This window comes from Achromobacter sp. K91, from assembly GCF_003576205.1.
Lineage (GTDB): Bacteria > Pseudomonadota > Gammaproteobacteria > Burkholderiales > Burkholderiaceae_B > Achromobacter > Achromobacter aegrifaciens.
Map to the genome: position 1 here is coordinate 336,782 of NZ_QWFB01000030.1, position 56,083 is coordinate 392,864.

General features: G+C 67.2%; 53 protein-coding genes and 1 tRNA gene (2 of these 54 cut by a window edge). 20 read left to right on the forward strand and 34 right to left on the reverse strand.

Annotated elements, in window-relative coordinates:
- Both DXK93_RS13140 and DXK93_RS13155 read right to left on the reverse strand, forming a co-directional pair.
- A protein-coding gene (locus DXK93_RS13140) for a mechanosensitive ion channel family protein (protein ID WP_119450263.1) crosses the window boundary here: on the reverse strand, positions 1–150 show its start. Its footprint begins 2,349 nt before the window's first position; the window shows 150 of its 2,499 coding nt (coding positions 1–150); it begins with the start codon at positions 148–150; the stop codon falls past the left edge of the window.
- Between the two features lie 876 nt (positions 151–1,026).
- Positions 1,027–1,102 (reverse strand) — tRNA-Phe (locus DXK93_RS13155).
- A 300-nt stretch (positions 1,103–1,402) separates the two neighbouring features.
- Between DXK93_RS13155 and hemA the strand changes: the two genes are divergently transcribed.
- The 5 genes from hemA to DXK93_RS13180 all read left to right on the forward strand — a co-directional run bounded on the left by hemA (position 1,403) and on the right by DXK93_RS13180 (position 5,675).
- A complete protein-coding gene (hemA, locus tag DXK93_RS13160) occupies positions 1,403–2,677 on the forward strand; it encodes a glutamyl-tRNA reductase (protein WP_042796220.1) in 1,275 nt (424 codons plus the stop codon).
- A gap of 90 nt (positions 2,678–2,767) precedes the next feature.
- Positions 2,768–3,850 (forward strand): peptide chain release factor 1, encoded by a 1,083-nt coding sequence (gene prfA, locus DXK93_RS13165; protein ID WP_054457628.1) that lies wholly within the window; start codon positions 2,768–2,770, stop codon positions 3,848–3,850.
- Positions 3,851–3,858: 8 nt separating this feature from the next.
- Positions 3,859–4,683, forward strand: a complete 825-nt coding sequence (gene prmC / locus DXK93_RS13170) for a peptide chain release factor N(5)-glutamine methyltransferase (RefSeq protein WP_119450265.1) — start codon at positions 3,859–3,861, stop codon at positions 4,681–4,683.
- 94 nt (positions 4,684–4,777) lie between these two features.
- On the forward strand, positions 4,778–5,104 hold the full coding sequence (gene grxD / locus DXK93_RS13175) for a Grx4 family monothiol glutaredoxin (protein ID WP_042797530.1): 327 nt from the start codon (positions 4,778–4,780) through the stop codon (positions 5,102–5,104).
- A 7-nt stretch (positions 5,105–5,111) separates the two neighbouring features.
- Entirely contained in the window at positions 5,112–5,675 is a 564-nt protein-coding gene (locus DXK93_RS13180; protein ID WP_119450266.1) for a UbiX family flavin prenyltransferase, read from the forward strand.
- A 76-nt stretch (positions 5,676–5,751) separates the two neighbouring features.
- On the opposite strand, the gene DXK93_RS13185 is transcribed toward DXK93_RS13180, so the two are convergent.
- From DXK93_RS13185 to DXK93_RS13210, 6 genes are read right to left on the reverse strand one after another with little or no spacing between them, the layout of a single operon-like run.
- On the reverse strand, positions 5,752–6,792 hold the full coding sequence (locus DXK93_RS13185; RefSeq protein WP_088159054.1) for a cyclase family protein: 1,041 nt from the start codon (positions 6,790–6,792) through the stop codon (positions 5,752–5,754).
- A 5-nt stretch (positions 6,793–6,797) separates the two neighbouring features.
- On the reverse strand, positions 6,798–7,577 hold the full coding sequence (gene pcaD / locus DXK93_RS13190; protein ID WP_119450267.1) for a 3-oxoadipate enol-lactonase: 780 nt from the start codon (positions 7,575–7,577) through the stop codon (positions 6,798–6,800).
- 19 nt (positions 7,578–7,596) lie between these two features.
- Positions 7,597–7,893, reverse strand: a complete 297-nt coding sequence (locus DXK93_RS13195; RefSeq protein ID WP_119450268.1) for a YciI family protein — start codon at positions 7,891–7,893, stop codon at positions 7,597–7,599.
- 13 nt (positions 7,894–7,906) lie between these two features.
- The gene (gene catC, locus DXK93_RS13200) at positions 7,907–8,182 is read right to left on the reverse strand and encodes a muconolactone Delta-isomerase (RefSeq protein WP_043546701.1); all 276 of its coding nucleotides are present in this window, start codon (positions 8,180–8,182) and stop codon (positions 7,907–7,909) included.
- 52 nt (positions 8,183–8,234) lie between these two features.
- Positions 8,235–8,879 (reverse strand): 3-oxoacid CoA-transferase subunit B, encoded by a 645-nt coding sequence (locus DXK93_RS13205; protein WP_119450269.1) that lies wholly within the window; start codon positions 8,877–8,879, stop codon positions 8,235–8,237.
- Entirely contained in the window at positions 8,876–9,565 is a 690-nt protein-coding gene (locus DXK93_RS13210) for a 3-oxoacid CoA-transferase subunit A (RefSeq protein WP_013396544.1), read from the reverse strand. The genes DXK93_RS13205 and DXK93_RS13210 overlap by 4 nt, the downstream gene beginning before the upstream one ends.
- Positions 9,566–9,710: 145 nt before the next feature.
- On the opposite strand from DXK93_RS13210, the gene DXK93_RS13215 reads away from it, so the two are divergent.
- Complete coding sequence (locus DXK93_RS13215) at positions 9,711–10,493, forward strand: IclR family transcriptional regulator (RefSeq protein ID WP_054459426.1); 783 nt, start codon at positions 9,711–9,713, stop codon at positions 10,491–10,493.
- Between the two features lie 47 nt (positions 10,494–10,540).
- Here the strand turns inward: DXK93_RS13215 and DXK93_RS13220 are convergent, their stop codons facing one another.
- From DXK93_RS13220 to ppc, 7 genes are all read right to left on the reverse strand, one after another.
- On the reverse strand, positions 10,541–11,269 hold the full coding sequence (locus tag DXK93_RS13220; RefSeq protein WP_054459427.1) for an SDR family NAD(P)-dependent oxidoreductase: 729 nt from the start codon (positions 11,267–11,269) through the stop codon (positions 10,541–10,543).
- 31 nt (positions 11,270–11,300) lie between these two features.
- Positions 11,301–12,641 (reverse strand): short-chain fatty acid transporter, encoded by a 1,341-nt coding sequence (locus DXK93_RS13225; RefSeq protein WP_054459429.1) that lies wholly within the window; start codon positions 12,639–12,641, stop codon positions 11,301–11,303.
- A 180-nt stretch (positions 12,642–12,821) separates the two neighbouring features.
- Positions 12,822–13,757, reverse strand: coding sequence for a 3-hydroxyacyl-CoA dehydrogenase family protein (locus DXK93_RS13230; RefSeq protein WP_119450270.1), 936 nt, complete (start codon positions 13,755–13,757; stop codon positions 12,822–12,824).
- A gap of 279 nt (positions 13,758–14,036) precedes the next feature.
- Positions 14,037–16,496 (reverse strand): TonB-dependent siderophore receptor, encoded by a 2,460-nt coding sequence (locus DXK93_RS13235; protein ID WP_119450271.1) that lies wholly within the window; start codon positions 16,494–16,496, stop codon positions 14,037–14,039.
- Positions 16,497–16,616: 120 nt separating this feature from the next.
- On the reverse strand, positions 16,617–17,618 hold the full coding sequence (locus DXK93_RS13240; protein ID WP_119450272.1) for a FecR domain-containing protein: 1,002 nt from the start codon (positions 17,616–17,618) through the stop codon (positions 16,617–16,619).
- 6 nt (positions 17,619–17,624) lie between these two features.
- Positions 17,625–18,146 carry a sigma-70 family RNA polymerase sigma factor gene (locus DXK93_RS13245; protein ID WP_054459437.1) on the reverse strand — a complete coding sequence of 174 codons (522 nt, stop codon included), beginning with the start codon at positions 18,144–18,146 and terminating at the stop codon, positions 17,625–17,627.
- A 96-nt stretch (positions 18,147–18,242) separates the two neighbouring features.
- The gene (ppc, locus tag DXK93_RS13250; RefSeq protein WP_119450273.1) at positions 18,243–21,092 is read right to left on the reverse strand and encodes a phosphoenolpyruvate carboxylase; all 2,850 of its coding nucleotides are present in this window, start codon (positions 21,090–21,092) and stop codon (positions 18,243–18,245) included.
- Positions 21,093–21,315: 223 nt separating this feature from the next.
- Here ppc and queC point away from each other — a divergent pair, with 223 nt between their 5' ends.
- Positions 21,316–22,035: a 7-cyano-7-deazaguanine synthase QueC gene (gene queC / locus DXK93_RS13255; RefSeq protein ID WP_054459441.1), complete on the forward strand. Its 720-nt coding sequence runs from the start codon at positions 21,316–21,318 to the stop codon at positions 22,033–22,035.
- Between the two features lie 33 nt (positions 22,036–22,068).
- Here queC and DXK93_RS13260 read toward each other — a convergent pair whose 3' ends face one another.
- Together DXK93_RS13260 and DXK93_RS13265 are read right to left on the reverse strand one after the other, a co-directional pair.
- Complete coding sequence (locus tag DXK93_RS13260) at positions 22,069–23,259, reverse strand: MFS transporter (RefSeq protein ID WP_119450274.1); 1,191 nt, start codon at positions 23,257–23,259, stop codon at positions 22,069–22,071.
- Positions 23,256–23,801 (reverse strand): GNAT family N-acetyltransferase, encoded by a 546-nt coding sequence (locus DXK93_RS13265; protein ID WP_054459444.1) that lies wholly within the window; start codon positions 23,799–23,801, stop codon positions 23,256–23,258. The genes DXK93_RS13260 and DXK93_RS13265 overlap by 4 nt, the downstream gene beginning before the upstream one ends.
- A 113-nt stretch (positions 23,802–23,914) precedes the next feature.
- On the opposite strand from DXK93_RS13265, the gene DXK93_RS13270 reads away from it, so the two are divergent.
- The 11 genes from DXK93_RS13270 to DXK93_RS13320 all read left to right on the forward strand — a co-directional run bounded on the left by DXK93_RS13270 (position 23,915) and on the right by DXK93_RS13320 (position 37,096).
- Positions 23,915–24,805 (forward strand): LysR family transcriptional regulator, encoded by an 891-nt coding sequence (locus tag DXK93_RS13270; RefSeq protein ID WP_119450275.1) that lies wholly within the window; start codon positions 23,915–23,917, stop codon positions 24,803–24,805.
- Between the two features lie 64 nt (positions 24,806–24,869).
- Positions 24,870–25,685: a helix-turn-helix domain-containing protein gene (locus tag DXK93_RS13275; protein ID WP_119450276.1), complete on the forward strand. Its 816-nt coding sequence runs from the start codon at positions 24,870–24,872 to the stop codon at positions 25,683–25,685.
- Between the two features lie 107 nt (positions 25,686–25,792).
- Positions 25,793–27,661 (forward strand): dihydroxy-acid dehydratase, encoded by a 1,869-nt coding sequence (gene ilvD, locus DXK93_RS13280; RefSeq protein ID WP_054459450.1) that lies wholly within the window; start codon positions 25,793–25,795, stop codon positions 27,659–27,661.
- Between the two features lie 626 nt (positions 27,662–28,287).
- Entirely contained in the window at positions 28,288–30,639 is a 2,352-nt protein-coding gene (locus tag DXK93_RS13285) for a bifunctional salicylyl-CoA 5-hydroxylase/oxidoreductase (RefSeq protein WP_119450277.1), read from the forward strand.
- Positions 30,636–31,427 (forward strand): SDR family NAD(P)-dependent oxidoreductase, encoded by a 792-nt coding sequence (locus DXK93_RS13290; protein ID WP_054458915.1) that lies wholly within the window; start codon positions 30,636–30,638, stop codon positions 31,425–31,427. Before DXK93_RS13285 ends, DXK93_RS13290 begins: the two co-directional genes overlap by 4 nt.
- Before the next feature lie 41 nt (positions 31,428–31,468).
- Positions 31,469–32,326: an enoyl-CoA hydratase family protein gene (locus DXK93_RS13295; RefSeq protein WP_042796271.1), complete on the forward strand. Its 858-nt coding sequence runs from the start codon at positions 31,469–31,471 to the stop codon at positions 32,324–32,326.
- Positions 32,327–32,328: 2 nt separating this feature from the next.
- A complete protein-coding gene (locus DXK93_RS13300; RefSeq protein WP_054458917.1) occupies positions 32,329–33,498 on the forward strand; it encodes an acyl-CoA dehydrogenase family protein in 1,170 nt (389 codons plus the stop codon).
- Positions 33,499–33,560: 62 nt separating this feature from the next.
- Positions 33,561–35,201 (forward strand): AMP-binding protein, encoded by a 1,641-nt coding sequence (locus tag DXK93_RS13305; protein ID WP_054458919.1) that lies wholly within the window; start codon positions 33,561–33,563, stop codon positions 35,199–35,201.
- A 20-nt stretch (positions 35,202–35,221) separates the two neighbouring features.
- Positions 35,222–35,647, forward strand: a complete 426-nt coding sequence (locus DXK93_RS13310; RefSeq protein WP_013391343.1) for a thioesterase family protein — start codon at positions 35,222–35,224, stop codon at positions 35,645–35,647.
- 42 nt (positions 35,648–35,689) lie between these two features.
- A complete protein-coding gene (locus tag DXK93_RS13315) occupies positions 35,690–36,097 on the forward strand; it encodes a RidA family protein (RefSeq protein WP_042796274.1) in 408 nt (135 codons plus the stop codon).
- 117 nt (positions 36,098–36,214) lie between these two features.
- Positions 36,215–37,096 (forward strand): LysR family transcriptional regulator, encoded by an 882-nt coding sequence (locus DXK93_RS13320; RefSeq protein WP_119450278.1) that lies wholly within the window; start codon positions 36,215–36,217, stop codon positions 37,094–37,096.
- 25 nt (positions 37,097–37,121) lie between these two features.
- Here the strand turns inward: DXK93_RS13320 and lpdA are convergent, their stop codons facing one another.
- The 11 genes from lpdA to DXK93_RS13375 form a co-directional block, all read right to left on the reverse strand.
- Positions 37,122–38,519, reverse strand: a complete 1,398-nt coding sequence (lpdA, locus tag DXK93_RS13325) for a dihydrolipoyl dehydrogenase (RefSeq protein ID WP_119450279.1) — start codon at positions 38,517–38,519, stop codon at positions 37,122–37,124.
- 8 nt (positions 38,520–38,527) lie between these two features.
- Complete coding sequence (locus DXK93_RS13330) at positions 38,528–39,778, reverse strand: pyruvate dehydrogenase complex dihydrolipoamide acetyltransferase (RefSeq protein WP_119450280.1); 1,251 nt, start codon at positions 39,776–39,778, stop codon at positions 38,528–38,530.
- Positions 39,779–39,788: 10 nt separating this feature from the next.
- The gene (locus DXK93_RS13335; RefSeq protein ID WP_119450281.1) at positions 39,789–40,280 is read right to left on the reverse strand and encodes a VOC family protein; all 492 of its coding nucleotides are present in this window, start codon (positions 40,278–40,280) and stop codon (positions 39,789–39,791) included.
- Positions 40,277–42,460 carry a thiamine pyrophosphate-dependent enzyme gene (locus DXK93_RS13340; protein WP_054458928.1) on the reverse strand — a complete coding sequence of 728 codons (2,184 nt, stop codon included), beginning with the start codon at positions 42,458–42,460 and terminating at the stop codon, positions 40,277–40,279. Before DXK93_RS13340 ends, DXK93_RS13335 begins: the two co-directional genes overlap by 4 nt.
- A 38-nt stretch (positions 42,461–42,498) precedes the next feature.
- The gene (locus DXK93_RS13345; protein WP_054458930.1) at positions 42,499–43,287 is read right to left on the reverse strand and encodes an SDR family NAD(P)-dependent oxidoreductase; all 789 of its coding nucleotides are present in this window, start codon (positions 43,285–43,287) and stop codon (positions 42,499–42,501) included.
- Positions 43,288–43,321: 34 nt separating this feature from the next.
- Complete coding sequence (locus DXK93_RS13350; protein ID WP_054458931.1) at positions 43,322–44,041, reverse strand: ABC transporter ATP-binding protein; 720 nt, start codon at positions 44,039–44,041, stop codon at positions 43,322–43,324.
- Entirely contained in the window at positions 44,038–44,790 is a 753-nt protein-coding gene (locus DXK93_RS13355) for an ABC transporter ATP-binding protein (protein ID WP_119450282.1), read from the reverse strand. Before DXK93_RS13355 ends, DXK93_RS13350 begins: the two co-directional genes overlap by 4 nt.
- Positions 44,787–46,055, reverse strand: coding sequence for a branched-chain amino acid ABC transporter permease (locus tag DXK93_RS13360; protein ID WP_119450283.1), 1,269 nt, complete (start codon positions 46,053–46,055; stop codon positions 44,787–44,789). Before DXK93_RS13360 ends, DXK93_RS13355 begins: the two co-directional genes overlap by 4 nt.
- Positions 46,052–46,993 (reverse strand): branched-chain amino acid ABC transporter permease, encoded by a 942-nt coding sequence (locus DXK93_RS13365; protein ID WP_119450284.1) that lies wholly within the window; start codon positions 46,991–46,993, stop codon positions 46,052–46,054. The genes DXK93_RS13360 and DXK93_RS13365 overlap by 4 nt, the downstream gene beginning before the upstream one ends.
- Positions 46,994–47,160: 167 nt before the next feature.
- A complete protein-coding gene (locus DXK93_RS13370) occupies positions 47,161–48,396 on the reverse strand; it encodes a branched-chain amino acid ABC transporter substrate-binding protein (RefSeq protein WP_119450285.1) in 1,236 nt (411 codons plus the stop codon).
- Positions 48,397–48,438: 42 nt separating this feature from the next.
- The gene (locus DXK93_RS13375) at positions 48,439–49,257 is read right to left on the reverse strand and encodes a shikimate dehydrogenase (protein ID WP_119450286.1); all 819 of its coding nucleotides are present in this window, start codon (positions 49,255–49,257) and stop codon (positions 48,439–48,441) included.
- A 240-nt stretch (positions 49,258–49,497) separates the two neighbouring features.
- On the opposite strand from DXK93_RS13375, the gene DXK93_RS13380 reads away from it, so the two are divergent.
- Together DXK93_RS13380 and DXK93_RS13385 are read left to right on the forward strand one after the other, a co-directional pair.
- Positions 49,498–50,235, forward strand: a complete 738-nt coding sequence (locus tag DXK93_RS13380; protein WP_013396517.1) for an SDR family NAD(P)-dependent oxidoreductase — start codon at positions 49,498–49,500, stop codon at positions 50,233–50,235.
- 107 nt (positions 50,236–50,342) lie between these two features.
- A complete protein-coding gene (locus DXK93_RS13385) occupies positions 50,343–51,089 on the forward strand; it encodes a FadR/GntR family transcriptional regulator (protein WP_054458942.1) in 747 nt (248 codons plus the stop codon).
- 33 nt (positions 51,090–51,122) lie between these two features.
- On the opposite strand, the gene DXK93_RS13390 is transcribed toward DXK93_RS13385, so the two are convergent.
- From DXK93_RS13390 to DXK93_RS13415, 6 genes are all read right to left on the reverse strand, one after another.
- Positions 51,123–52,460, reverse strand: coding sequence for an NAD(P)H-dependent oxidoreductase (locus tag DXK93_RS13390; protein ID WP_054458944.1), 1,338 nt, complete (start codon positions 52,458–52,460; stop codon positions 51,123–51,125).
- Positions 52,461–52,531: 71 nt separating this feature from the next.
- Positions 52,532–53,092 (reverse strand): 5'-3'-deoxyribonucleotidase, encoded by a 561-nt coding sequence (locus DXK93_RS13395; protein WP_054458946.1) that lies wholly within the window; start codon positions 53,090–53,092, stop codon positions 52,532–52,534.
- A 47-nt stretch (positions 53,093–53,139) separates the two neighbouring features.
- On the reverse strand, positions 53,140–53,691 hold the full coding sequence (thpR, locus tag DXK93_RS13400; protein ID WP_225590533.1) for an RNA 2',3'-cyclic phosphodiesterase: 552 nt from the start codon (positions 53,689–53,691) through the stop codon (positions 53,140–53,142).
- Positions 53,692–53,717: 26 nt separating this feature from the next.
- Positions 53,718–54,497, reverse strand: coding sequence for a chemoreceptor glutamine deamidase CheD (cheD, locus tag DXK93_RS13405; RefSeq protein ID WP_119450287.1), 780 nt, complete (start codon positions 54,495–54,497; stop codon positions 53,718–53,720).
- A 287-nt stretch (positions 54,498–54,784) separates the two neighbouring features.
- Positions 54,785–55,693, reverse strand: a complete 909-nt coding sequence (locus tag DXK93_RS13410; protein ID WP_119450288.1) for an ABC transporter permease — start codon at positions 55,691–55,693, stop codon at positions 54,785–54,787.
- Positions 55,690–56,083 carry the 3' portion of a cell division ATP-binding protein FtsE gene (locus tag DXK93_RS13415; protein WP_054458951.1) on the reverse strand. It continues 365 nt past the right edge of the window, so only the last 394 of its 759 coding nucleotides appear in the window; its start codon lies off the right edge, out of view — the gene reads right to left on this strand; its stop codon occupies positions 55,690–55,692. Before DXK93_RS13415 ends, DXK93_RS13410 begins: the two co-directional genes overlap by 4 nt.

A 56,083-nucleotide genomic window follows, 5' to 3' on the forward strand; every position in this document is an offset into this window, starting at 1 on the left:
CACCAGGATCGCGTGGGCTTGCGTGGAAGCCGGGGCGGGGGAGGTCGGCGCCGGCGCGGCGCCCTGCGCGTAGGGGGAACCGAGCAGGCTGGCCAGCAGTGCAATCAGACCGAAAAGCGCTTTTGCTCTTGCTGTTGCTTGGGCGCGCATGTCGCGGCTCCGGTGGATGGATGCGGCGGGCTACAAAAAAAAATGGCGTCTTACGATATCGCGGAAGCGCGCTTGAGGGAAAGGGCCGTCCGGAAAGCAAAAAGCCCAGCCCATAAGGGCTGGGCTTTTTTTGGCCTCGGATAGAAGGTAGGACACTCGCACAAAAACTGTCTCGTCGGTGATATTCGCTATTCGCGAATAGCGAATATCACCCTGAGATGGAACTAAAACCCCAAGACCTGCTGGTATTGCTAAAGGTGGCCGCCCATCCGCCGCAGCGCTGGACTTATGCCGCGCTGGGCGCAGCGCTGTCCATGAGCGCTTCGGAAACCCATGCGAGCGTGAAGCGTTCCGTGGCTTCGGGCTTGGCGGTGGCGCCGGCACGCGGCCAATGGTCACCGGTACGTGCCAACCTTCTAGAGTTTGTCGTGTACGGCGTGCGCTACGTCTGGCCGGCCACACTGGGCCCGGTCAAGAGTGGCGTCCCGATAGCTGTCGGCAGCGACCCCCTGGCCAGCCAATTGACGGCAGCTCCAGGAGAGGCGCCCGTCTGGGCATACCCCACGGGCTCATCAAAAGGGCCCACGCTTTCGCCGCTCTACCGCACAACACCGCAGGCTGCTCTATCGGACCCGGCGCTGCACCGCCTGCTCGCGTTGTTGGATGCCTTGCGCACCGGGCGCGCCCGCGAGCGTGAGCTTGTCACCAAACTTGGAGCTTTCGCCAGCCGAGGGGGCGGCGACTTCATGAACAGCCATGACCTGGAAGATGTGTTGAACATCATCGATGGGCGTGGGGAACTGGGCGCAGAACTGGCCGTCGCGACAGACCAAAGCAAAAAGCCCCGCTTTCGCGGGGCTAAGTGCTTGAATCTTTTGGTGGCCTGGGGCGGAATCGAACCACCGACACAAGGATTTTCAATCCTCTGCTCTACCGACTGAGCTACCAGGCCAACGAAGTCCGCAACTATACACAATTTTTGAGGCTTGCGCCAGTCGGAGGCGAAAATCCTGAGATATGTCGTTTCCCGGCCGGGCCGCCGCATGAATCATGGGCTGACTGTTGGTCAGACGGCACGAAAGGTGCGACCCAGGGTCGCGCCCCGGGGGTGAAATGGCCTGGGGATAACCCGCAGGGGTATAATGATTAGCGGTCTGACGCTGCATCCAGGTTTGAATATCCCGGTGCGGCGCCTCGTTCTTAGTGGCAGTACTTAACGCTTACGCGCGGATGGCCCGGCCATCCTTCCCACATGTCGGTAGCTGTCCTTGCCTTCGGTCTGAATCACACGTCCGCGCCGGTTTCGGTCCGCGAGCGTGTTTCCATGCCCGTTGATCTGGTGAAGCCCGCGCTGGAAGGCCTGCGCTCGGCATTCGGCGGCTCGGTCCGCGAAGCCGCCATCCTGTCCACCTGTAACCGCACCGAAATCTATTGCGCCGCCGACGGCCACGTGGCCGATCAACTGCCCGCCTGGCTGGCTGATTACAACCGCCTGGACGCCGGCACGCTGCGCCCGCATCTATACCGCCATCATCAGGACGACGCCGTGCGCCACGCTTTCCGCGTGGCCAGCGGCCTGGATTCCATGGTGCTGGGCGAAACCCAGATCGTGGGCCAGATGAAGGACGCCGTGCGCGCGGCCGGCGAAGCCGGCTCGCTGGGCACCTTGCTGCACCAGATGTTCCAGCGCACCTTCTCGGTGGCCAAGGAAGTCCGGTCGCAGACCGCCATCGGCGCGCAGTCGGTGTCCATGGCCGCCGCCGCGGTGCGCCTGGCCGAACGCGTGTTCGGCAATCTGGACCAGGCCCGCACGCTGTTCATCGGCGCGGGCGAAATGATCGAATTGTGCGCCACGCACTTCGCCGCGCAGCGTCCGCGCAGCATGGTGGTGGCCAACCGCACGGCCGAACGCGCCGAGGTCCTGGCCAACCGCTTTGCCGCCAGCACCATGAAGCTGTCGGACCTGACCGACCGTCTGTCCGAGTTCGACGTCATCGTTTCCTGTACGGCAAGCTCCCTGCCCATCCTCGGTTTGGGGATGGTGGAACGGGCCACGCGCCTGCGCCGCCACCGCCCCATGGTCATGATCGACCTGGCCGTGCCGCGCGACATCGAACCCGAGGTCGGCCGCCTGGACGACGTCTATCTGTATTCGGTGGACGACCTGGGCCGGCTGGTGCAGACCGGCACGGACGCGCGCCGCGCGGCCGTGGTGCAGGCCGAAGCCATCATCGAAACCCGCGTCCAGGGCTTCATGCACTGGATGCAGTCCCGCGAAGTGGTGCCCGTCATCCGCGACCTGCACCAGGCCGCCGAGGACGTGCGCAGCGCCGAGCTGGAACGGGCCCGCCGCCTGCTGGCGCGGGGCGAATCGCCGGAAGCCGTGCTGGAACAACTGGCCCACGGCCTGACTCAAAAGTACCTGCACGGCCCGCTGGCGGCCCTGAACCGCAGCGAAGGCGACGACCGCAAGCAACTGCTTGCCTGGATGCCGCGCCTGTTCCCCGGCCGCGACTCCCGCCGTTAGCGACTCTGCCCCACGTCCCGCCTCCTGGCGGGCGTTCGTCTTTTGGGCGCCCGCTATCCGCTTTCCCGCTTTTCTTTTTGGTCATTCCCCATGAAATCTTCCATGCGCAGCCGGCTGGAGCACCTGTGTCACCGCCTGATCGAGGTCGACGCGCTGCTCGCCGAACCGGAAACCGCGTCCGACATGGACCGTTTCCGCAAGCTCTCGCGTGAACGCGCTGAACTGGAACCCGTGGTTGAGGCGTTCACCGCCTTTGCCCGCACCGAGGATGATCTGGCCGCGGCGCAAGAAATGCTGTCCGACCCGGACCTGAAATCCATGGCCGAGGACGAGATCAAGTCCGGCCGCGTCAAGCTCGAGGAACTGGAAGGCGCATTGCAGTTGCTGCTGTTGCCGCGCGACCCCAACGACGGGCGCAGCGTGTTCCTGGAAATCCGCGCCGGCACGGGCGGCGATGAAAGCGCGCTGTTCTCGGGCGACTTGCTGCGCATGTATACGCGCTACGCGGAACAGCGCGGCTGGCGCGTGGAACTGATGTCCGAAAGCGCATCCGAGCTGGGCGGCTACAAGGAAGTGATCGCGCGCATCGACGGCGATGGCGCCTATGGCCGCCTGAAATTCGAGTCCGGCGCGCACCGCGTGCAGCGCGTGCCTGCCACCGAGGCGCAGGGCCGCATCCACACCTCCGCCTGCACGGTGGCCATCATGGCTGAAGCGGACGAGATGTCGGAAATCGTCATCAACCCCAGCGACCTGCGCATCGACACCTTCCGCGCCAGCGGCGCGGGCGGCCAGCACATCAACAAGACCGATTCGGCGGTGCGCATTACCCACTTGCCGACGGGGCTGGTGGTGGAATGCCAGGATGACCGGTCCCAGCACCGCAACAAGGACAAGGCCATGCAGGTGTTGGCCGCGCGCCTGAAGGACAAGGAAACCCGCGAACGGCAGAGCAAGGAAGCCGCCGAGCGCAAGAGCCTGATCGGCTCGGGCGATCGCTCCGAGCGCATCCGCACCTACAACTTCCCGCAGGGCCGCGTGACCGACCACCGCATCAACCTGACGCTGTACAAGCTGCAGCAGATCATGGAAGGCGATCTGGAAGAGCTGACCGGCGCCTTGATCTCCGAACACCAGGCCGAGCAGCTGGCGGCCCTGGGCGACGACATCTGAGCCCGGCCATGACGCCGCCCCAGCTGAAAAGCCTGCTGCTCGACACGCGCCTGCCCCGCCTGGAGGTGCGCATGCTGCTGGAGCACGTGCTGGCCAAGCCGCGCGCCTGGCTGCTGGCGCACGATACCGACCCCTTGCTGCCTGAAACGGCCGCGGCCTACGAGGCCCTGGCCCAGCGGCGCCTGGCCGGGGAACCCATGGCCTATCTGCTGGGCCACCGCGAATTCATGGGTCACCGCTTCCGCGTGACCCCGGACGTGCTGATTCCGCGCCCGGACACCGAGGTGCTGGTGGAGACCGCGCTGGAATGCCTGGCCGGCCTGGCCGCGCCCGCGGTGCTGGACCTGGGTACGGGAAGCGGCGCGATCGCCATTTCGATTGCGCTGGCGCGCCGTGACGCCCGGGTGATGGCATCCGACGTCAGCGCCGCCGCGCTGGCGGTCGCCGCCGGCAACGCCTGGGATCTGGCCGCGTCCGTGCGCCTGGTCGAAGGCAGCTGGTACGAGGCCGTGCCCGCCGGCGAGGGCTTCGACCTGATCGTGTCCAATCCGCCCTATGTAGCCTGCGACGACCCGCACCTGGACCAGGGCGACGTGCGTTTCGAGCCGCGCGGGGCGCTGACCGACGGCGCGGGCGGTCTGGAAGACCTGGCCCGCATCGTCCAGGGCGCCGGCCGTCACCTGAAACGGGGGGGATCCCTGTGGATGGAGCATGGCTGGGACCAGGCACAAGCCGTGCGGGACCTGCTGGCCGCGGCCGGATTCCAGGACGTGCACAGCCGCCAGGACCTGGCCGGCATCGAGCGTATTTCCGGCGGCCGGCTGCCCGCCTGACCGCATTCCCGGCGGGACGCCCGGGGTATCCGGGCGAATTTTCCCGCTGTACCTATAATTGGCGTATTCCGTTATGCCTGTCCAAGAGACCACCATGAGCGACGTTCAAGAATTCATCCGCGAAACCGTGACCCAGCACCCCGTCGTGCTGTTCATGAAGGGCACCGCCCAGTTCCCGCAATGCGGCTTTTCCGGCAAGGCCATTCAGATCCTGAAGGGCTGTGGCGTGAAGAAGCTGGTCACCGTCAATGTGCTGGAGGACGACGAAGTCCGCCAGGGCATCAAGGAATTCTCCAACTGGCCCACGATTCCGCAGCTGTACGTGGCCGGCGAGTTCATCGGCGGCTCGGACATCATGAACGAGATGAACGAATCCGGCGAACTGAAGACGTTGCTGGACCAGTCCGGCGCAACGGCCTGATCAGCCCATGCGGCGACTGGTCATCGGCATCACGGGCGCCACGGGCTCCCTGTACGCCGTGCGCATGCTGCAGGCATTGCGCGGCGCGGACGATGTCGAAACGCATCTGGTGGTGTCGGCCTCCGGCGTGCTGAACATCAAGCACGAGCTGGACGTCAGCCGCCATGATGTCTATGCCCTGGCCGACCACGTGCACAGCGTGCGCGACGTGGGCGCTACGCTAGCCAGCGGCGCGTTCCAGACGGCCGGCATGGTCATCGTGCCGTGCTCCATGCGCACGCTGGCGGCCGTGGCCCACGGCCTGTCGGATAACCTGATTACCCGCGCCGCCGACGTGACCCTCAAGGAGCGCCGGCGCCTGGTGATGATGGTGCGCGAGACGCCCTTCAACCTGGCGCACCTGCGCAACATGACTGCCGTCACCGAAATGGGCGGCATCGTGTTTCCGCCGCTGCCCGCGTTTTACCACCGGCCCGCCTCCATCGAAGAGATGGTGGACCATACCGTGGCGCGGGTGCTGGAGCTGTTCGACATCATCGTGCCCGGACCGCATTGGGAAGGCATGAAGTAGCGATCGCCGCATCAAAAAAAAGGGCTCCAGGTCTGGAGCTCTTTTCATTTGCGCGATGGCGCCGGGTTGCTGGCGATTACACCGTTGCGATCGGCGTGACCGGCGAACCGATTGCATGCGGCAGGCGCAGGGGCGGGGCGGTCAGCATGAAGTGGTGCCGGCCGTTGGCGTGCAGCCAGTCCGCCAGGTCCTTCAGGTACCAGAGTTCCGCCAGCGGCAGTCCCAGCTTGAACAGGCAATGGTGGTGCAGCGGCAGCATGGCGCGCGGGCCAGTTTTCTCGCGCGCGGGATAGGCTTCCACGGCGTAGTTGTCGGCGCAGATGGCGGCGATGCCGCTGTCCGTGATCCATTGCAGCAGCGCCTGGTCGGTGCCGTCCAGCGCGGCGCCGTAGGTGTGCAGCGTCTCGGCGTCGGGCGTGCCGTTCATGGCGACCACCGCTTCGGCGTAGCCGGTGCGCAGCACCAGCATGTCGCCGGTTTCGACGCTGATGCCGTCCGTCTTCAGTACATGCATCAGTTCGGCGTGGCCGATCAGTGTGCGGCCGGGGCCGTAGTGGCGCAACAGGTCCACCAGCACGCCGCGGCCCTGCATGCCCTTCTGCGCCAGGTTTTCCACGCCCAGCTTCAGCGCCGCCGACGGGCCGCCGCTGTTGCAGCCGCAGCCGGTATGGTCGCCGTCGGCCGGGCCGACGACGTCCACGCCGGCCTGGTAGCCGTTGTAGTAGCGCAGTTCGGGCTTGCCGTCGCCGTCGGCGTCGAACAAGGCGCCCACGTGGGCCAGCGCGTCCCATTGCGTCGAATACTGCATCGACAGCAGCACCTGGTCATCGCTGAGCACGTCCACCGCGTCCGGGTTGACGTTGCGCAGCGGGAAGTTCAGGTAGGGCGTGTCCGCCAGGCGCGTGGGGCTCAGTTGCGGCGGATGACGGCGCGGGTTGAGCACGTTGCCGCCGGGCAGGTCCAGCGGCAGCGACAGGCAGAAGGTCTTGCCGGCGCGGATTTCACGCGCGCCTTTCAGGACTTGTTCTTCGGTAATGAGGTTCAGGCGGCCGAGTTGGTCGTCGTGCCCGAAGTCGCCCCAGTTGGAGCCTTCGGGCCGGTTTTTCCAGCGCTGCATGCCGCTTACCCCTTCAGGAAGTCGACGACCGTGCGGGTGAAGACTTCGGGTTGCTCCCAGTTCGAGATATGGGAGGTGTTCATTTCGAAGTAGCGCGCGCCGGGGATGGCCTCAGCCAGTTCACGGCCCTGGGCCGGGGTGGCGGCCAGGTCGTGCGTGCTGCTGATGACCAGCGTGGGCGCCTTGATCGAGGCCACTTGTTCGCGGAAGTCGGCGTCGCGCAGCGCGGCGCAGTTGCCCGAGTAGCCAGCGTCCGGCGTGCGTCGCAGCATGTCGATCAGCACCTGGGTCAGGCCAGGCTCGGCCGCGCGGTAGCTGTCGGTGAGCCAGCGTTCGACCAGCGTGGGCGCCATCTTTTCCAGGGTCTGTTCGGCGACCGCGGCGATGCGGGCGCTCCAGCCTTCGGCCGAGCCGATGCGCGCGGCGGTGTTGCAGAGGATCAGCTTGTCCAGCAGTTCGGGACGCGCCAGCGCCAGCCACAGGCCGGTGGGACCGCCCATCGACAGGCCGCAGAAGTGCGCGCGCTTGATGTTCAGGTGCGCCAGCAGTTCGGCGGCGTCGTTGCCCAGCTGCTCGAAGCTGTATTCGCCCTCGGGGATCGACGACTTGCCGTGGCCGCGGGTGTCGTAGCGCAGCACGCGGAAGTGCTTGCTCAGTTCGGGAATCTGGCGGGCCCACATGTCGGAGCAGGTGCCCAGCGAGTTGGAGAGCACGAGCACCGGCGCGTCGGCGGGGCCATCGATGACGTAGTACAGCCGTGCCTGGCTGAGATCGGCGTAAGACATGCGGGTTTATTCCTTGCGTTTACAGGTGGCAGACGCCGTCGACATAGGCCTTGCGCCAGCGCGTGATGGTCACGCGCTCGAACAGATTGGCCTGGGAGAACGGGTCGGCGTCGATGAACTGCTGCGCGGCTTCGCGCGTTTCCAGGGCCACGATGTACAGGCCGCCGCCGGCGTCCTTGCCGTCGTCCTGCAGCTTGGCGCCGCAGGCCAGCAGCAGCTGCTTGTTCGCGTCCAGGTATTCCAGGTGCGAGGCGCGATGCTGCTGGCGCACTTCCTGGTGGCCGGGCTTGTCGAAGGTTTCGATGATGTAGGGCATCAGCCGCTCCTGGTCAGATTGCCGAGGGGTGGCGCGCCAGTGCCGTGACGTTGATGTCCATGTACGGGAACAGCGGCAGCGAGGACAGCAGCGTGTGCAGCTCGTCGTTGCTTTCGACGTCGAAGATGCTGACGTTGGCGTAGCGGCCGGCCACGCGCCACAGGTTCTTCCACTTGCCGTCGCGCTGCAGTTGCTGCGCCAGGGCCTTTTCGTCGGCCTTCAGCTTGTCGGCGCGGTCGGCGGGCATGTCGACGGGAAGATTGACTTGCATTTGAACCATGAACAACATGATGACTCTCTCCTGTAAAGCCGCTCCGGCGATGCCGGAGCGCGCACAAAACTCAGCGGGAAAACTTCAGCGGCAGGCCGGTAAGGCGCAGCAGCTCGTCGGCGCTGGTGTCGCCGAACATGTCGATGACGGTCACGCCGTCGGCGCGGATGTCGAACACGGCCACGTCGGTGTACACGCGCGACACGCAGCGCACGCCGGTCAGCGGATAGGTGCAGGCCTCGACCAGCTTGCTCTGGCCTTCGCGGGTCTGCAGTTCCATCATCACGAACACGTCCTTGGCGCCGATCGCCAGGTCCATCGCGCCGCCCACGGCGGGAATCGCGTCGGGCGCGCCGGTGTGCCAGTTGGCCAGGTCGCCGTGCTGCGAAACCTGGAAGGCGCCCAGCACGCAGATGTCCAGGTGGCCGCCGCGCATCATCGCGAACGAGTCGGCGTGATGGAAGAACGAGCAGCCGGGCAGTTCGGTCACGGGCTGCTTGCCGGCGTTGATCAGGTCGTAGTCTTCCTCGCCCTTGGCGGGGGCGGGGCCCATGCCGAGCATGCCGTTTTCGGTGTGCAGGATGACTTCGCGGTCCGCCGGCAGATGGTTGGCGACGAGCGTGGGCAGGCCGATACCCAGGTTCACGTAGGCGCCTTCAGGAATGTCCTGCGCCACGCGGGCGGCGATCTGGTCGCGGGTCAGTTTGGTGCTCATTGCTGCTCCTTGGCGGCCGGGGTGGCTGCGATCTGCACGACGCGTTTCACGAAGATGCCGGGGGTGACGACGGTTTCCGGGTCCAGCTCGCCCAGTTCGACCACTTCACGCACCTGCGCCACGGCCACGCGCGCCGCGCTGGCCATGATGGGGCCGAAGTTGCGGGCGGTCTTGCGGTAGACCAGGTTGCCCCAGCGGTCGCCGCGTTCGGCTTTGATGAGCGCGTAGTCGGCGTGCAGCGGATACTCCAGCACGTACTGGCGGCCGTTGATCTCGCGGATTTCCTTGCCGTCGGCCAGCGGGGTGCCGTAGCCGGTGGGCGTGAAGAACGCGCCGATGCCGGCGCCGGCGGCGCGGATGCGCTCGGCCAGGTTGCCCTGGGGCACCAGTTCCAGCTCGATCTTGCCGCTGCGGTACAGGCCGTCAAAGATCTGCGAATCCACCTGGCGCGGGAACGAGCAGATGATCTTGCGCACGCGGTTGGCGCCCAGCAGGGCGGCCAGGCCGGTGGTGCCGTTGCCGGCGTTGTTGTTGATGATGACCAGGTCCTTCGCGCCCTGCTCCAGCAGGGCGTCGATCAGTTCCATGGGCTGGCCGGCGGTGCCGAAGCCGCCGATCATGACGGTGGCGCCGTCGGGTACGTCCGCCAGGGCGGCCGCCGCGCTTGCAACAAGCTTAGAAATCATGATGTTTGCTCATAGGTGGCGTGTCATAATTTGTTCTTAATTAGAACTTTCGTTCTTCTGAAGAACATCGTTTCATGGGGATGAGCCGGGCGTCAAGGCGAGCCGGCGCGGCGTCATCCCCATTTACTCTTTTTGCGGTAGACGGATGGCCGAGCAAGATACCCAGCAACCCAGCGACAGCTACGTGCAGTCCTTCGCGCGCGGCTTGTCCGTGATCCGGGCCTTCGGTCCCGACCGTTCCGAGATGACTTTGTCCGAGGTCGCGGCCGTGACCGGGCTGACTCGCGCCGGCGCGCGCCGCATCCTGCTGACGCTGGAGCACCTGGGCTACGTCACCGTCGACGACCGCAAGTTCTCGCTGACCCCGCGCATCCTGGAGCTGGGCTACGCCTACCTGTCCGGCACGCCGCTGTGGAACCTGGCGTTGCCGTACATGGAAGAAGTGGCCGAGCAGACGCGGGAGTCGTGTTCCGTTTCGGTGCTGGAAGGCGCGGACATCGTCTACATCCTGCGCCTGTCCACGCACAAGGTCATGACCATCAACCTGGCCGTGGGCAGCCGCCTGCCGGCCTGGGCGACCTCGATGGGCCGCGTGTTGCTGGCGGGGCTGACGGAGCCGGAGCTGGACCGGGTGCTGGCGCTGAGCCAGATCCAGTCCTACACCCCGCACACCGTCACGGACATCGCGGAGTTGAAGCGCGTGCTGGCCGGCGTGCGCGCCGACGGCTACGCCTGCGTCGCGCAGGAGCTGGAGCCGGGGCTGCAGTCGGTGGCCGTGCCCATCATGGACCGCAGCGGCCGCGTGATCGCCGCGATGAACGTCAGCGGCCATGCCAACCGCTTTACGCGCGAGGAAATGCTGGCGGCGTTTCTGCCGCCATTGCGCCGCGCGGCCGACCAGATCAACCACGCCCTGCTTCGCCGTTAGGCGGGGCAGGGGAGAGACGAGGGCGGCTGGCGTGCGCACGGCGGATCTCAGATGGGCGCGACGCCCAGCGTCGTGCCGCCGCAGACGTACAGCATCTGGCCGGTGACGAAGCCGTTGTCCGGCGACAGGAAGAACATCGCGGCGCGCGCCACGTCTTCGGGCGTGCCCAGGCGCTTGACCACGATGCTGTTGATGATGCGTTCGGTCTGCGGCGCGCCTGCCGGATTGCTCTTGGTGAACAGATCGGTGGCGATGGGGCCGGGACCGATGGCGTTGACGGTGATGCCGTCGCCGCCCAGTTCCATGGCCAGCGTGCGGGTCAGGCCCACCAGGCCGGCCTTGGTGGCCGAATAGACCACGCGGTCCGGCTTGCCCAGCGCGGCGCGCGACGACATGTTCACGATGCGGCCGAAGCCGGCTTCGCGCATGGCGGGCAGCGCGGCCTGCACCAGGATCAGCGCGGTGCGCAGGTGCAGGTTGACCACGTAGTCCAGGTCCGCGAGCGTGGCTGTGTCGGCCGTGCCCGGGCGGGTCGCGCCGGCGTTGTTGACCAGGCCCACGATGTTGTAGGCCGCGGTCACTTCGCGGGCCACTTCCTTGGTGCGCGCTTCGTCGGTCAGGTCGGCCTGATAAGACACCAGCCCCGCGGGCGGATTCTCGGGCAGCTTGTAGTCGATGTTGACGACCTTGTGTCCCGCATCCAGCAGCATGCGGATGATCGCAGCCCCGATCCCGGCGCTGCCGCCGGTCACGAGATACGCAGTAGGTTTGCTCATATCGGTTCCGTTCCTAGAGTAAGCGCGCCGGTCAGTGGGTCAGATAACCCCAAAGGAGGACGGCGGTGATGTGGATCACGCCGACCCACAGCATCATGATGACGGTATAGCCCATCACGTCGCGCAGCTTGAGCTTGGACAGCGCCAGCGCGGGCAGGATCCAGAAGGGCTGCACCAGGTCGTTCCAGGCGTTGCCCAGCATGACGGCCATGGTGGTCTGGTTCAGCGCGCTGCCGATTTCCTTGGCGGCGTCGATCATGAACGGACCCTGGATGACCCAGTGGCCGCCGGCCGAAGGCGCAAAGAAGTTGATGACGAACGAGCTGATCAGGCCCCAGAACGGCAGCGACTCGGGCGTGGCCACGTCGACGAACACTTGCGAGATCGTGGTGACCAGGCCGGAGGCGGCCATGATGGCCATGATGCCGGCGTAGAAGGGGTACTGCAGGATGATGCCGGAGATCGTCTTGATGCCTTCGGTCAGCTTGGCCACGTAGGCGGCCGGCGTGCCCAGCAGGATGATGCCCAGGAACAGGATGATGAAGTTGATCAGGTTCAGGTCCAGCGAACCGCCGTCCATGAAGTGGAAGGTCACGTAGGCGATGCCCAGCGCGCCGATCAGCAGGCTCAGGATGCGGCTGTTGTTCAGCTTGGAGGCGATGGTGCCTTTTTCCAGCATGTCTTCGGCGGCGCTGGACGTGTTGGCGTCGCGGTCGATGGCCGGGTCCACTTCAACGATCTTCTCGCCCTTCTTGGGGTGCAGCCAGGCGTTGAGCAGCGGCAGCGTCACGATGATCACCAGGCTGGTGATCAGCATCGGCACCGAGAAAATGGTTTCCGACAGCGGGATGGTGCCCATCTGCTTGGCGGTGGGGTGATTGGGGGTGGCGACCAGCACGGGGATGCTGGCCGACAGGCCCAGGCCGTACATGGTGAAGCCGCTGTAGGCCGCGGCGATGATCAGGGGGTAGTGCACGCCCTTGACCTTCAGCGCCAGCTTCTTGGCGACGATGCCGCCGATGACCAGGCCGAAGCCCCAGTTCAGGTAGCTGCCGATGCCGCCGACCAGCGTCGCCACGATGATGGCGGTATGCGGCTTGTGCACGTGGCTGACGATGCGGTTGAGCATGCGGTCGGTGAGCGGCGCCGTGGCCAGCACGTAGCCCATCGCCAGGATCACGGCCATCTGGGTCGTGAAGGCCAGGAGGCTCCAGAAGCCGTTGCCCCAGGCGCGCGTGATGTCGCCGATGCCCTTGCCCTCGACGCCCATGGCCAGCAGCACGGTGAGCAGGGTCAGCGCGATCGCGAAGACGAAGGGGTCGGGCAGATACTTGCGCATCAGCTCCGTAAAGAATGAAGCCAGTTTATTCATGGTGCCTCCTACAAACTCCGATAAGGCTAAGTTTTCTCGCGTCTTGCGCCGCCCGGCGCCGGGTGTCGGCGGGGGCGGGGGGGACGATTGCTTTCTTTGTGTGGTTGGGCTTGTGGCCCGCTGGCGCTGGTGGCGGGATGCCCCGCGCCTTATGGTGTGAATGCTTTGCTTGCCCGGCCGTCAGGAGCTGCTGGCCTTGCCGTTGAGCCAGTCAGCCAGTTCGCCTAGCGCGGCGCTTTTCTCGCGCAGCACGCGCTCGCGGCGTTCGGGGCTCCAGGTGTAGAAGCCCTGGCCGCTCTTGGCGCCGATCTGGCCGCTTTCGACCTTGCTCTTCAGGAGTTCGGAAGGTTCGGTGCGGTTTTCCAGGTCTTTGTAGAGATAGCTGGCGATCGCGTAGTGCACGTCGATGCCGTTCATGTCGCGCTGTTCCAGCGGTCCCGACAGGGCCAGGCGGATGCCCAGGCTCCACTTGACCACTTCGTCGATGTCCTCGGCGCTGGCCACGCCTTTCTCCAGCAGCGAGATGGCCTCGCGTGCCAGGGCGTGCTGGATGCGGTTGGCGATGAAGCCGGGGATGTCCTGGCGCACCAGCACCGGACGCTTGCCGGCGTAGCGCAGCGTGGCCATCACCCGGGCGACCGTGTCCTCGGAGGTGCCGTCGTTGCGCACCACTTCCACCAGCGGAATCACGTCGGCGGGCGTAAAGAAATGGGTGCCCACGAAACGGTCGCGCCGCACTACCGCGCTGGCGATGGCGTTGATGGACAGGCCGGAGGTGTTCGTGGCGAAGAGGGTGTGCGCGGGGCACAGGGAATCGAGCTTGGCGAAGATGCCGCGCTTGAGCTCCAGGTTCTCGGGCACGGCCTCGATCACCAGGTCGCTGTTGCAGGCCGCTTCCAGCCCCGGTGCGACTTGAATGCGCTGCATCGCTTCCTGGACGTTGCCCGGGGCATAGACATTCAACTGGCGGTCTATGGTCTGCAGCGCGCGGTCCAGCGCGCCTTCCATCGGGTCGATCAGGACGACGTTCAATCCCTTCGAGGCGAACAGCGCGGCGATGCCGCTGCCCATGGCGCCTGCGCCGACGATGGCGAGATTCTTGAGGGGAGTATCCATGATGGTTCGCTCGGTGCTGACACGCCGGGCTTGCGGGCGGGCACGTGCGGAACCAGGATGCTTTCTGTCTCTTCCGGGTGTGCCTTCCTGTGCGCCTGGCCAGAAAAATCTTTATGTTCTATATACGAACATTTGTGCGTATATAGAATTTCTGAAAGAGATAGTACTAAAAGTCGCGGGGGGCGGACAAATGGGGGATTTTGGGTGTCCGGCTGGTGGACGGTGCGCAGGCAGGGGACGCCGGCCCGCGCTCTGGCGCGAGCGCGGGCCGGCCTGACCTCACCAGCGGTAGGTGGCGGTGCCGATCACCCGGCGCGGTTCGCCGTAGAAGCAGCCGTAGGTGCAACTGCCGATATAGGTCTTGTCGGTCAGGTTGGACGCGTTCAGCGCGAACTTCCATGGCCCCGTCGCGTAGCTGATCATGGCGTCGAACAAGGTGAAGGATGGCACCTCCACCGGCATGCCGTGCGCCATGCCGCGGGTGCTGCCCACATAGCGCAGGCCAGCGCCGATTCTCAAGCCAGGCAGGCCGAAGTCGCCGAAACCATAGTCGCCCCATAGCGAGAACTGGTTGTAGGGGACCGAGCTCAGGCGCTTGCCTTCCTCGTCGGGCTGCAAGGGGCTGGCCTTGAGCGTGCGCGCGTCGGTGTAGGCGTAGGCGGCGATCAGGTTGGCATTGCGGCCGATGCGGGTGCGCGCCTCCAGTTCCAGGCCGCGGGTGCGCGCCTCGCCGGCCTGTATCTGGTAGGACGTGTCCAAGGGGTCGGTCACGGTCATGTTCTTGCGGGTCAGCTGGTAGACCGCCGCCGAGAGCATGGTGTCCGAGCCGGCGGGCTGGTAGCGCAGCCCGGCTTCGTACTGCTGGCCGGTGGTGGGCTGGAAGCGGCTGCCCTGGCGGTCCTGGCCGCTGGTAGGCTCGAACGATTCGCTATAGCTCAGGAACGGCGCCAGCCCGTTGTCGGCCAGGTAGACCAGGCCGGCGCGGCCGGTGAAGGCCTTGCTCTTTTCGCCGTCCGCATATTTTTCGTCGGTGAAGAAGTTGTGCTCGTCGACCGTGACCCAATCCTGTCGTCCGCCCAGCAGGACGACCCATTTGTCGGCGATCTTGATCTGGTCCTGAACGTAGATGCCCAGGCGCTTCATGTCGGTGACGGAGGAGGACCCGGGGAACGGCGCGACGGGGCCTAGCGGCATGCCATACACAGGATCGTAGAGGTCAATGTTGTTGTTGCTGCGGATATAGCGTTCGGTTTCGTGTTTGGGCAGCGAGTAATCGATGCCCGCCAACAGCGTGTGGCGCACCATGCCGCTGCCCACCTCGTATTGCAAGGACGTATCGGAGATCAGGGCGGAGGAGCGATCCCAGCGTGGCATGGCGCCGCGATCGGCGGTCCAGCGCTGGTCGGGCGCGAGCCGCCAGATGTCGGTGGAGTGATAGGTGCTGTCCGCATGGAAATAGCGTGCACTGTTGCGCAGCTTAAGCTGGCTGTTGAAGGCGTGTTCGAACAGATAGCCGATCGAATAGCGTTCCATGTTGAACTTGTCGAAACCAGGCTCGCCGGTAAAACGATTGCGTGGGATCCGGCCGTTGACGTTGGGGAGCACCGTGCCTTGCGCCGGCAGGCCATAAACGTAGACGGTGTGGTCCTTCTGGTATTCCGCAAGCAGGGTCAGCGAGGTGGCGGCGCTTGGCTGCCACGTGATGGCAGGCGCGATGTAGGTCCGATCGTCAGGCACATGGTCGATGAACGTATCGCTCTCGCGCAGCAAGGCGGTCAATCGGTACGACCACTTGCCATCTTCATCGAGCGCGCCGCCGAAATCGCCGGAGATCTGCTTGCGGCTGTAGTTGCCCGCTTCAACGTTCAGTTCGCGCAGCGGCTCCACGGTGGGGCGTTTGCTGACCGTATTGATGATGCCGCCGGGCGACGCGGAGCCGTAGAGGACGGAGGATGCGCCCTTGAGGAACTCGATGCGCTCCAGCCCATACACCTCCTGCCGCCCGTTGTAGATGTTCACGGTGTACAGCATGCCGTCGCGGTAGTAGTTGCCCAGGTTGCTGCGGAAGCCCCGCAGGAACAGGCTGTCAGACGTGCGGTCCATGCCTTCAGCGCGGCTGACGCCCGCCACGTAGCCCAGCGCATCTTGAATGCTCTGCGATTTCAGGGTGTCGATTTCCTCCGCGCCCACGACCGAGATCGATTGCGGCGTTTCGATGATGGGCGTGTCGGTACGGGTGCCGGTCGCGCTGAGCCGGGCCGCGTAGCCATGCAGGGGGCCGGTGGCGGTCTCCGCGGCCTGCGCGGTGACGGTCACGGCTTCGAGAGTGGTGGCGTCGTGGTGCGACGCCGGCGCGGGGCGCAGCGTGTAGCTGCCGTTGCTTTCCGGCAGGGCTTGCAGGCCTTGGTCGCGCAGCAATTCACCGAAGCCTTCGCGCACCGAATAGCTGCCTGACAGGCCGTTGCTGCGCTTTCCATGTAGCAGCGCGGCGTCCATGCTCAGTTCTACGCCGGCCGCGCTGGCGTAGGCATTGAGCACCTGGCTCAGCGGGCCGCCGGCGATGTCGTAGCTGCGCCTGGTCTCGACGCTCTGCGCCTGCGCGGTGGCGGTCGCGCCAGGGATGACGCAGAACGCCACGCTGAGAAACAGCGCCAGGCGCATCAGGCGGGGAATCGCGGGGCGGAGCGCTGGCGTGGCTGGCGCGTGGGAATGGGACCTGGGCTGCGGGTGACGGGACATTGGGTGATGCCTTGCGGTTCGTGCTGGAGATGAAAGGGGGTCACCCTATATCCCGAGCAAGAACGCCGAATCCGCAATTGCCGCCTCGAAAAGTTTGTAACGGCGACAGCCGATTGGCCGTCATTGCGCTGCCTGCACTGTCACCCAGTAGCGCGTCCGGTAGCTAACCGCCACCGGCAGAGCCCGCGTGAGGTTGTCCAGCGCCCGGTCCGTGTTGCGTACGGAAAAGACGCCGCTCACCAGCAGGCCCGCAACCTCGGGATCGCAGCGCAGCAGGCCTGGCCGGTAGCGGGCCAGTTCTGCCAGGAATTCGTCCAGGCGCATGGCATCGGCCACCAATACCCCGCGGCTCCAGGCCGCCGCGCTTTCCTGCGCAGGACTAGGTGCCGCGGCGCCGCCTGACGAAAAGCGCGAACCCTGGCCGGCTTGAAGCAGGACTGCCTGTTCCGGTGCGCCGAGGGGACGGATTTCCACGGCGCCTTCGAACACGGCCACGCGGGAGGTTTCGGTATCGTCCCTGACCGAGAATCGGGTGCCCAGGGCCTGGATGGAGCCGTGGCGGCTGCGCACCCGGAACGGCCGGGCCATGGCTGCGAGATCTGGCGCGGTTGCTACCAGGATTTCTCCGGCGTGCAGCACCACCACGCGTTCGTCCGCGGTGAACCTGAGGTCGATGGCGGTCGCGGTGGACAGCGTCACGCTGGACCCATCCGGCAGGGTGATGGTCCGGATTTCGCCAGTGCCGCTGCGGTAGTCGGCCGTTGCGGTTTGCCAGGAGTCGGTGCCGCGCAGGATGTAGCCCACGCCCACGATGGTTGCGCCCAGCCCCAGCAGGCTGATCGCGCGGCGCCGCGAGACGCCAGCCGGGCGTTTGCGCAGAGCGTGGCTGGCGGCCTGCGGCGATACGCTGCCGAGCTTGTCCTCGAATTCCAGCAGCCGTTGCCAAGCCAGTTCATGGTCGGCATGTTGCGCGCGCCAGCGGGCGCAGTCGGACTGGTCGGTGGGGTTGACGTCTTCCGACCACAAGCGCGCCATCCATTCGGCTGCCCGCTGCACGATGGCGGGGTCGATGGCCCGATTCAAGCCCTGGGGATTTGACGGAATGCCGGGCGTGGCGGACATGCCCGGTCAGCCGCCAGGGGGCGCGTGCAGGGCCTGGTAGCAGGCCAGCAGCGCGGAAGCCACGTATTTCTCCACCGACGACACCGACACGGCCAGCCGCGACGCGATGTCGCGGTAGCTCAAACCGTCCAGTTTGCGCAGCAGCAGCGCCTCGCGCGCCTTGGCTGGCAGGCTCTGCAGCACGGCGTCGATCTCGACCAGGGCTTGTACCGCCATGGCGCGGGCTTCTTCCGACGGCGCATGCGCCTGCGGCAGACCGGCGAGGGCTTCGAGATAGGCGGCCTCGATCTGGCGGCGGCGGTAGAGGTCGATCACCAGGCCGCGGGCGACCTGCGCCAGATGCTGGCGCGACTGGTGCGGTTCGGGCAGCCGGCCAGTGTGCAGGATGCGCAGATAGGTGTCGTGCGCCAGATCCGCCGCGTCGAACGCATTGCCCAGCCTTCGACGCAGCCAGCTTCTCAGCCAGCTGTGATGATCGGCATACAGGCCTTCGATGCCCTGCTGCGCTGCGGATTGGTTGGTCGACATGCGGGCCCCTGCAACGCGCGAAGGCGGCAAAAATGGCGCGGGTAAAGGATGAGAATCAGACTCATTCTATACCGCGCGCCATTTCACCAGCAATCGCTAGCCCGAGTTGCGCAGCCCCGCCGCAATCCCGTTGATCGTCAGGTGGATGGCGCGCTGCACGCGCTTGTCGACCTCGGCCTCGGGATGCTTCTGCGCCGCGCGGTGGCGGCGGATCAGGTCGATCTGCAGGTAGTTGAGCGGGTCGATGTAGGCGAAGCGCTCGCGCAACGACGCCTGCAGCGTGGGGTTGTCGGCCAGCAGTTCGCGCTGGGTCAGCAGCTTGAGCATGGCCAGCGTGCGGCCGTGCTCGGCGCTGATGGCGCCGAAGATGCGTTCGCGCACGCCGCGCTGCGGCACCAGCTGCGCGTAGCGCGCGGCGATCGCCAGGTCGGACTTGGCCAGCACCATTTCCATGTTGGACAGTAGCGTGCGGAAGGCGGGCCAGTCGCGCGCCATTTCGCGCAGCTGGGCCAGGCGGCCGCGGCGCGAGCGGGGCGCGTTGGGGGCGCCGGTTTCCAGATAGGCCTCGATGGCCGACCCCATGCCGTACCAGCCGGTCAGCATCAGGCGGCATTGCGCCCAGGAAAAGCCCCAGGGGATGGCGCGCAGGTCTTCGATGCGCTGGCCTTTCTTGCGCGAGGCGGGACGCGAGCCGATGTTCAGGCCTGCGATTTCGCTGATGGGCGTGGCAGCGAAGAAGTAATCGGCAAAGCGCGGGGTGTCGTAGACCAGGCCGCGGTAGGTGCGCTGCGCGGTTTCGGACATGAAGGACATGGCCGGGCCGTGCTGGGCCATGTGCGCGTCTTCCGCGCTGGTGGCTTCGGCGCGCGGCGCGAGGCTGGATTCCAGCGTGGCCGCGACCAGCAGTTCCAGGTGCCAGCGGCCGACCTCGGCGTCCTTGTACTTGCTCTGGATGACTTCGCCCTGTTCGGTCAGGCGGATCTGGCCGGCCACGGTGCCCGGGGGCTGTGCCAGGATGGCGTCGAAGCTGGAGCCGCCGCCGCGGCCTACCGAACCGCCACGGCCATGGAACAGGCGCAGCCGCACGTTGCGGGCCGAGAACACGTCGACCAGCGCGCGCTCGGCCTGGTAGAGCGACCAGTTGGACGTGAGGAAGCCGCCGTCCTTGTTGCTGTCCGAATAGCCCAGCATGACTTCCTGCGCGCCGTTCTGCGCCAGCTTCACGCGCTGGCGGATTTCGGGCAGGTCCAGCCAGGCAGCCATGATCTCGGCGCCGCGCTGCAAGTCGGGAATGGTCTCGAACAGCGGCACGACCATCAGGCCGTCCTCGGGCTGGATCTCCTGGCCCGCCGGGGCGATGAGGCCGGCTTCCTTTTGCAGCACCATGACTTCCAGCAGGTCGCTCAGCGTTTCGGTGTGCGACACGATGGTCTGGCGCACGGCCTGCTTGCCGTAGCGCGCGCGGCCGGCGGCGGCGGCGCGCAGCACCGCCAGTTCGCGCGTGGTGTCTTCGCTATAGGCGATCCAGGGCGAGGCCAGCGGACGGGCCTGCGCCAGTTCGGCGCGCAGCAGTTCGACGCGTTGCTCTTCGGTGAGCGCCAGGTAGTCCAGCGGCTTGCCGTCGCGTTGCGTGCCGGCGAGGGTGAACAGCTCGGCCAGCGCGCGCTCGTGCACGTCGGAACTCTGGCGCAGGTCCACCGTGGCCAGATGAAAGCCGAATACTTCCACGGCCTGCTGCAAGCCGGCCAGGCGCAGCTTGGCGATGGGCGAGCCATGGTGGGCGGCCAGCGACGCGGCGATCACGGCCAGATCGGCGGACAGCTCTTGCGGACCTTCGTAGGGGGCTGCCGCGACGGTGCTGCGCCGCGCCAGGTCCTGGCCCGTCAGGCGCTGCGCGGTGGCGGCCAGGCGGGCGTACACGCCGACCAGCGCGCGGCGATAGGGCTCATCGCGGCGGTGGGGCGAATCGTCGCCGCTGGCATCGGCCAGGGCCAGCAGTTCGGCATCCACGCCAATCAGCAAGGTGGTGACGGACAGCTCCGCGCCCAGCGCATGGACCTCTTGCAGATAGTGTTCGAACAGCACGGTGGCCTGGCGCAGCAGCGCGCGTTCCAGGGTGCTGGCATCCACGTTGGGGTTGCCGTCGCGGTCGCCGCCGATCCAGCTGCCCATGCGCAGGAAGGGCTCCAGCGGCGCGGGCGGAGCGGCGAAGGGCTTGGCGGATTCGCGGCTCAGCAGCTTGGACAGGTCGCCGTACACGCGCGGAATGACTTGCAGGAAGGTGCTGCGGTAGTACGACAGCGCGTTCTCGATTTCGTCGGCCACCGTGAGGCGCGTGTAGCGCAGCATGCGGGTCTGCCACAGTGTGGCGACGCGACCGAGGAGGGAGGCGTCCAGGTCGGCCAGCTCTTCCGGCGTGAGCGTGCCTTCGCGCTGCGTCAGCGCGCCGGCGATCTCGCGGTGCACGTCCAGCGTGCTCTTGCGCTGCACTTCGGTGGGGTGCGCGGTCAGCACCGGCATGACGCAGGCTTCGGCCAGCAGCCGGCGGATGCGGGCTACGCCCACGCCCTGGCGGCCCAGGGTCTGCACCGCGTCGCGCAGGCTGCCGCGCTCGGGCGCGCCGCTGGCGATGGCGCGGGCGCGCTGGCGGCGATTCTGGTCGCGGTCTTCGGCGATATTGGAAAGGTGCAGGAAGTAGCTGAAGGCGCGCGCCACCGAGTTGGGGTCGCTGCCTTGCAGGCGCTTGACGCGCTGCTCCAGCAATTTGCCGTCGGCGTCGTTGCCTTCGCGGCGGAACTTCACGGCCGTGCGGCGCAGGGTTTCGATGGTGTCGAAGACGCGTTTGCCCTCACATTCCTCGATGACGGTGCCCAGTAATCGGCCTAATAGCCGGATATCGTGACGCAAGGGTTCTGCTGAATCGGACTGCGGGCGCATGGCATTCATCTGGCGGGGATCCGTCGAGGCTGCTGAGAGAGGGGAAGGAGTAGGAAAGAAGAGGCGTTGCAGGTAAACCGGGAAAGAGAATCTGGAAGATTTTACGCAGACTTTTTACGCCAGCCGCTGGCGTCGGTTTAAAGTCCGCCAGGCAGCATGTTTACACTAAAGGCAGGCCGTCACCTGTGCGTACAAGCCTTCAGTCCCTTCGTCTTTCCAGAAGCCCCCATTTATGCAAAATCATCAACGTCGCGCGCTCGTGCTGTTTTCGGGCGGCCAGGATTCCACCACTTGCCTGGCCTGGGCGCTGGACCGCTACGCCCATGTGGAAACCGTGGCGTTCGACTACGGGCAGCGCCACCACATTGAACTGACTGCGCGGCTGAACGTGCTGCGCGAGATCCGCAGCAATTTCCCCGACTGGGCGCCGCGCCTGGGCGAGGATCATCTGCTGGACCTGAAGGTGCTGGGCCAGGTGGGCGATACCGCCATGACCAGCGACCGCGCCATCGAAATGCAGGCCAACGGCCTGCCCAACACTTTCGTGCCTGGGCGCAACCTGCTGTTCCTGACGCTGGCCGCCGCGCTGGGCTACCGCCGTCAGCTGGACGTGCTGGTGGGCGGCATGTGCGAAACCGATTTTTCCGGCTATCCGGATTGCCGCGACGACACCATCAAGGCGCAGCAGGTGGCGCTGGGCCTGGGCTTGGGCTCGCGGGTCACGATCGAGACGCCGCTGATGTGGATCGACAAGTCCGAGACCTGGGCGCTGGCGCATCGGCTGGGCGGCGACGCGCTGGTGGAAACCATCGTCGAGGAAAGCCACACCTGCTATCTGGGCGAGCGCGGCGCGCGCCACGACTGGGGCTACGGCTGCGGCGAGTGTCCCGCCTGCAAGCTGCGCAAGATCGGTTGGGAAAAATGGGTGGTGGCCTCCGCCGCCGAGGGTTGAGACGCCGGCCGCCGCCATCGCGCGGTGGGCGCTTCAGGCAAACGCCGCGCGCGTCCTGGCGATGAACTTCCACCGCAGCGCGAACGCTGCCGCACCGATAGCCGCGGCCAAGCCCACCGACAGCGCCATCGCGCCGCGTGCGCCGTAGCTGTCCACGATGTAGGCATAGGCGACCGGAGAGGCGGCGGTGACCAGGAAGCTGGGGATCAGCAATGAACCCACCAGCGTGCCATAGCTGCGGAAATCGAAGAGCGCCAGCGGCAGGGTGCCGCGGGTGATGGTCAAGAGGCCATTGCAGGCGCCGTAAAGCAGCGCGTAGGCGGCGGTGGCATAGAGGTTGCCGCCGGACAGCAGCGCCAGCAGGAAGCACAGGGGCAGCAGCGCGCCGACCGCCAGTGTCAATGTCAGCGGATGCAGGCGCGAGCCCAACGCCACGTCGGCCAGACGGGCCGCGAACTGGCCGACGCCCCACAGGGCCGCGACGCTGACCGCGGCGGCCGCGGCCAAGCCCAGGCCCGACAGCAATGAAATCAGATGGGCCGCGTTGCCCGCCGCCAGAAAGTTGGTCAGCATGGCGACCAACGCGTACAGTCCGCCCGCCAGGCGGCGCTCGGCGGCGTTGCGGGTGAGGCCGGCGGGCGCCTTGTCCTTGCCGCCGGGGGCCGCTGCATAGCGTGCACGCGGCAGCGCCAGGTAAAGCGGCACCGTGGCCAGCGCCAAACCGGCATAGGCCAGCGCCGCGCCGCGCCAGCCCAGCCAGCCCGACAGCGCATGGCCTACCGGCCACATCACCGTGGACGCGAGTCCGCCGAACAACGTGATCTGCGACATGGGCCGGCGCGCCAAGGGGCCGGCCGCGCGCGCCAGCGAGGCGAAAGCCGCGTCGTACAGGCTCAGCCGCATGCCAACGCCCAGCACGGCCCAGGACAGGAAGTACCAAGGTATGGCGTGCGCGATCGACAGGCCCGCGCAGCCCAGCGCGCCCAGTAGCGCGCCCAGCGGCATGACGCGATGGCCGCCCCAGCGGTCCACGGCCATGCCGGCCAGCGGCGACACCAGGGCCATCACCACGATGGCCGCCGAAAAACCGCCGTAGACGGTGGCGGCGTTCCAGCCCAGGTCGGCGGCCATTGCGGGTCCCAGGGCGCCGATCAAGTAGTACGTCACGCCCCAGCCGACCAGTTGCGTCAGCCCCAGGCAGACGATGGCGCGCGGCGCAATCACGGCCGTTGCGGCGGTGTGGCGTCGCCTTCGCCCAGCGCGCGCTGCATCAGCACCGTGTCGCGCCATTCGCCATGCTTGTGGCCCACCGAACGCAGGGTGCCGGCTGGATGGAAGCCCTGGCTGGCGTGCAGCGCCAGCGATGCGGCGTTGCGGCTGTCGCCCACGACGGCCAGCATCTGGCGCCAGCCGGCGGCGGTGCAGCGTTCGATCAGCTCGGCCAGCAGCTTGCCGCCGATGCCCAGGCCGGAGCGGCCCGCCTTTACGTACACCGAATCTTCGACCGTGTGGCGGTAGGCCGGGCGCGGGCGGTAAGGCGTGACGTAGGCGTAGCCCACGACCTCACCGTTGATCTCGGCCACCAGATAGGGCATTTCCTTTTCCAGTACGGCGCCGCGGCGCTGGCGCATTTCCTGGATGGACGGCGGCTCCAGCTCGAACGACGCGGTGCCGTGCTGTACATGGTGGGCGTAGATGGTCTTGATGGCGGGAAGATCGGCTTCCGCGCTGTCGCGGATGAGGACGGTGGGGCGGGGGGACGACATGGGCGGGCCGTGAACAGGAAAGGAAAACAGAAGCCGCCAGTGTCGCGCAAGCTTATTTATTAATAAAGCTTTGGTCCATTATGATTTGTATAAGTAAAACTTTGGATTCAGCGATGCGTGGCCTTAACCTGGATCATCTGCGCACCTTTGCGCAGGTGATCGAACTGGGCAGTTTTTCCGCCGCTGCGGAGCGGGGCGGCGTGACGCAGCCCGCCGTCAGCCTGCAGATCCGCCAGTTGGAGCGGCGCTTCGGCCTGAAGCTGGTGGAACGCATCGGCCGCCGCGCCGGCCCGACAGCGGCCGGGCTGGAGCTGCTGTCGCACGTGCGCGTCATCGACGCGGCGCTGGCGCAGGCCGAACTTGCCATGACCGCGCATGCGTCGCAGGTGTCCGGCCGCATCCGGCTGGGCACGGGCGCCACCGCCTGCACCTATCTGCTGCCGCCGATCCTGGCGGACCTGCGGCGGCGCTTCCCGGCATTGGATATCGTGGCCAGCACCGGCAATACGGCGGACATGCTGCGCGGGCTGGAGAACAACACGCTCGATATCGGCCTGGTCACCTTGCCCGCGCCGGGACGCATGTTCCAGGTCATGCCGGTGCTGGATGACGAGTTCGTGGCGATTTTTCCCGCCCGCGATCCGGCCGCCATACCCGCGGCCGCCACGCCGCAGGCGCTGGCGCAGCTGCCGCTGGTGCTGTTCGAACCGGGCGCGCGCACCCGCCGCCTGGTGGACGACTGGTTCGAGGACGCCGGGTTGGCCGCCAAGCCCGTGATGGAGCTGGGCAGCACCGAGGCCATGAAGGAGATCGTCGCCGCGGGCCTGGGTTGCGCGATCCTGCCCAGGCTGGCGGTGTCGGGCGCGGGCCAGCGCCAGGCGCTGGAGGTGCGCTCGCTGGCGCCGCGCCTGTCGCGCAGCCTGGCCATCGTGCTGCGAAGGGACAAACCGCTCAGCCGGGGATTGCGGCATCTGCAGGACTCGCTGCTGGCGTTGCGTGGATGAACCCAAGGACGTGGGTACACTGGCGCAGACCATTCCACGCCACTTGAATCGCAATCATCGCAAAATGGACAAGCCTGCTGCCCGCAAGCCCTATAAGCCCGCAGAGCTGGACCTGTTTCCTTATGAGTCCTCGCGGCGTCCGGTGGCCGGATTGGCGGTGGATTACGAAGACGGCCACCGCGTGCGCCGCCACCGGCACCGCCGCGCCCAGTTGCTGTACGCCATCTCCGGGGTCATGGTGGTGGATACCGACGCCGGGATCTGGGTGGTGCCGCCCACGCGCGGCGTCTGGGTGCCGGCCTGGGTGTCGCACGGCCTGCGCATGAGTGGCGAGCCACGCATGCGCACCGTGTTTGTGGAGCCGGGCGCGGCCGCGCACTTGCCGTCCAGCTGCTGTGTGTTGTCGATTTCCCCTTTGCTGCGCGAGCTGATGGTCGCGGCGGCCGAGGTGCCGCTGGACTGGGCGCCCGACACGCGCGACGGCCGGCTGATGATGTTGCTGCTGGACGAATTGCGCCAGGAGCCGGTGCTGCCGCTGCACCTGCCGCAGCCTTCCGAACCCCGCCTGGCGCGCATTTGCCGCGCCATCGTGCGCCACCCGGAACGCCAGGACGGCGCGGCCGACTGGGGGCGCGAGCTGGGAGTGGACCCGAAGACGGTGCACCGGCTGTTCCTGCGGCACACCGGCATGACCTTTGGCCGGTGGCGCCAGCAGGCGCGGCTCCTGGCGGCAATGGAGCGGCTGGCGCGCGGCGAACGTGTGCTGGAGGTGGCGCTGGACCTGGGCTACGAAAGCCCCAGCGCTTTCGCGGCCATGTTCCGCAAGGCCGTGGGCGAGCCGCCCAGCGCCTTCGCGGCCCGCGGCATGGCGTCCGCCTGATGGCCGCGGCCGCGTCCCGGGGGCGGCCGACGGGCGAGGGCGGCCCGAACCAGCGTATTATTTAACGTTTTGCCGCCTACGCTAACAGCTACAGCCAGAGACAAACCATGCCGCACTACCGCTCCCGCACCTCGACCCACGGCCGCAACATGGCCGGCGCCCGCGCCCTGTGGCGCGCCACCGGCATGAAGGACGGCGACTTCGGCAAGCCGATCATCGCGGTAGTGAACTCGTTCACGCAGTTCGTGCCGGGCCACGTGCACCTGCGCGACCTGGGCGCGCTGGTCGCCAAGGAAATCGAGGCCGCAGGCGGCGTCGCCAAGGAATTCAACACCATTGCCGTGGACGACGGCATCGCCATGGGCCACGGCGGCATGCTGTATTCGCTGCCCTCGCGCGAACTGATCGCCGACTCGGTCGAATACATGGTCAACGCGCACTGCGCCGACGCCATGGTCTGCATCTCGAACTGCGACAAGATCACCCCGGGGATGCTGATGGCCGCTATGCGCCTGAACATCCCGGTCGTGTTCGTGTCGGGCGGTCCGATGGAAGCGGGCAAGGTCAAGTCGCCCACCGACGGCAAGGTCATCGCCAAGATCGACCTGATCGACGCCATGATCAAGGCCGCCGACCCCAAGGTGTCGGATGCGGAAGTGGCGGAAGTCGAACGCAGCGCCTGCCCGACCTGCGGCTCCTGTTCCGGCATGTTCACCGCCAACTCGATGAACTGTCTGACCGAAGCCATCGGCCTGGCGCTGCCGGGCAACGGCACCATCGTTGCCACGCACGCCTGGCGCAAGGGTCTGTTCGAACAGGCCGGCCGCCTGGTGGTGGACCTGTGCCGTCGTTACTACCAGGAAGAGGACGCGTCGGTCCTGCCGCGCAGCATCGCCACCAAGAGCGCGTTCCAGAACGCGATGGCGCTGGACGTGGCCATGGGCGGCTCGACCAACACCGTGTTGCACTTGCTGGCCGCGGCGCAGGAAGCTGGCGTGGACTTCACCATGGCCGACATCGACCGCATTTCGCGCAAGGTGCCGTGCCTGTGCAAGGCGGCGCCCGCCACCGACAAATACCACATCGAAGACGTGCACCGCGCTGGCGGCATCCTGGGCATCCTGGGTGAACTGGCGCGCGCGGACCTGCTCGATCTGTCCTGCGGCAACGTGCACAGCGGCACGCTGGGCAATGCGATCAAGCAATGGGACGTGGCCGGCGGCGCTGGCGAAGAGGCGCAGAAGTTCTACCGGGCGGCTCCGGGCGGCATTCCGACCACGGTGGCGTTCAGCCAGGACGCAACCTTCCTGACGCTGGATACCGACCGCAAGACGGGCTGCATCCGCAGCAAGGAAAGCGCCTATTCGAAGGACGGCGGCCTGGCCGTGCTTTACGGCAACCTGGCTGAAAAGGGCTGCATCGTGAAGACGGCGGGCGTGGACGAGTCGCAATGGGTCTTTACCGGCCGTGCGCGCGTTTTTGAAAGCCAGGACGATGCGGTGGAAGGCATTCTGGGCGACAAGATCGTTCCTGGCGACGTGGTGGTGATCCGCTACGAAGGCCCGAAGGGCGGTCCGGGCATGCAGGAAATGCTGTACCCGACGTCGTACTTGAAGTCCAAGGGCCTGGGCAAGACTTGCGCGCTGTTTACCGATGGCCGTTTCTCTGGCGGTTCGTCGGGTCTGGTGATCGGCCATGCTTCGCCGGAAGCGGCGGAAGGCGGCACGATCGGCCTGGTGGAAGAGGGCGACGTGATCGAGATCGATATCCCGAACCGCAAGATGCATCTGGCGGTGTCCGACGAGGAACTGGCGCGCCGCCGGGCGGCGATGGATGCTCGTGCCGATGGCTGGGAGCCGGTCGGTCGCGAACGTGTCGTGTCGCAGGCGCTGCAAGCGTATGCGGCGTTGGCGACTTCGGCGGATCGCGGGGCTGTGCGGGATTTGTCGCAGCTGAAGCAGAAGGGCAAGCGTTGATTTTGCTTGCTGTTGGGTAAGAGGGCGGCGCTTTTTAGCGCCGCTTTTTTTTTGGCGTCTGGTGAGTGCTGGTTGGTGTTGACGTCGTGCGTGCGTGCGGGTGCGGGTGCCGGTGCCGGTGCCGGTGCCGTAGTGCTTCGTAGGCCGCCCGTCGGCGCCGGCGCGTGGGAGGCGAGCGCCCACGATTGCGGTCCGGAGCCTTCGCTCCGGACTGCCCCTTCGTCATCTTCGTCCAGGCCTTCGGCCTTCCCTTCAGATTCCCTCGGGCGCATCGAGGTTGCTCGCCTCCCACGCGCCGGCGCCGACGGGCTACTTGAGTCTTGGTTTGTGGCGCTGCTGCGTCCGTGGTCGGGGGCGGGGCTTGTGTTGCCCGTCATTGTCGGCCGCGCAGGCGGCCGACAATGACATACGTGATTGCTTTCATTGCTATTGTGTTCGCTGGCGCGAATGCGGTGGGGCGGCAAGCGCGTCCCTATTTAGGTCCAAAGTATCTAGATACTTTCCCCATTTGCGCCTCGGGACCTTCAGGTATATATTTCAAGCCTAAACTATCCAGGTTTAAATATCTGCGGCCGCCAGCTCCAGGAATTCAGAGCGGATGTCGCTTACCACGGAGCGCTACGGCAATGAAAATAGTCTGCATCGGCGGGGGCCCCGCCGGCCTGTATTTCGGTCTGCTCATGAAGCTGCAAGACCCCGCCAACGAAGTCACCGTGATCGAGCGCAACCGCCCTTACGACACCTTCGGCTGGGGGGTGGTGTTCTCCGACGCCACCATGCAGAACCTGCGTGAAGCCGACCCCGTTTCCGCCCAGACCATCGGCGACGCCTTCAACCACTGGGACGACATCGACATCAACTTCAAGGGCCGCAGCATCCGCAGCGGCGGCCACGGCTTCATCGGCATCGGCCGCAAGAAGCTGCTGAACATCCTGCAGGCGCGCTGCGAGGACGTGGGCGTGAAGCTGGTGTTCGAACAGTTCATCCAGGACGACCAGGCCATCGCCCGCGAATACGACGCCGACCTGGTCATCGCCTCGGACGGCATCAACAGCCAGGTCCGTACCCGCTACGCCGACACTTTCCATCCGGACATCGACCAGCGCCGCTGCCGCTTCGTGTGGCTGGGCACCAAGAAGGTGTTCGATGCCTTCACCTTCGCCTTCGTCCAGACCGAGCACGGCTGGTTCCAGGCGCACGCCTACCGCTACGAAGACGGCATGTCCACGTTCATTGTGGAGACGCCCGAGGAAACCTGGCAGGCCGCCGGCATCGAGCAGATGAGCCAGGAAGAGGGCATCGCCTACTGCGAAAAGCTGTTCGCGCCCTGGCTGGATGGCAATCCGCTGATCAGCAACGCTACGCACCTGCGCGGCTCGGCCATCTGGATCCGCTTCCCGCGCGTCATCTGCAATACCTGGGTGCACTGGAACAAGCTTGACACCGCCCGCGGCGAGCGCCGCGTGCCGGTGGTGCTGATGGGCGACGCCGCCCACACCGCGCACTTCTCGATCGGCTCCGGCACCAAGCTGGCCCTGGAAGACGCGATCGAGCTGGCGCGCTGCCTGAGCGGCGCGGAAGGCAGCGTGGAAGCCGGCCTGAAGCACTACGAGGAAGTGCGCAGCGTCGAAGTGCTGAAGATCCAGAACGCCGCCCGCAACTCGACCGAATGGTTCGAGAACGTCGAGCGCTATGCCGACCTGGAGCCTGAGCAGTTCGCCTATTCGCTCCTGACCCGCTCGCAGCGGATTTCGCATGAAAACCTGCGCCTGCGCGACCCCGCCTGGCTGGAAGGCTTCGAGCGCTGGATCGCGGAACGCGCCGGCGCTGCCGCCGCGCCGGGCCAGCGGCCTGCGATCCCGATGCTGACGCCCTATCAGGCGCGCGGCGTGCGGCTGAAGAACCGCATCCTGGTGTCGCCGATGGCCATGTATTCGTGCACCGATGGCGTGCCGGGCGATTTCCACCTGGTGCACCTGGGCGCGCGCGCCATGGGCGGCGCGGGCCTCGTCATGGTCGAGATGACCTGCGTGTCGCCGGACGGCCGCATCACCCCGGGCTGCCCGGGCCTCTGGAACGACGAGCAGCGCGACGCGTTCGCCCGCATCGTCGGCTTCGTGCATGGCAATAGCGATGCCCGCATCGGCCTGCAGCTGGGCCACGCCGGCCGCAAGGGTTCCACGCAGCTGGGCTGGCAGAAGATCGATTATCCGCTGGCCGAAGGCAACTGGCCGCTCTTGTCGGCGTCGGCCCTGCCTTACATCGAAGGCGTGTCGCAGACGCCGCGCGCCATGACGCGCGCCGACATGGACGATGTGCGCGACAACTTCGTGGCCGCCGCCCGCCGCGCCGAGCAGGCTGGCTTCGACTGGCTGGAGTTGCACTGCGCGCACGGCTACCTGCTGTCCAGCTTCATCTCGCCGCTCACGAACCACCGCAGCGACGAATACGGCGGCAGCCTGGAGAACCGCCTGCGCTTCCCGCTGGAGGTGTTCCATGCCGTGCGCGCGGTATGGCCCGAGAACAAGCCCATGTCGGTGCGGATCTCCGCCAGCGACTGGGTGGAAGGCGGCATCACGGCCGATGACGCGGTGGAGATCGCGCGCCACTTCAAGGCAGCCGGCGCCGACATGATCGACTGCTCGTCCGGCCAGGTCAGCAAGGAAGAAAAGCCGGTCTACGGCCGCATGTTCCAGACCCCGTTCGCGGACCGCGTGCGCAACGAGGCGGGCATTCCGACGATCGCGGTGGGCGCCATCTTCGAGGCCGACCACGCCAACGGCATCATCGCCTCGGGTCGCGCCGACCTTTGCGCGCTGGCGCGTCCCCATTTGGCTGACGCCTCCTGGACGCTACGCGAAGCGGCGCGAGTGGGCTACCGTGATGTTTCATGGCCGAGCCAGTACTTCGCCGGCAAGCGCCAACTGGAAACCAACTTCGAACGCGCCGCCGCCATGGCGCAACTGGATATCAAATGAACGCAACTCCGCTCCCGCTGGCCGGACGCCACGCCCTGGTGACGGGCGGCGCCCGCGGCATCGGGCTGGCCTGCGCCCGGGCGCTCTTGCAGCGCGGCGCGCGCGTCACGCTGCTGGGCCGCGATGGTGCGGCCCTGGACGCCGCGGCCGACAGCCTGGCCAGCCTGGGTCAGGTGCAGGCCGTCAGCGCCGACATCGCCAACGAAGCCTCGGTGCGGGCGGCCTTCGCCCAGGCCGAGGCCGAGTTCGGCCCCGTGCTGGTGCTGGTGAACAACGCCGGCCAGGCCGTCAGCCAGCGATTTGACCGTACCGACGCGGCGCTGTGGCAGTCCATGCTGGACGTCAACCTGACCGGGACCTTCCACTGCATCCAGGCCGCGTTGCCCGGCATGCTGCAGGAAAAATGGGGCCGGGTAATCAACGTGGCCAGCACGGCCGGCCTGATCGGCTACGGCTATGTCAGCGCCTATTGCGCGGCCAAGCACGGCGTGATCGGCCTGACCCGCTCGCTGGCGCTGGAAACCGCGCAAAAGGGCGTCACGGTCAACGCCGTGTGCCCCGGCTACACCGAAACCGACATCGTGCGCGGCGCGGTGTCGAACATTGTCGAGAAGACCGGCATGACGCCGGACGCCGCGCGCGCCAAGCTGGCCGAGCGCAACCCCCAGGGCCGCCTGGTGCAGCCCGAGGAAGTGGCCGAGACGGTCGCCTGGCTGGCCCTGCCGGCCTCGGCCTCGGTCAATGGCCAGGCCATCGCCGTCGACGGCGGCGAAGTGATGACCGGCTGAAGCCGGCGCCCCATCCACCCCAATTCACGAACGGAGACACCATGAGCACCCAGCCCGAAGAGCACACCATGAAACACCACAAGCGTCCGTTTGCCGGCTACCAGGCCAAGACGTTCCTGTGGCAGGTGTCGGCCGACGGCAAGATCGGCACGGTGACGCTGAATCGCCCCGAGCGCAAGAACCCGCTGACGTTCGACTCCTACGCCGAGCTGCGCGATCTGTTCCGCGCGCTGGTGTACGCCACCGACATCAAGGTCGTGGTGGTGACGGGCGCGGGCGGCAACTTTTGCTCGGGCGGCGACGTGCACGAGATCATCGGTCCGCTGACCAAGATGAGCATGCCCGAGCTGCTGGACTTCACCCGCATGACGGGCGATCTGGTCAAGGCCATGCGCGCTTGCCCGCAGCCCATCGTGGCGGCGGTCGACGGCATCTGCGCTGGCGCGGGCGCGATGGTGGCGCTGGCCTCTGACATGCGCCTGGGCACGCCCGCCGCGCGCACCGCCTTCCTGTTCACGCGCGTCGGCCTGGCCGGCGCCGACATGGGCGCCTGCACCTTGTTGCCGCGCATGATCGGCCAGGGCCGCGCGTCCGAACTGCTCTACACGGGCCGCGCCATGACGGCGGAAGAAGGCGCCAGCTGGGGCTTTTTCAATGCCCTGCATGAACCCGGCGCGCTGGCCGATGCCGCGCAGACGCTGGCCGCGCAGCTGGCCGCGGGCCCGACCTTCGCCCACGGCGTGACCAAGAAGCTGCTGCACCAGGAATGGAACATGGGCGTGGACGAGGCCATCGAGGCCGAAGCCGAGGCCCAGGCCATCTGCATGCAGACGCGCGACTTCCGCCGCGCCTACGAGGCCTTCGTGGCCAAGCAAAAACCGGTGTTCCAAGGGGACTGAGCATGCGCGACGCAAGCTGGCTGGATTGGCCTTTTTTCGACGATGCGCACCGCAAGCTGGCGCACGAAGTCGACGCCTGGTGCGAGGCGTCCCTGGGGGACGTGGATCACCATGACGCCGACGGCGCCTGCAAGAAGCTGGTGCGCGCCATGGGCGAGGCCGGCTGGCTGCGCTACGCGGTCGCGGGCGGCCCTGGCGGCGCCTGGGGCGGCGCGCTGCCGGAAGTGGATTCCCGCGCCGTGTGCATTCTGCGCGAAACCTTGGCGCGCCACGAAGGGCTGGCCGATTTCGCCTTCGCCATGCAGGGGCTGGGCAGCGGCGCGATTTCGCTGATGGGCTCGGACGAACTGCGCCAACGCTATCTGCCGCGCGTGGCTCGCGGCGAGGCCATCGCGGCGTTCGCGCTGTCGGAACCCGACGCCGGCTCCGACGTGGCCGCGCTGGCCTGCGAAGCCAGGCTGGAAGGCGACCACTACGTGCTGAATGGCGCCAAGACCTGGATTTCCAACGGCGGCATCGCGGATTTCTATTGCGTGTTCGCGCGCACCGGCGAAGCCCCCGGCGCGCGCGGCATCAGCGCCTTCGTGGTGGATGCCGACACGCCGGGCTTCGAGGTCAGCGAACGCATCGACCTGATCGCGCCGCACCCGCTGGCGACCATCACGTTCGACAACTGCCGCATTCCGGCGTCGCACCGGCTGGGCGACGCTGGCCAGGGCTTCAAGCTGGCCATGATGACGCTGGACATCTTCCGCGCCTCGGTGGCCGCTGCCGCGCTGGGTTTTGCGCGCCGCGCGCTGGACGAAGGACTGGCGCGTTCCAAGTCGCGCCGCATGTTCGGCCAGACGCTGTCGGACCTGCAACTGACGCAGGCCGCGCTGGGCGACATGGCGACCGCCATCGACGCGTCTGCGCTCCTGACCTACCGCGCGGCCTGGATGCGCGACGTGCTGAAGCAGCGCACCACGCGCGAAGCGGCCATGGCCAAGATGACGGCCACGGAATCGGCGCAGACCGTGATCGACCGCGCACTGCAGATGTTCGGCGGCGCGGGCGTGGTGTCGGGGATGCCGGTGGAGAAGCTTTACAGGGAAATAAGAGCGCTGCGGATCTACGAAGGCGCGACAGAAGTGCAGAAGTTGATCATTGCCCGTGAACTGCTGAAGGCGTAAGGCAGCCATCGAGCTCCGTCGTCCCGGCACAGCAACTACACCGCAATAGCAAGGGGAATTCCATGGAAGCATCCGCCCACATCGACACTTTCGCCCGGGACAATCTGCCCCCGGGCGAACAATGGCCAGAGTTCCTGCTCGACGGCCCCGACGTGGCCTATCCGAAACGCTTCAATTGCGCGGTCGAACTGGTGGACGCCATGGTCGAGCGCGGCCATGGCGAGCGCGTCGCGCTGCGCTGGAGCCAGGACGGCAAGCAGGCCACGATGACTTACCGCGAGCTGGCCGCGCTGACCAATCGCATCGCCCGGGTGCTGGCCGAAGACATGGGGCTGGTGCCGGGCAACCGCCTGCTGCTGCGCGGGCCGAACAATCCCATGATGGCCGCCTCGTGGCTGGCAGCGATCAAGGCCGGTCTGGTGACGGTGCCGACGATGCCGCTGTTGCGCGCCAAGGAACTCAAGCAGATCATCGACAAGGCGCAGATCCAGGCCGTGTTGTGCGATGCCCGCCTGAAGGACGAGGCGGAGTTCTGCACCCAGCCCAGCCATGAGCATCATTGCCCCGGCCTGACGAAGGTCATGTACTTCAACGACAAGGCGCCCGATGCGCTGGATGCGTTGGCGGCGGCCAAGCCGGACGATTTCAAGGCCTGCGATACGGCGGCGGACGACGTGTGCCTGATCGCCTTCACCAGCGGCACCACGGGCGCGCCCAAGGGCTGCATGCACTTCCACCGCGATGTGCTGGCGATGTGCGACCTGTTCCCCAAGCACGTCATCAAGCCGGGTCCGGACGACATCTTCTGCGGCACGCCGCCGCTGGCCTTCACCTTCGGCCTGGGCGGCCTGTTGTGCTTCCCGCTGCGCGTGGGCGCGAGCACGGTGCTGGCCGAGAAGCTGTCGCCGGAAAGCCTGCTGCAGCTGATCCAGGATTTCCGCGCCACCATCGTGTTTACGGCGCCCACGTTCTACCGCCAGATGGCGGCGCTGGTGGGCAAGTTCGACCTGTCGTCGCTGAAGAAGAGCGTGTCGGCGGGCGAGGCGCTGCCGGACGCGACGCGCCAGCTCTGGAAAAAGGCCAGCGGCATCGAGATGATCGACGGCATCGGCGGCACGGAAATGATCCACGTGTTCGTGTCGAGCCCGCCGGAGTCGGTCAAGGCCGGCGCCATCGGTCGGGTGGTGCCGGGCTATGTGGCGCAGATCGTCGATGACGACATGAATCCCGTGCCCAACGGCACGGTGGGCCGGCTGGCGATCAAGGGGCCGACCGGCTGCCGCTATCTGGCGGACGAACGCCAGCGGCGCTTCGTGCAGAACGGCTGGAACCTGCCGGGCGATACGTTCCTGCAGGATGACGACGGCTACTTCTTCTATCAGGCGCGCAATGACGACATGATTGTTTCGGCCGGCTACAACATTGCCGGCCCCGAGGTCGAGGACGCGTTGCTGCGCCACGAAGCCGTGGCGGAGTGCGGCGTGGTGGGCGCGGCGGACGACGAGCGCGGCCAGGTGGTCAAGGCTTTCGTGGTGCTCAAGCCGGGCTATGAGGCCGGCAGCGAGCTGGTCGCGGCGCTGCAGCAGTTCGTGAAGGCCAATATCGCGCCCTACAAGTATCCCCGTGCCATCGAGTTTGTCGATGCGCTGCCGCGCACCGAAACCGGCAAGCTGCAGCGCTTTGCGCTGCGCAAGATGGCCTGAACCGGCAACAAGGAAATTCCATGGCAGCCCCTTTCATCAGCCAGGTCGAAGTCCGCTTCCGTCATTGCGATCCGGCGGGCATTGTTTTCTATCCTCGCTATTTCGAGATGATCAACGACTTTGTCGAGGAGTGGTTCGACAAGGGGATGGGGTTGCCGTTCCATGCGCTGCACGTGGAGCGGCACATCGGCACGCCGATGGCGTCGGTGCAGTGCGATTTCAGCGCGCCCAGCCGCTGGCACGAGCGTTTGCGCCAGGTGCTGGAAGTACAGCGCATCGGCGGAGCGTCGTTCAAGGCGCTGGTGCGTTTCGAGGGGCCGGATGGCCAGTTGCGCTTGTCGGCGACGCTGACGATCGTGACGGTGGATTTGCGGACGATGAAGTCCATGCCGCTGCCTGCGGATCTGCGGGAACGCATGCAGGCTTATCTGGTTCCCGCGGCGTAAGCGGCGGGGATCGTTTGCTTTTCTTAAATATAGGATGACGTTATGAAGATTCTGCAACCGCCGGATTGGATGGCGCCCCGGGGCTATTCGAATGGCGTGCTCACCGAGATGCAGGTGGGCAGCAAGCTCGTATTTGTGGGCGGACAGGTGGGGTGGAATGGCCAGCAGCAGTTCGAGACCGACGATCTGGCGGAGCAGGTGCGCCAGACGCTGGCGAACATTGTTGCGATTCTGGCCGAAGGCGGCGCCAAGCCTGAGCATATCGTCCGGATGACGTGGTACGTGACGGACAAGAACGAGTACGTGGCGGCGTATCCGGCCATCGGCAAGCACTACCGCGAGTACATCGGCCGGCATTTCCCGGCGATGACGGCCGTGGAGGTCGCGGACCTGGTCGAGGACCGCGCCAAGGTGGAGATCGAGGTTACTGCCGTGGTGCCGGCGCAGTAACCGCCGGTTGCTCCTGAGCGCCGAGGGCCGGCTGTCGTCCGGCCTTCGGCGTTTTTTTGCAGGCTCTGCGTGCTGTGGGCTCTATACAATCGACCCATAAACCAAGGAGCCAGCCTCATGTCCCTGAACTCTGACGCGGTACGCCTGTTCCTGGGTGTGGTGGATGCCGGCTCCCTCAGCGCCGCCGCCGAGCTGCTGGGCCACACGGCGTCGGGCGTCAGCCGCGGCCTGTCGCGGCTCGAGGAAGACCTCGGTGTCATCCTGATCAACCGCACCACCCGGCGCATGGAGCTGACCGAGGAGGGCAAGCATTTCCTGCCCAAGGCCCGGCACATCGTCGCGTCGCTGGACGAAGCCGAGGACTGCATGCGCATGGTGCATCAGCGCCCGGCCGGCCGCTTGCGGGTGGACGCGTCGGTGCCCGTCATGCTGCATTGCGTGGTGCCGCTGGTGGCGGAGTTCCGGCGGGAATACCCGGCGATCGCGCTCGAACTCACCAGCAACGACCGCATCGTGGATCTCATGGAGCATCGCACCGACGTGGCGCTGCGCATGGGACCGCTGACGGATTCCACCCTGTATGCGCGCACGCTGCGGCCGTCGCCCCGCTGGGTGATGGCCAGCCCGGATTACGTGGCTCGGCGCGGCGCGCCGCAGACGGTGGAGGACCTGGCGACGCATGAAGTGCTGGGTTTCACCCAGCCTGAAAGCCTGAACGTCTGGCCCTTGCGCCACGCTGGCGGGTCCAGCTATCTGGCGGTGCCGACGCTGGCGACGTCCAGCGGCGAGACGCAGCGGCAACTGGCGGTGCGCGGCGTGGGCATCGCCTGCCTGTCCGATTTCGTGGTGCGCGAGGACGTCAAGGCCGGCCGGTTGGTGAAGCTGATGGAAGACGTGCACACGGACTATCTACAGCCCATGCACGCGGTGTATCACCGCAACACGCAGCTCTCGCGGCGCATCGCCTGTTTCCTGGATTTCTTCGCGGCGCGGATCTGAACCCGCGCCGCGTTTGGCATGACGCCTAGGCGTGCAAGGCGCGGCCAAAGGCCGACAGCACCGATTCATGCAGCGTTTCCGACAAGGTCGGGTGCGCGAACACGGTGTGCATCAGGTCTTCCTCCGTGGCTTCCAGCGAGGCCGCCACGCCGTAGCCGGTAATCAGCTCGGACGCTTCCGGGTGGATGATGTGCGCGCCCAGCAGCTCGCCGCTCTTGGCGTCGAACACCGTCTTTACCAGCCCCTGGTCCTCGCCCATGGCGATCGCCTTGCCGTTGCCGGCGAAGGTGAACTTGCCCACGCGGATGTCGCCGCCGGTCTTGGCGGCGTGTTCGCGGGCGCGGGCTTCGCTCATGCCGATGCTGGCGACCTGCGGATACGAGTAGGTGCAGGCCGGGATGCGCAGCGGATCGATGGGATGCGCGGGCTTGCCGGCGATGGCCTCCACGCACAGCACGGCTTCATGGCTGGCCTTGTGGGCGAGCCACGGCGCGCCGGCCACGTCGCCGATGGCATAGACGCCGGGCTCGGCCGTGCGGCACAGGCCGTCGGTGACGATGTGGGTCCTCTCCACCTTGACGCGGGTCTGCTCCAGGCCCAGGTTCTCGACGTTGCCGACGATGCCGGCGGCGACGATGACACGGTCCACTTCCAGCTCGCTGCGCTTGCCTTGCCGGTCCAGCGTCACCTTCACGCCGGTCGCGGTCAGCGACGATGAGGTCACGGCGCATTGCGTCAGCACGCGGATGCCCTGCTTCTCGAAAGCCTTGCGGGCCAGCGCCGAGATCTCGGCGTCTTCCTGCGGCAGGATTTCCGCGGTCATGTCGATCAGCGTGACCTCCGCGCCCACGGCGCGGTAGAAGCTGGCGAACTCCGCGCCGATGGCGCCTGCGCCCACCACCAGCAGCGACTTCGGAATCTCGGCCGGGACCAGCGCCTGGCGGTAGGCCCAGACGCGTTCGCCCAGGGGCAGCGCCGGCAACTCCCGGGCGCGCGCGCCCGTGGCCAGGATGATGTGCTTGGCCGACAGCATGCTGCCGTTGTCCAGCGCCAGGCGGCCGCCGCCCGCCAGCTTGGCGCTGGCGGCGAACACGGTCACGCCGTTCTTCTTCATCAGGTGCGCCACGCCCTGGCCCAGGCGGCCCGCCACCTTGCGTGAACGCGCCACCATGGCGGCCAGGTCCGGACGCGCTTCGCCCGCGCCCGCCACGCCATAGTGCGCCGCCTCGCGGCAGGCGCGCAGCACGGTGGCGCTGTGCAGCAGCGCCTTGGTGGGGATGCAGCCCCAGTTCAGGCAGATGCCGCCGAGTTCGGCGCGCTCCACCAGCGCGACCGACATGCCCAGCTGGGCGGCGCGGATGGCGGCGACATAGCCGCCGGGGCCGCCGCCCACCACGACGAGATCAAACGTAGTCTTGGTCATGGCGGGACTCACAGCAGGATGCGCACGGGGTTTTCGATCAGCGTGCGGAAGGCGGCCAGCCAGCGCGCGCCCACCGCGCCGTCCACCACGCGGTGGTCCGCGGACAGGGTCACGGTCATGACGGTGGCGGCGGCCAATTGGCCGTCGCTGTCCACCACCGGACGCTTCTCGGCCGCGCCCACCGCCAGGATGGCGGCCTGCGGCGGATTGATGATGGCGGCGAACTGGCTGATGCCGTACATGCCCAGGTTGCTGACGGTCAGCGAGCCGCCGGTGAATTCCTCGGGCTTGAGCCGGTTGATCTTGGCGCGGCTGGCCAGCTCGACGATTTCGCCGGCAATGGCGGACAAGGATTTCACGTCGGCATCGCGCACGATGGGCGTGACCAGGCCGCCGTCGGTGGCCACTGCCACCGAGATATCGGCGCCGGCATGGTATTCGACCGCGTCCTCGTGCCAGCTGGCATTGACCTCCGGCACCTCGCGCAGGGCCAGCGCGGCGGCGCGCACGATGAAGTCATTGACCGACAGCTTCACCGCGCCGCCCTGGTTGGCCTGGGCGCGCAGCGCCAACAGCGCGTCCATCCGGCAGTCCACCGTCAGGTAGAAGTGCGGCACGTTCTGCTTGCTTTCGGTGAGACGGCGGGCGATGGCGCGGCGCATGCCGGTATGCGGCACGCGGCGTGCGGCCGGGCGGCCGGCCAGCGGCACGGCTGCCGCGGCCGGGGCGCGGTCTCGCGCCGCTTCCACGTCGCGGCGCACGATGCGGCCGTGCGGGCCGGTGCCGGTCACGCCCAGCAGATCCACATGCCATTGCGCGGCCAGGCGGCGCGCCAGCGGACTGGCGAACAAGCGGCCGCCGGGGATCGGGGCGTTGCTGGCGGCAGCGGCTGCCTGCGGCGCGGCCGCAGTGGCAGGGGCGGCGGCCGCAGGCGCGGGTTCGGCGGTTGGCGCGGCCGCGGGCTGCGCGGCGGCGCCGGCCTCTGCCAGCGCGCGGTCGATGGCCGAAGCGTCCTCGCCCTGCGCCAGCAGCACGCCGATCACGGTGTTCACCGGCACGGAGGCGGCGCCGGCCTGGACCACGATACGGCCCAGCACGCCGGCCTGCTCGGCATTGATCTCGACAATGGCCTTCTCGGTTTCGATTTCGGCCAGTGCGTCGCCCACGGCGACGGTGTCGCCTTCTTTCTTGAGCCACTGGTGCAGCGTGCCGCCCGAGGTGTCGGCCGCAACGGAGGGGAGCTTGATAAGGTGTGCCACGATGTTCGTCCTATTCAGCGGCGCCGGCCAGGTCTGGCCGATAGGTGGCGGGATCGTCGTATTCGACCAGTTCCAGCACATTGCCTTCCGGGTCGCGGAAGAACGCCAGCCAGGTGCCGGGGCGCACTTCCATCGGCGCGGGCTTGCTGTCGAAAACCACGCCCCGGGCTTCCAGTTCGCGCACCACGCCGGACAGGTCGCGCACGATGAAGGTCAGGTAGGTTGCGCCCTGGCGGTCCAGGATGGCCGCGCCGCGCGCGGCGGCCTCCGGCGCGGCGGCGGGTTGCAGCAGCTTGATGCGTTCGCCATAGCTGGTCTGCAGGCGCGCCACGTCGTAGCCATGGCGCGTGAGGCCGGTGGCCTGGGCCTTGTCTGCCGGCACGCTCACGCGGTTGACGAGCTTCAGGCCCAGGACCCCGGTATAGAAGGCCAGCAGCGCGTCCAGGTCGGCGCAGCAGATGCCGACTTCCATCGGCACGGTCATGTGCAGGGATGCGCTCATGCCTGTTCTCCCAGGTCGGCCAGCACGTCGGCCAGGCCGGCCATGACTTCCTCGGTGTCCGCGAAGGCGGCGCGCTCCAGCACCTTGGAGATGCTGGGCGAGGCTTCGCCGCCGGTCACGCGCTTGACTGGCTGGTCCAGCCAGTCGAAGTAGCGGCGCTGGATCTCGTCGGCCAACATGGCGCCGTAGGAGGTGCCGCGCGCGCCTTGCTCCACGATCAGCACGTTGTTGGTCTTCATGATGCTGGCGCCGATGGTGTCCCAGTCCAGGCTGGCGCGGTCCAGCGTGCGCAGGTCGATGACCTCGGCGTCCACGCCGGCGGCTTCCGCCGCCTTGAGCGCGCGGCTGACCATGGACAGATAGGTCAGGATGGTGACCTTGCCGCCCTCGCGGCGCACGCGAGCCTTGCCAAACGGGATCGCATAGTCCAGGTCGTCCGCGGGCACCTCGCCCGAGGAGGCGTACAGGTCCACGTGCTCGATCACCAGCACCGGGTCCTTGGAGGCCAGCGCGGTGTTCATCAGGCCGACGTACTCGTAAGGCGTGGACGGCGCGACCACACGCCACCCGGGCGCGGTGGCGAAGATGCCGGCCGGATCCATCGAGTGCTGCGAGCCGTAGCCCGTGCCCATGGCGACCTTGGTGCGCAGCACGAAGGGCACGTCGATGTCGCCGCCGAACATGTGGCGGGCCTTGCCGATCTGGTTGAAGATCTGGTCGGCCGCGACCCACATGAAGTCGGGGTACATGAATTCCACGATAGGGCGGTAGCGGCCGTCCATGGCCAGGCCGCCGCCCAGGCCGGCGAAGGCGTTCTCGGAGATCGGGGTGCCCAGCACGCGGTCGGGATACTTGTCCTTCAGGCCGCGCGTGGCGCCGTTGGTGCCGCCCTTCAGGCGGTGCACGTCTTCGCCCAGCACCACCACGCCGGGGTCGGTTTCCATGCGGCGGTCCAGCACGTCGGCCACCGCGTCCACGAACTTGCGCTCGGCGGACTGGCCGGCGTGGTCGGCGGCTTCCTGGTAGCGCAGGCCGGCCAGTTCCGAGCCGTCGCTGCGCAGGCCCACGTCGCGGAAATCCGGGCTGGGCCAGAGGTCGGCGCGCACGCGGCGCTTGCCGCCGTCGGCGGCTTCGGTCAGGCGGCCGGAAACGTCCTTCATCACGTCCTTGCAGCGCTGACGCAGGGCATCCACTTCGGCTTGCGTGATCAGCTTGCGGGCGATCATTTCCGTGGCGATCTTGTCCAGCGGATCGCGGCGGCGCCATTGCGCTTCCTCGTCCTTGCTGCGGTAGCCGAAGGCGCTGCCGGGGAACGGGCCGTTCTGGTGGAAGAAACGGTACACGTCCACTTCGACGATGGTGGGGCCGTTGCCCGCGCGCATGTGCGCCACGGCTTCGGACATGGCCAGGTGGACCGCCAGCGGGTCCATGCCGTCCACCTTCCACGACGGGATGTTGAAGGCCAGGCCGCGCGCCGACAGGCGCGGTTCGGCGGTGGACTCTTCGACCGTGGTGGACACCGCGTAGCGGTTGTTCTCGATGAAGAAGCACAGCGGCGTCTTCCAGGCCGCGGTCAGGTTCATGGTTTCCAGCACCGAGCCAATGTTGACCGCGCCGTCGCCGAAGTAGGTCACGGCGACGCGGTCGGTGCCGGCATGCTTGTGCGCCCAGCCCGCGCCGGCGGCCAGCGGCACGCCGCCGCCGACGATGGCGTTGGTGCCCAGCGCGCCGGCTTCGAGCCAGCGCAGGTGCATGCTGCCGCCACGGCCGCGGCAGTAACCCTGGGCCAGGCCCATGATCTCGGCCAGCGTCTTCTGCAGGACTTCATCGATGGCGGGCGTGAGCGGATCGAGCGGGTCCAGGCCCAGCGGGGCGACGTGCTGCAGCGCCTTGGCCAGGAACTGGTGGTGGCCGCGGTGCGAACCGTTGATCTGGTCGCCGGCGCCCAGCGCCAGCACGGAACCGACCGCGCCGCCTTCCTGGCCCACGGACGAGTGCGCCGGGCCGTGCACCAGGCCTTCGGCGGCCAGGTCGAGCACGGCTTCTTCAAAGGCGCGGATCCAGTGCAGCTGGGTCAGCATGGTGCCCAGCAGGGCCGGGTCCGCCTGTTGCCAGTCCTTGGCGTCTACCGTCAGTTGCCGCCAGGGCGCTTGGGACTCAAGCGGTTGGTGGGTGGCCATGAGTGAATCTCCAGAGATGTGTGTATGCGTTCTTGCGATTAGAGGTAGCTGTAGCGGCTCCAGCCGCCGTCGGCCACCAGGGTGTGTCCGTTGACATAGGCGGCCTGGCGCGAGGCCAGGAACACCGCCAGGTCCGCCATTTCGGCGGGTTGCGCCAGGCGGCGCAGCGGCGTGCGCTGCTTGAGGCGTTCGGGGTCGAGCCGGCCGCGCGCGGCCAGGTCGCGCACCAGGTCCGTTTCCACGTAGCCCGGCGCCAGCGCGTTCACGCGCACGCCCATGGGGCCCCATTCCACGGCCAGGGTCTCGGTCAGCAGCACCACCGCGCCCTTGGTGGCGCAATAGGCGGCGCGGTCGGGCGCGGCCACCACGCCGTACATGGAGGCCAGGTTGATGATGCTGCCGGCGCCAGCGGGCACCATGCGGCGGCCGGCGGCCTGGGCGCACAGGAACACGCCGGTCAGATTGATGTCCACGGCGCGGCGCCACTCGTCCACGGTGACTTCCAGCGTGGGCTTGTTGGCGGAGACGCCGGCGTTGTTGACCAGCACGTCGATGCGGCTCCAGGCCTTTTCGACCTGTGCGAAAGCCTGCTCGACCGCGTCGGCGTCGGTGACCGACGCTTGCACGGCCAGCGCCTCGCCGCCCAGGGCAGTCAGGCCGGCGACGGCTTCGTCCAGCGCCGTGGCGTCCATGTCCAGCAGCGCCACGCGCGCGCCCTGGCGCACGAAGGCCTGCGCCGTGGCCAGGCCGATGCCCTTGGCGCCGCCGGTGATGACGACGCTCTGGCCGCGCAGGTCGGGATGGATGACTTCCGGAGTTTGGTCCAAGATGTTTGCCTCTTAGCGATGTATATGCCGGCGCTCAGACCGCCAGCCATTCCTGGACCACGTCCTGGCGCTCATGCAGCTGCGCGGGCGGTCCTTCGAAAACGATGCGGCCATGGCCCATCACGCTGACGCGGGTGGAGACCTTCAGCGCGATGGTCAGCTTCTGCTCCACCAGCACCACGGACACGCCGCGCTTGTGGATGTCGCGGATCACGTCGGCGATCACTTCCACGATCTTCGGCGCCAGCCCTTCGGTGGGTTCGTCGATCAGCATGACCTTGGGGTTGCCCAATAGTGAACGGCACATGGTCAGCATCTGCTGTTCACCGCCCGACAGATTGCCGGCCTTGGTGCCGCGGCGTTCCTTCAGGCGGGGGAAGTAGTCGAACATTTGCTCGGTTGACCAGTAGGGCGCGTCGTCGCGCTTGGGCTGTTCGCCCATGCGCAGGTTTTCGTCCACGGTCAGGTTGGCGAACACCTCGCGCTCTTCCGGTACGAAGCCCAGGCCGGCGCGGGCGATCTCGAAGGGACGTTTGTTGGTGATGTCGCGGCCTTCGATGGCGATGCTGCCGCCGGTCACGTCCACCAGGCCCATGATGCTTTTCATGGTGGTGGAGCGGCCGGCGCCGTTGCGGCCCAGCAGGCTCACGACCTCGCCGCGGCCCACGGTCAGGTCGATGCCGTGCAGGATGTGGCTCTTGCCGTAGTGGGCATGCACGCCTTGCAGGCTCAGCAAGGGGGATTGCGTCGTCATACCGTTTCCTCTCCCAGGTAGGCTTCGCGCACGCGGGCGTCGCCGCGGATGTCGGCCGGCGTGCCGGTGGCGAGGATCTCGCCGTAGACCAGCACGCTGATGCGGTCGGCCAGCGAGAACACCACCTGCATGTCGTGCTCCACGATCAGCAGCGTGCAGTCGCGGGTCACGTCCTTGATCAGTTCGACCGTGTAGTCCACCTCGTGCTGGGACATGCCCGCCATGGGCTCGTCCAGCAGGATGACCTTGGGGTGCGAGGCCAGCGTCATGCCGATTTCCAGCGAACGCTGTTCCGAGTAGTTCAGGTCGCCGGCGGCGGTGTCCTGCTTGGCGGCCAGGCGCACTTTCTCCAGCAGGCGGTCGACGTCTTCGTTGACGGCGCGGTTGCGGGCGATGGGACGCCAGAAGTTGTAGACCAGGCCGTGCATGCGCAGCACCGCCAGTCGCAGGTTTTCGCGCACGGACAGACGCGGGAACACGTTGGTGATCTGGAACGAGCGCGCCAGCCCCAGGCGGTTGATGCGCTCCGGCGGCAGGCCGCCGATGGAGCGCGCACGCAGGCTGATGTCGCCCGAGGTCGGCGCGAACGAGCCCGACATCAGGTGGAACAGCGTGGACTTGCCGGCGCCGTTCGGGCCGATGACGGCATGGCGTTCGCCGGCCTCGACCTTCAGGTTCACGCCGCGGATGATCTGCGCGTCGCCAAAGGACTTGCGCACGTCGGTCAGGGTCAGGATTTCGTGGCTCATTGTGCAGCCTCCAGCGCGGGAGCGGCTTGTTCGTCGTCGCGCCACAGGGCCAGCGCCCAGCGGCAGGCAGCGAGGCCTGCCAGGAACAACACCAACGGAATCAGCCAGGTCGACAGCGCCAGCGGCGCCCAGTCGTGGCCGAACAGCGGAATGTCGGGCCAGCCGGCCTCGGGATTCATGGCCAGCAGCGACCGGTAGTCGCGGGCGAACATGCGTTGCAGCAGCTCCACCGTGAAGACCGTGGCGCAGGTCAGCAGCAGGCCGCCTGCCACCGAGACCGCGGCGCGCGGCAGCCAGTTACCCAGGCCGCGCTCGCGCAGCGAACGGGCGGCGCCCTGCACCAGGCCGACCAGGCCGTCCGGCACGAACAGCATCACCAGCACGAACAGGATGCCTTGGTACAGCAGCCAGGAGCGCGTGATGTCGGCCAGCGTCTGCGACAGGAAGGTCAGGATGGACGCGCCCAGCACCGGACCGAGGAAGGCGTTGACGCCGCCGATGTAGGCGAACAGCACCGCGTCGGTGGACAGCTTGACGTCGAACAGCACGTAGTTGCCGGCTTCGATGTTCAGCGCCTGCAGGCCGCCGGCAATGCCGGCGAACATGGCGGACAGCGCGAACACCAGGGTCTTGAGCGTGTGCGGCCGATAGCCCAGGTAGCGCAGGCGGTTGGCGTTTTCGCGCAGGCCCAGCGTCAGCCGGCCCAGCGGCGTGCGGGTCAGGCCGTAAAGCGCGGCCAGCGACACCAGCACCCAGGCCAGCACCAGGAAATAGACCTCGATGTCGGAACCGAAGGTGAAGCCCCAGGCCGGCATGCGCATGGCGGACACGCCCGCCTCGCCGCCGAACACGCCCTTGAGGTGCGGCGCCAGCGCATGCAGCAGCTCGGCCAGCGCCAGCGTGATCATGGCGAAATAGACGCCGGCGCGCATGGTGGCGAACCAGCCCGCGACCAGGCCGAACAGCAGGCCGGCCACGCCGCCTGCCAGCGGCATCAGGGGCGTGGGCAAGAGGCCCGCGCCGCCCAGCGCGTTCATGGCATGGATGGTGGCGAAGGTGCCCACGCCGAAGTAGGCGGCGTGGCCGAAGGACAGCATGCCGCCCTGGCCGGCCAGCAGGTTGAAGGCGCAGGCGAACAGCGCGGCGATCAGCATCTGCACGGCCGCCACCAGCTGGCCCGGGGGCAGCAGCCAGGGCAGCGCGCAGAGCGCGGCCACGCACAGGACGAGGAGCAGGAGGACGGAAGTACGGCGGGTCTGGCTCATGCCTGTTCTCCCTTCAGGCCCGAAGGCTTGACCAGCAGCACCACCAGCATCAGCAGGAAGGGCAGGGTGGCCGCCAGGCTGGAAATCTTCACGGTCATCAGGCCGCCCACGCTTTCGGCCCATTCCCCGGCGCCGAACAGGCCAAACAGGGTCGCCAGGCTGGCGTCGATGCCGACCGAGAACGAGCTGATCAGACCGATCAGCAGCGAGGCGATCATCGCGCCTTCGAGCGAGCCCAGGCCGCCCACCACGACCACCACGAACACCAGCACGCCCAGTTCCAACGCCATGTTCGGATTGGTGGTGTAGAAAGCGCCCGCGACCGCGCCGGCCAGGCCGGCCATGGCCGCGCCCACGCCGAACACGCTCATGAACACCAGCGGCACGTTATGGCCCAGCGCTTCGGCCATGCGCGGGCGGTAAATGGCCGAGCGCACCACGATGCCGACGCGGGTGCGCGACAGCAGCAGATAGATAACGGCGAACATCGCCAGCGACACGCCGCCCATCAGCAGGCGGTAGAAGGGGTAGTCCGCGTCGAACACGCGGAAGGCCGCGAAGTTGAGGAACTGCGGCACGCGGTAGTCGACCGGAAAGTCGCCGTAGAACAGCTTGATCAGCTCCGCCACGATGAAGGCCAGGCCGAAAGTCACAAGCAGTTCCTGCGCATGGCCGAACTTGTGGACGCGGCGCAGGAAGTAGCGCTCCACGCCCATGCCCAGCAGGCCGGCGATGATGGTGGCCAGGACCAGCGCGGTCCAGAAGCCGGTGACGGGCGTCAGGGTGTAGGCGGCATACGCGCCTATCATGTACAACGAGGCGTGCGCGAAGTTGAGCACGCCCATCATTCCAAAAATCAGTGTCAGGCCTGCCGACACCATGAATAGCAGCAGGCCGTAAATCACGCCGTTCAACAGCGAGACGGTAAAGTATTCCATGTCCGCTCCAGGATTCTTGCGCTAAGACGACGGACGTCTTGCGAGCGATGCGCACCAGGGTTTTTCCGGCCCGCGCCGGGGGTGCGCTTATTGATCTGCGACGAATGGATGGGCAAGCGCGTCCGTGGCGCCATGCGCAAGCTGGCGACGGACGCGCTTGCAACCCATCAGTTCGGCCGCTGCATCTTGCAAGTGGCTTGCGGCGGCGCCGATACAACGGCCGCGGCCAGCACCTTGACCGGCTCGAAGCCCATGTCGGTGCCGTCGGCCTTGTACTTGGCGTTCTTGCCGACCTTGGACACCACCATCGGCAACTGCACCTGGTGGTCTTCCGCGCGCATCGTGTAGGTGCCCAGCGACGAGGTGTAGGTGACCTTCTCCAGCGCGCCGGCCAGTTGCGGCACGGACAGCTTGCCGTCTTGCGGCTTCACCTGCTTGAGCGCTTCGCCCAGGAAGCGGATGCCGATCACGGTCTGCGGCTCGGTATAGCTGGGGTAGTGGCCCGTCTTGGCCTTGTAGTCCTCGGCGAACTTGGCGCCTTCCTCGCCCGCGGCCTCGATGTTGTACGGATGGGCGATATAGTGGCCCAGCGCGACTTCGCCGGCATTGGCCAGGTTGCCCACCTGGTCCAGGAACACGGTGGCGAAACGGACCTTCAGGCCGGCGGCCTGCGTGGCCTTCATCAAGAGCAGCAGGTCGTTGGACCAGTTGCCCGTGATCACGGTGTCGGGCGTGGCCGAGCGGATGCGCGCCACGTAGGGTGCGAAGTCCTGGATCTTGTTGACTTCGTGCAGCGTCTTGCCGACCACTTCATAGCCATACTGCTTGGCAAAGCGCTCGGTGGCGCCTTCCATGTCCTGGCCCCAGGAGTAGTTCTGGTTGATGGCGTACACGCGCTTGCCCAGCGTGCCGTCGGCCGACATGACCGAGGCCAGCGCCTTCACGCGCAGGTCGGCGTTGGTGGTGAAGCGGAAGTGGTAGAAGTGGCACTTCTGGCCGGTCAGTTCCAGCGCCTCGCCGCCCACGTTCAGGAACACGACTTCCTTGCCCGGGTTGCGCAGGTTGTGCTTGCGCACGTCTTCGGTCAGCTGGCCCGAAATGGCCGACGAGGACCCTTGCACCAGGATCTGCACGCCTTCGGCCGCGGCCGCGCGGAAGCGGTCGGACGCGCCCACCGGGCCGCCCTGGTTGTCGAACTCGACCAGTTCCAGCGGCTGGCCGTTCCAGCCGCCGGCGGCGTTGATGCGGTCCAGCTCATACTTGACCGCGGCGCGGAACATCAGGCCGGTCGAGGCCTGCGGGCCGGACAGCGTCTCGATCAGGCCGATCTTGACGGGCGCGGCCTGGGCCGATGCGGCGATGCCGGCCAGGCACAGCAGGCCAGTGGTGAAAGCCAATTTCATGCGTGTCTCCTCCGTGGGACGGGAGTGTGGTGAATCTGTTGATCAGGCAAGCGCGCGGGCGGGCTTGCGCGGCTCTTCTATGCCCAGGAAGCGGGCAATTTCGGCAATCTGTCCTTCCAGCATGTACAGGCCCGGATGCGTGCGGCAGCCGCGCGCGGCGGCGGCGCGCAGCAGGGGCGTGTCGACGCGGCTCATGACGGCGTCGGCTACGACGGTGCCGGCGGCAAGCGCGTCCAGCTGGAAGGGCAGGGGATCGGTGTCGTTCAGGCCCAGCGAGGTCGCGTTGATGGCGATGTCGCAAGCCTGGGGCGCGGCGCTGGCCACGCTGATGGCCAGGCCGGGATATTGGCGGCTCAGATGAGCGGCGAAGGAGAGCGCCTTGTCGGCGCTGCGGTTGTACAGGCGCAGGCTGGCGGGGCCGGCGTCGGCCACGGCACAGGCGATGGCCTTGCCCGCGCCGCCCAGGCCGGCCAGGTAGACGTGGCGGCCGGCCGGATCATGGCCCTGGCTGCGCAAGCCGGCGACGAAACCCAGTCCGTCGAAGTTGCCGCCGGTGAGCACGCCGTCGCGCAGGCGCACCGCGTTGACCGCGCCGCTTAGCTGGGCCGAGGGCGTCAGCGCGTCGCACAGGGCGGCGGCATTTTCCTTGTGGGGCACCGTCACCACGATGCCGCCCAGATTGGCCAGCCCGCGGATGCCGGCGAACAGGCCGGGCAGGGCGTCGGGGGCCACATGGAACGGGACCATGACCGCGTCCACGCCGCGCTCGCGCAACAGGGCGTTGAGCCGCTGGGGCGTCTTGACGTGCGCGATCGGGTCCGCCGCGATCGCGAAAACGGTAGTGCTGCCGGTGATTTCCACCTGTTTGTCCCCTGCCTGGGTAGCGGCTTGCCGCCGTGTCGTTCCCGACTCTCTTGCCTGAAAGCGCCAGTTGCTTTACGCTTTCGGAATAAGTTGTCAGGCAATTTTATTAAGTTGTCCGATAAATCATAGGGCAAGCGTTTTTCCCGTGTCAAGCGGCGGTTTCGGGAGTCCAATCGGAATTCCAGGGACCGCCGGAAAGGCGCTCAGCCCGCGTACGAGCGTGCTACAGGAGACAGAATGATTTCGTTCGAAGGAAAGGTTGCCGCCATCACCGGCGCGGGCAATGGCATCGGCCTGGCGACGGCGCGGCTGATGGCGGCGCATGGCGCGCGGCTGGTGCTGACCGACATCGATAACGCGCGCCTGGAAGAGGTGGCGGCCGAGCTGGACCCCAGCGGGCAGCGCGTCTACACGCGGGCGCTGGACGTGTCGGCGTCGGCCGACTGCGAACGCGTGTTCGAGGCGGCGGCCAAGCATTTCGGCGGGCTGGACCACCTGGTGCATTGCGCCGGCATCTATCCGGAGCAACTGGTCAAGGACACCAGCGACGAGGCCTGGCGCACGCTGATGCGCGTGAACCTGGACGGCACCTTCTATGTATGCCGCGCCGCCCAGCGCCATTTGCGCCACGACGGCTCCATCGTGTTGCTGACCTCGCTGGCGGCCCAGCGCGGCAGCTATGCGCATGCGGCCTATTCGGCTTCCAAGGGCGCGGTGCAGAGCTTCACGCGCAGCCTGGCGCTGGAGCTGGCGCCGCAGATCCGCGTGAACGCGGTCGCGCCGGGCATCATCGCCACTTCCATGACGCAGGACTTGATCGGACAGAAGGGCGCGCAGCTGCTGGAAAGCACGCCGCTGCGCCGCTACGGCACGGCGGAGGAAATCGCCGGCTCCATCGCGTTCCTGTGCTCGCCGCTGGCCGGTTTCGTCACCGGCGAGGTCATGCAGGTCAACGGCGGCATCTATATCGCGTAAAGTCCCAGGATGGCGCGCCTGCCCATGCCGCGTCCGGTCCGCCAGGCATTCCCATAAACAAGAGGCGGCGCGTCTGCGCGCCGCCCGCAAGTTTCCACCATTCGACCATGCAGCCCAACCAAGAACAGGATCCGCCGCGCGCCGCGCCCAAGAGTTCGCTTTCGGCGGCGCTGGGCGACGCGTTGGCGGAGCAGATCCGCCAGGGGACGCTCGCACCCGGCGATCGCCTGCCCACGGAAAAGCAGCTGACGGAAACCTATTCCGTCAGCCGCGCCGTCGTGCGCGAAGCGCTGGCGCGCCTGAAGTCCGAAGGCCTGATCACGTCGCAGCAAGGCAGCGGAGTGTTCGTCGATCCGAACTTCCAGAAGAACGCGTTCCGCATCGCCGCGCCCACGCCGGGCGACAACCAGGAACTGGAACATATCCTGGAGCTGATGCTGTCCATCGAAGTCACCGCCGCGCGCTACGCTGCGCAGCGCCGCACCGACGCGGATCTGAAGAAGATGCGCCAGGCGCTGGTGGGCATGGAATACGCGCTGCTCAACGACAAGCTGGGCGACGAAGAGGACTACCAGTTCCACCATGCCATCGTGCAGGCGACCCATAATCCGCACCTGGTAGCCCTGAACGATTACCTGGAAGCCAATGTGCGCCGGGTCATCCGCAGCGCGCGCAACAATACGGCGCGCATGTACACCGAACGCATGGCCGCGGTGCAGAGCGAGCATCAGGCGATCTTCGCGGCCATCGACGCAGGCGATCCGGACGCCGCCGGACGCGCCGCCGACCAGCACCTGCGCAACGCCGCGGACCGCTTGCGGCTGTTCCAGGCGGAGCGGCCGGCGCCGGTCTAGGGCGCCGGGGACAGCCTGCCGCGCGGGTGAGTCCTAGGCGAAGGTCTGTTCCATTTCGCGGCGGAACTGCACGGCCGTGGACCTTTCGTCGTACTCCACGTCGGCCCAGCGGATCGCCTGCGATTGGCGCACCGGGTTCTTCAACTTGACCTGGTGCGACAGGCCCAGCGGCAGATAGCCCTCGTCCACCGAATCGCGCGCCGGCATCAGCCGGCCGTACACCGTGTAGCCGCCTTCGCCGTCCAGGATCTGGCCGGCCGGCAGGTCGCGCTTGGCGGTGGCGACGACGTCGCCATGCCAGCCCGCGGGCGCGCCGGTGGGTTCGCGGCGCAAGCCCACGCTGGCCACGCTGATGCCCAGCTCCAGGCCGATCAGGTGATAGGGCTTGTACATGGCGGTGTAGTTGCCGCTGGGGTCCGTGACCAGGCCGTATTCCTTGAAGCAGCGGCGCACGTAGTCGCTGTCGGCGGCCAGGGTCACGTACACGCCCCAGCGCAGGTCGCGGAACACCGGGCGGCCGTCGCGCTCCAGCGAGGAAATCACCTCGACCTGGCCGCGATGGTGCAGGATGCCGCCGCTTTCGCGCGGCCGCAGCACGCGCGCCAGATCGTCCACGCCGCAGGGCGGGAAGTGCAGGCCGGATGGCGAGGGCAGCAAGCCCGTGGCGTTGGACACCGCGGCCATTTCGATCGCGCTCTTGGTGCCGTCCAGGAAACTGTTGAACATCTGCGCGTTGAAGTCGCCCGCCGCTACCATCTCGGCGGTGAAGCCGTAATAGGGCCAGACGGTGTCCGGCGTGGAGGTATGGAATTCCGGCAGATACTTGGTGCCCTTGCCCGCGGCCATGACCTCGAAGCCGCTGGCGCGGGCCCAGTCCACCATTTCGCAGATCAGGGCCGGCTGGTCGCCGTAGGCCAGCGAATAGACGATGCCGGCCTCGCGCGCGCGCCGCGCCAGCAGGGGGCCGGCCAGCGCGTCGGCCTCGACGTTGACCATGATGATGTGCTTGCCGTATTCGCAGCAGGCCAGCACGTGGCTGATGCCGGCGGCGGCCTGGCCGGTGGCGTCGATGACGATATCGACATCGGGACTGGCGATCACGGCGTGGGGATCGTCGCTGAAGTAGACCTTGCCGTTCTTCAGCGCATCATTGGTGCTGCTGGCGTTGAGCGCGCTGGCGGGCCAGCCCACCCGGGTTAGCGCCGCGCGGGCCCGGTCGGGCGCCAGATCGGCCACGGCGACCAGCCTCATTCCCGGCGTGCGCGGGGCTTGGCTCATGAACATCGCGCCGAACTTTCCGGCGCCCAGCAAGGCAACACGCAAGGGCTTGTGATCGGCTTCTCGCTGCTTCAGCAGGCGGTACAGATTCATGGCGCGGGCTCCTCCGGGGTGGGGGGTACTGCAACACAGAATAGTCCCAAATCGCGGCTACTGAACAGGACTCACTCGTCTGCCGTATACAGCTCTCCGGCCAGCACGTTGCGCCAGTTCTGCCAGCTGATGCGGGGGCGGTCCGACACCTCGCGGTTGTAGGGGGCGTCGAACAGGATGTGCTTCCAGCGCGGCTTGACCGCGCCTTCGATCAGGGGCTTGTCGTCGATCAGCAGGTGGCCGTGCACCAGGGTCTTGTCCTTGGTCAGGATCAGCCGGTTGGTCGCTTCGCGGCCCAGGTGTTTTTCCACCCACAGGTACTTCTCCGCCACGCAGTTCTCGAACTGCGACAGGGGCGAGGAGCAGATGCGCACGTCCATGCCCAGCGCCAGCAGTTCCTTTATGGCGTCCAGCGCGCCGGGCACCGGCGGCAGGTCGCGGATGAAGCCGGGCGCCGTGTAGATGGCCTCGGCCATGCCGCGCAGCTCGGGGGCGTAATCCTGGCGGATGTAGAAAGACTTGCGGTCCTCGAACGCTACCGGCGGGATGTCCGGATGGCGCGCGCGCCAGGCGTCGATGAAGGCGTGTTCGAAATCGGCGAGCACGCCGTCTTGGTCCAGCAGGATGATCATGGCGGTCCCGGGTGATGGCAACCGGCTGATTGTGCCAGAGCGGAACGTCAGGAGTCTTGCGGCCGGGACTGCGCCACGATGCGGTAGCGGCTGCCGCCCGATTGCGATTCGGAGGCGACCAGCACCATGCGGTCGTAGCGCCAGGGCAGGGGGGCGGGCGCTTCGGCTGGCGGACTGGAGTGCTCGATGTTGCGCAGCAGGGTGACGTGCGGGCGGAAGGGCTGCGGCGGCGCGGCCAGGCCAAAACCCGACAGCCATAGCCACAGATCATCGTGGGCGGCCTGCAGGCCTTCGGGCGTGTCGCCGGGACCGGCCCACAGGATGCGCTGGCGACCGAAGACGCCGTAGCGGTCCAGCATGATGTCCTCGGGGGCGAGGCGGCGTTCAGGTGTCGCCGCGGCCAGCTCATCGGCAAGCGCCGCGTCCACCGGCCCAAGGAAGGCCAGGGTCAGGTGCAGGGTTTCCGTGCGCATGGCGCGCCCGCCGCAGCTGGGCCGAGCCTGCTCTGCCCAGGTCGCGAGCTGGGCGGCCAGCGAGGGGGCGGGCCACAAGGCGTAGAACAGGCGGACGGTGGACATGCGCTGATTGTAGGGGCGCATGCGGCGCAATGCGCGTGCGCGGCCCTTCAGTCGCTTGTGGTTTCGGTGCGGCGCCGGCGGGTCAGGGCGGTGTCGAAACGTTCCACGCCTGGGCGGGCTGGACGGTCGAAGCGTTCCACGCCTGGGCGGGCTGGACGGTCGAAGCGTTCCACGCCGGGACGGGCCGGGCGGTCGAAACGCTCCACGCCGGGACGGGTGAAGCGCTCGACGCGCTGCGGGGTTTCGGTCTTGGCCTGCACGCTCTGGGCGGCCGCCTGTTCGCGCTTGGCGATGATTTCCTCGGCGCGCTGATGATGCGGCGCCATCTTGCGGACCATCACCCGGCCGTCGCGCGGGAAGTAGTTGATGCGGCGCGCGTGCACGTCGCCCAGGTCTTGCGCCTTGACGGGGATGCCTTCGGTTCTGAGATAGTTCAGCACGAACTGGCCGTTGCGTTCGCCGATGTTCATCTGCTGCATGGCGGACAGCACGGCGCCGCCGCCGAATACCTTGGCTTCAAGCCGGTCGCGCGCCGCGCCGGCCTTCAGCAGTTCGTTGATCAGCACTTCCATGGCGAAGGCGCCATAGCGCATGGTGGCCGAGGCGGGCGACTGCATGTCGCCCTCAGGCAACATGAAATGGTTCATGCCGCCCACGCCCGTGATCGGGTCGTGGATACAGGCGGCGACGCAAGACCCCAGGACGGTCGAGATCATCAGGTCTTCGTTGGTGACGTAGTACTCGTTGGGCAGTACTTTCACCGCCTGACACTGGAACGCGCTGTCGAAATAGTGGCGCGTCGCACGGGCTTCAAGACGGGCGGCCATGGGACTCGATTAAGGGCAAGTACAACGATTGGGACACGAAGGTGGCAGCTCGAGAACAGAAATGTATCAAAGTATGTAAGAAAATGTCGCTTTATTCTTGCATACTCAAGCTTCCAGCGGGTGAATTGCTATGTAACGGGCGCAGTAATGTGTCCTGTTTTTGCAGCCCGGCCCAAAGCCGAAGACGCCCGCAGGCAGGCATGCAAGCATCCTACACAGGCGGGCGGAAGTCGTTCCCCGGATCACGGGGAAGAAGGGGCTTTATACGGAGCTTTAGGCGCTGCGCGTCAGAAGCGCGTGCTGCGGGTGACCGACCAGCGGGCCGACAGGGCGCCCAGGGCGGCCGAAGCCACCACCGCGCCGATCAGCACGGACGGGCCCGGAAGGTGCAGGGCGAATTCGGCCCCGTAGCTGCGGGCCAGCCCCACCAGGGCGTCGTTCAGTGGCGACAGCGCGACCGCCGCCACGCCGATGGCCAGAAGCGAGGCCACCGCGCCCGATAGCGCGCCCAGGTAGAGGAAGGGGCGGCGCACGAAGGATTCGGTGGCGCCCACCAGCCGCGCCACGCCGATTTCCTCGCGTTGCGACAGCGCCTGCATGCGCACGGTATTGAAGACCGTCGCCAGCACCACCACCGCCACGCAGGCGGCCAGGAAGGCCAGGCCGATGCGGGCAAAGCGCAGGATCGCCTCCAGGCGCTGCACCCAGGCGCTGTCCAGCTGCACCAGGTCGACGTGGTTCCATTGTTTCCAGGAGGCGGCCAGCTTGTCTGCCCGGCCGGCGAGGTTGTCGCCATCGGCCAGCGTCACCACCACTGCGTCCGGCAGCGGGTTGCCCGGCAGCACGGCCAGCGCCTGCTGCCAGGCCGGGTTGGCGCGCAGATCCGCCAAGGCGTCCTCGCGGCCCACCACGCGCACGGCGCGAACGTCGTTCTTGAATTCGTCCTGGATCCGTTTGGCCACGTCCGCGGCGGCGCCCGAGGGGGCGTCCACGCGCATGAAGACGGTGACTTCGGGGGTGACCGACATCTGGCGCGCCACCGGCTGGACCGAGACGAGGATGGCACTGCCCAACAGGGGCAGGGCCAGCGCCAGGGCCATGACCAGCAGGTTGGCCAGGGAGGAGAACGGTTGCTTGACCAGCCGGCGCAGGGTGACCAGCAGCGCGTAGCGGTGTTGCCGCAGCCAGGCGTTCATGCGGACTCTCCCGGATAGGCGCGGCCGGACGCGGCGCCCGGCTGTTGTCCAATGCCGGATTGTCCCGCGCCGGCCTCAGGCTGCGGCGTTGCGGAACCCTGGGAGTCGGCGAACTTGCCCGGGTCGATGCGCAAGGTGCGGGTGGCGTAGCGCGCCATGAGGTCCTGGTCGTGCGAGGCGATCAGCGTGGTCACGCCGACGCGGTTGAAGTCGCGGAACACATTCATGATGCGCTGCGCGTTGTCGTGGTCGAGGTTGGCGGTGGGTTCGTCGGCGATCAGGATGGCGGGCCGGTTCACGATGGCCCGCGCGATCGCCAGGCGCTGCTGTTCGCCGCCGGACAGTTCGATCGGATTCAGGTCTTCCTTGCCGGACAGCCCCACCTTGTCC

Bases quoted from the DNA above. Each gene is read 5' to 3' on its own strand.
- DXK93_RS13355 (WP_119450282.1), bottom strand. From the start codon at position 44,790: ATGAGCCACGAAATCCTGACCCTGACCGACGTGCGCAAGTCCTTTGGC.
- DXK93_RS13305 (WP_054458919.1), top strand. From the start codon at position 33,561: ATGGAAGCATCCGCCCACATCGACACTTTCGCCCGGGACAATCTGCCC.
- DXK93_RS13270 (WP_119450275.1), top strand. From the start codon at position 23,915: ATGCGTGGCCTTAACCTGGATCATCTGCGCACCTTTGCGCAGGTGATC.
- DXK93_RS13310 (WP_013391343.1), top strand. From the start codon at position 35,222: ATGGCAGCCCCTTTCATCAGCCAGGTCGAAGTCCGCTTCCGTCATTGC.
- DXK93_RS13220 (WP_054459427.1), bottom strand. From the start codon at position 11,269: ATGAGCAAACCTACTGCGTATCTCGTGACCGGCGGCAGCGCCGGGATC.
- DXK93_RS13210 (WP_013396544.1), bottom strand. From the start codon at position 9,565: ATGATTTCTAAGCTTGTTGCAAGCGCGGCGGCCGCCCTGGCGGACGTA.
- hemA (WP_042796220.1), top strand. From the start codon at position 1,403: ATGTCGGTAGCTGTCCTTGCCTTCGGTCTGAATCACACGTCCGCGCCG.
- DXK93_RS13215 (WP_054459426.1), top strand. From the start codon at position 9,711: ATGGCCGAGCAAGATACCCAGCAACCCAGCGACAGCTACGTGCAGTCC.
- ilvD (WP_054459450.1), top strand. From the start codon at position 25,793: ATGCCGCACTACCGCTCCCGCACCTCGACCCACGGCCGCAACATGGCC.
- prfA (WP_054457628.1), top strand. From the start codon at position 2,768: ATGAAATCTTCCATGCGCAGCCGGCTGGAGCACCTGTGTCACCGCCTG.
- DXK93_RS13230 (WP_119450270.1), bottom strand. From the start codon at position 13,757: ATGGATACTCCCCTCAAGAATCTCGCCATCGTCGGCGCAGGCGCCATG.
- DXK93_RS13235 (WP_119450271.1), bottom strand. From the start codon at position 16,496: ATGTCCCGTCACCCGCAGCCCAGGTCCCATTCCCACGCGCCAGCCACG.
- DXK93_RS13205 (WP_119450269.1), bottom strand. From the start codon at position 8,879: ATGAGCACCAAACTGACCCGCGACCAGATCGCCGCCCGCGTGGCGCAG.
- catC (WP_043546701.1), bottom strand. From the start codon at position 8,182: ATGTTGTTCATGGTTCAAATGCAAGTCAATCTTCCCGTCGACATGCCC.
- DXK93_RS13275 (WP_119450276.1), top strand. From the start codon at position 24,870: ATGGACAAGCCTGCTGCCCGCAAGCCCTATAAGCCCGCAGAGCTGGAC.
- DXK93_RS13395 (WP_054458946.1), bottom strand. From the start codon at position 53,092: ATGATCATCCTGCTGGACCAAGACGGCGTGCTCGCCGATTTCGAACAC.
- DXK93_RS13315 (WP_042796274.1), top strand. From the start codon at position 35,690: ATGAAGATTCTGCAACCGCCGGATTGGATGGCGCCCCGGGGCTATTCG.
- grxD (WP_042797530.1), top strand. From the start codon at position 4,778: ATGAGCGACGTTCAAGAATTCATCCGCGAAACCGTGACCCAGCACCCC.
- lpdA (WP_119450279.1), bottom strand. From the start codon at position 38,519: ATGACCAAGACTACGTTTGATCTCGTCGTGGTGGGCGGCGGCCCCGGC.
- DXK93_RS13370 (WP_119450285.1), bottom strand. From the start codon at position 48,396: ATGAAATTGGCTTTCACCACTGGCCTGCTGTGCCTGGCCGGCATCGCC.
- DXK93_RS13340 (WP_054458928.1), bottom strand. From the start codon at position 42,460: ATGGCCACCCACCAACCGCTTGAGTCCCAAGCGCCCTGGCGGCAACTG.
- DXK93_RS13365 (WP_119450284.1), bottom strand. From the start codon at position 46,993: ATGGAATACTTTACCGTCTCGCTGTTGAACGGCGTGATTTACGGCCTG.
- thpR (WP_225590533.1), bottom strand. From the start codon at position 53,691: ATGCGCCCCTACAATCAGCGCATGTCCACCGTCCGCCTGTTCTACGCC.
- DXK93_RS13320 (WP_119450278.1), top strand. From the start codon at position 36,215: ATGTCCCTGAACTCTGACGCGGTACGCCTGTTCCTGGGTGTGGTGGAT.
- DXK93_RS13285 (WP_119450277.1), top strand. From the start codon at position 28,288: ATGAAAATAGTCTGCATCGGCGGGGGCCCCGCCGGCCTGTATTTCGGT.
- DXK93_RS13300 (WP_054458917.1), top strand. From the start codon at position 32,329: ATGCGCGACGCAAGCTGGCTGGATTGGCCTTTTTTCGACGATGCGCAC.
- DXK93_RS13380 (WP_013396517.1), top strand. From the start codon at position 49,498: ATGATTTCGTTCGAAGGAAAGGTTGCCGCCATCACCGGCGCGGGCAAT.
- pcaD (WP_119450267.1), bottom strand. From the start codon at position 7,577: ATGTCTTACGCCGATCTCAGCCAGGCACGGCTGTACTACGTCATCGAT.
- DXK93_RS13195 (WP_119450268.1), bottom strand. From the start codon at position 7,893: ATGCCCTACATCATCGAAACCTTCGACAAGCCCGGCCACCAGGAAGTG.
- cheD (WP_119450287.1), bottom strand. From the start codon at position 54,497: ATGGCCGCCCGTCTTGAAGCCCGTGCGACGCGCCACTATTTCGACAGC.
- DXK93_RS13335 (WP_119450281.1), bottom strand. From the start codon at position 40,280: ATGAGCGCATCCCTGCACATGACCGTGCCGATGGAAGTCGGCATCTGC.
- DXK93_RS13385 (WP_054458942.1), top strand. From the start codon at position 50,343: ATGCAGCCCAACCAAGAACAGGATCCGCCGCGCGCCGCGCCCAAGAGT.
- DXK93_RS13185 (WP_088159054.1), bottom strand. From the start codon at position 6,792: ATGCAGCGCTGGAAAAACCGGCCCGAAGGCTCCAACTGGGGCGACTTC.
- DXK93_RS13265 (WP_054459444.1), bottom strand. From the start codon at position 23,801: ATGTCGTCCCCCCGCCCCACCGTCCTCATCCGCGACAGCGCGGAAGCC.
- DXK93_RS13350 (WP_054458931.1), bottom strand. From the start codon at position 44,041: ATGACGACGCAATCCCCCTTGCTGAGCCTGCAAGGCGTGCATGCCCAC.
- queC (WP_054459441.1), top strand. From the start codon at position 21,316: ATGCAAAATCATCAACGTCGCGCGCTCGTGCTGTTTTCGGGCGGCCAG.
- DXK93_RS13240 (WP_119450272.1), bottom strand. From the start codon at position 17,618: ATGTCCGCCACGCCCGGCATTCCGTCAAATCCCCAGGGCTTGAATCGG.
- DXK93_RS13295 (WP_042796271.1), top strand. From the start codon at position 31,469: ATGAGCACCCAGCCCGAAGAGCACACCATGAAACACCACAAGCGTCCG.
- DXK93_RS13290 (WP_054458915.1), top strand. From the start codon at position 30,636: ATGAACGCAACTCCGCTCCCGCTGGCCGGACGCCACGCCCTGGTGACG.
- prmC (WP_119450265.1), top strand. From the start codon at position 3,859: ATGACGCCGCCCCAGCTGAAAAGCCTGCTGCTCGACACGCGCCTGCCC.
- DXK93_RS13410 (WP_119450288.1), bottom strand. From the start codon at position 55,693: ATGAACGCCTGGCTGCGGCAACACCGCTACGCGCTGCTGGTCACCCTG.
- DXK93_RS13360 (WP_119450283.1), bottom strand. From the start codon at position 46,055: ATGAGCCAGACCCGCCGTACTTCCGTCCTCCTGCTCCTCGTCCTGTGC.
- DXK93_RS13390 (WP_054458944.1), bottom strand. From the start codon at position 52,460: ATGAATCTGTACCGCCTGCTGAAGCAGCGAGAAGCCGATCACAAGCCC.
- DXK93_RS13225 (WP_054459429.1), bottom strand. From the start codon at position 12,641: ATGAATAAACTGGCTTCATTCTTTACGGAGCTGATGCGCAAGTATCTG.
- DXK93_RS13245 (WP_054459437.1), bottom strand. From the start codon at position 18,146: ATGTCGACCAACCAATCCGCAGCGCAGCAGGGCATCGAAGGCCTGTAT.
- ppc (WP_119450273.1), bottom strand. From the start codon at position 21,092: ATGAATGCCATGCGCCCGCAGTCCGATTCAGCAGAACCCTTGCGTCAC.
- DXK93_RS13180 (WP_119450266.1), top strand. From the start codon at position 5,112: ATGCGGCGACTGGTCATCGGCATCACGGGCGCCACGGGCTCCCTGTAC.